The organism is Archaeoglobus sp. UBA230 (assembly GCA_002507545.1).
Lineage (GTDB): Archaea > Halobacteriota > Archaeoglobi > Archaeoglobales > Archaeoglobaceae > Archaeoglobus.
Map to the genome: position 1 here is coordinate 1 of DAVR01000028.1, position 52,669 is coordinate 52,669.

78 protein-coding genes and 2 pseudogenes (1 of these 80 cut by a window edge) are annotated in these 52,669 nt (G+C 42.4%); 42 read left to right on the forward strand and 38 right to left on the reverse strand.

Annotated features, from left to right (window positions below):
• Nucleotides 1-14 precede the first annotated feature (14 nt).
• Nucleotides 15-305 carry an NAD(P)H-dependent flavin oxidoreductase gene (locus tag BP688_RS08040; protein WP_290597677.1) on the reverse strand — a complete coding sequence of 97 codons (291 nt, stop codon included), beginning with the start codon at nucleotides 303-305 and terminating at the stop codon, nucleotides 15-17.
• Nucleotides 306-357: 52 nt separating this feature from the next.
• Between BP688_RS08040 and BP688_RS08045 the strand changes: the two genes are divergently transcribed.
• The 11 genes and pseudogenes from BP688_RS08045 to BP688_RS08095 all read left to right on the forward strand — a co-directional run bounded on the left by BP688_RS08045 (nucleotide 358) and on the right by BP688_RS08095 (nucleotide 6,839).
• The gene (locus BP688_RS08045) at nucleotides 358-924 is read left to right on the forward strand and encodes a DUF1214 domain-containing protein (protein ID WP_290597678.1); all 567 of its coding nucleotides are present in this window, start codon (nucleotides 358-360) and stop codon (nucleotides 922-924) included.
• Nucleotides 921-1,433 carry a DUF1254 domain-containing protein gene (locus BP688_RS08050; protein WP_290597679.1) on the forward strand — a complete coding sequence of 171 codons (513 nt, stop codon included), beginning with the start codon at nucleotides 921-923 and terminating at the stop codon, nucleotides 1,431-1,433. Before BP688_RS08045 ends, BP688_RS08050 begins: the two co-directional genes overlap by 4 nt.
• Nucleotides 1,434-1,542: 109 nt before the next feature.
• Nucleotides 1,543-1,728, forward strand: coding sequence for a hypothetical protein (locus BP688_RS08055; RefSeq protein WP_290597680.1), 186 nt, complete (start codon nucleotides 1,543-1,545; stop codon nucleotides 1,726-1,728).
• 53 nt (nucleotides 1,729-1,781) lie between these two features.
• Entirely contained in the window at nucleotides 1,782-2,687 is a 906-nt protein-coding gene (locus BP688_RS08060; RefSeq protein ID WP_290623429.1) for a DUF7490 domain-containing protein, read from the forward strand.
• The gene (locus BP688_RS08065; RefSeq protein WP_290597681.1) at nucleotides 2,666-2,887 is read left to right on the forward strand and encodes a hypothetical protein; all 222 of its coding nucleotides are present in this window, start codon (nucleotides 2,666-2,668) and stop codon (nucleotides 2,885-2,887) included. Before BP688_RS08060 ends, BP688_RS08065 begins: the two co-directional genes overlap by 22 nt.
• 26 nt (nucleotides 2,888-2,913) lie before the next feature.
• Nucleotides 2,914-3,453: an RNA 2',3'-cyclic phosphodiesterase gene (gene thpR / locus BP688_RS08070; protein ID WP_290597682.1), complete on the forward strand. Its 540-nt coding sequence runs from the start codon at nucleotides 2,914-2,916 to the stop codon at nucleotides 3,451-3,453.
• Entirely contained in the window at nucleotides 3,443-4,753 is a 1,311-nt protein-coding gene (gene cca / locus BP688_RS08075) for a CCA tRNA nucleotidyltransferase (protein WP_290597683.1), read from the forward strand. Before thpR ends, cca begins: the two co-directional genes overlap by 11 nt.
• Nucleotides 4,750-5,457: an MBL fold metallo-hydrolase gene (locus BP688_RS08080; RefSeq protein ID WP_290597684.1), complete on the forward strand. Its 708-nt coding sequence runs from the start codon at nucleotides 4,750-4,752 to the stop codon at nucleotides 5,455-5,457. The genes cca and BP688_RS08080 overlap by 4 nt, the downstream gene beginning before the upstream one ends.
• 45 nt (nucleotides 5,458-5,502) lie before the next feature.
• On the forward strand, nucleotides 5,503-5,967 hold the full coding sequence (locus tag BP688_RS08085) for a UPF0179 family protein (protein ID WP_290597685.1): 465 nt from the start codon (nucleotides 5,503-5,505) through the stop codon (nucleotides 5,965-5,967).
• A 76-nt stretch (nucleotides 5,968-6,043) separates the two neighbouring features.
• Nucleotides 6,044-6,399 (forward strand): annotated as a pseudogene (locus BP688_RS08090) (transposase family protein); the annotation flags it as partial.
• A 284-nt stretch (nucleotides 6,400-6,683) separates the two neighbouring features.
• Entirely contained in the window at nucleotides 6,684-6,839 is a 156-nt protein-coding gene (locus BP688_RS08095; protein WP_290597686.1) for a hypothetical protein, read from the forward strand.
• Between the two features lie 615 nt (nucleotides 6,840-7,454).
• Here the strand turns inward: BP688_RS08095 and BP688_RS08100 are convergent.
• The 9 genes from BP688_RS08100 to BP688_RS08140 all read right to left on the reverse strand — a co-directional run bounded on the left by BP688_RS08100 (nucleotide 7,455) and on the right by BP688_RS08140 (nucleotide 12,418).
• Nucleotides 7,455-7,694 (reverse strand): hypothetical protein, encoded by a 240-nt coding sequence (locus BP688_RS08100; RefSeq protein WP_290597687.1) that lies wholly within the window; start codon nucleotides 7,692-7,694, stop codon nucleotides 7,455-7,457.
• Between the two features lie 31 nt (nucleotides 7,695-7,725).
• On the reverse strand, nucleotides 7,726-8,712 hold the full coding sequence (locus BP688_RS08105; protein ID WP_290624590.1) for a hypothetical protein: 987 nt from the start codon (nucleotides 8,710-8,712) through the stop codon (nucleotides 7,726-7,728).
• Nucleotides 8,706-8,942, reverse strand: a complete 237-nt coding sequence (locus BP688_RS08110; protein ID WP_290623433.1) for a hypothetical protein — start codon at nucleotides 8,940-8,942, stop codon at nucleotides 8,706-8,708. Before BP688_RS08110 ends, BP688_RS08105 begins: the two co-directional genes overlap by 7 nt.
• Nucleotides 8,943-9,409: 467 nt before the next feature.
• The gene (locus tag BP688_RS08115) at nucleotides 9,410-9,535 is read right to left on the reverse strand and encodes a hypothetical protein (protein WP_290623435.1); all 126 of its coding nucleotides are present in this window, start codon (nucleotides 9,533-9,535) and stop codon (nucleotides 9,410-9,412) included.
• A 17-nt stretch (nucleotides 9,536-9,552) separates the two neighbouring features.
• Nucleotides 9,553-9,933: a hypothetical protein gene (locus BP688_RS08120; protein ID WP_290623437.1), complete on the reverse strand. Its 381-nt coding sequence runs from the start codon at nucleotides 9,931-9,933 to the stop codon at nucleotides 9,553-9,555.
• Nucleotides 9,930-10,187 (reverse strand): hypothetical protein, encoded by a 258-nt coding sequence (locus BP688_RS08125; RefSeq protein ID WP_290623439.1) that lies wholly within the window; start codon nucleotides 10,185-10,187, stop codon nucleotides 9,930-9,932. The genes BP688_RS08120 and BP688_RS08125 overlap by 4 nt, the downstream gene beginning before the upstream one ends.
• A gap of 114 nt (nucleotides 10,188-10,301) precedes the next feature.
• Nucleotides 10,302-11,348, reverse strand: a complete 1,047-nt coding sequence (locus tag BP688_RS08130; RefSeq protein WP_290623441.1) for a hypothetical protein — start codon at nucleotides 11,346-11,348, stop codon at nucleotides 10,302-10,304.
• Between the two features lie 34 nt (nucleotides 11,349-11,382).
• Complete coding sequence (locus tag BP688_RS08135) at nucleotides 11,383-11,985, reverse strand: hypothetical protein (RefSeq protein WP_290623443.1); 603 nt, start codon at nucleotides 11,983-11,985, stop codon at nucleotides 11,383-11,385.
• 64 nt (nucleotides 11,986-12,049) lie between these two features.
• Complete coding sequence (locus BP688_RS08140; protein ID WP_290623445.1) at nucleotides 12,050-12,418, reverse strand: hypothetical protein; 369 nt, start codon at nucleotides 12,416-12,418, stop codon at nucleotides 12,050-12,052.
• A 426-nt stretch (nucleotides 12,419-12,844) separates the two neighbouring features.
• On the opposite strand from BP688_RS08140, the gene BP688_RS08145 reads away from it, so the two are divergent.
• Complete coding sequence (locus BP688_RS08145) at nucleotides 12,845-13,042, forward strand: antitoxin family protein (RefSeq protein WP_290623447.1); 198 nt, start codon at nucleotides 12,845-12,847, stop codon at nucleotides 13,040-13,042.
• Nucleotides 13,029-13,406, forward strand: coding sequence for a type II toxin-antitoxin system VapC family toxin (locus BP688_RS08150; RefSeq protein ID WP_290623449.1), 378 nt, complete (start codon nucleotides 13,029-13,031; stop codon nucleotides 13,404-13,406). The genes BP688_RS08145 and BP688_RS08150 overlap by 14 nt, the downstream gene beginning before the upstream one ends.
• A 118-nt stretch (nucleotides 13,407-13,524) precedes the next feature.
• On the opposite strand, the gene BP688_RS08155 is transcribed toward BP688_RS08150, so the two are convergent.
• From BP688_RS08155 to BP688_RS08260, 22 genes are all read right to left on the reverse strand, one after another.
• Nucleotides 13,525-14,499 (reverse strand): outer membrane lipoprotein-sorting protein, encoded by a 975-nt coding sequence (locus tag BP688_RS08155; RefSeq protein WP_290623451.1) that lies wholly within the window; start codon nucleotides 14,497-14,499, stop codon nucleotides 13,525-13,527.
• Complete coding sequence (locus BP688_RS08160) at nucleotides 14,496-14,834, reverse strand: hypothetical protein (RefSeq protein ID WP_290623453.1); 339 nt, start codon at nucleotides 14,832-14,834, stop codon at nucleotides 14,496-14,498. The genes BP688_RS08155 and BP688_RS08160 overlap by 4 nt, the downstream gene beginning before the upstream one ends.
• A 67-nt stretch (nucleotides 14,835-14,901) precedes the next feature.
• Nucleotides 14,902-15,660 (reverse strand): class II aldolase/adducin head domain-containing protein, encoded by a 759-nt coding sequence (locus BP688_RS08165; protein ID WP_290623455.1) that lies wholly within the window; start codon nucleotides 15,658-15,660, stop codon nucleotides 14,902-14,904.
• A gap of 172 nt (nucleotides 15,661-15,832) precedes the next feature.
• Nucleotides 15,833-16,030 (reverse strand): hypothetical protein, encoded by a 198-nt coding sequence (locus BP688_RS08170; RefSeq protein ID WP_290623457.1) that lies wholly within the window; start codon nucleotides 16,028-16,030, stop codon nucleotides 15,833-15,835.
• A gap of 202 nt (nucleotides 16,031-16,232) precedes the next feature.
• Nucleotides 16,233-16,862, reverse strand: coding sequence for a hypothetical protein (locus BP688_RS08175; protein WP_290623459.1), 630 nt, complete (start codon nucleotides 16,860-16,862; stop codon nucleotides 16,233-16,235).
• A gap of 35 nt (nucleotides 16,863-16,897) precedes the next feature.
• A complete protein-coding gene (locus BP688_RS08180) occupies nucleotides 16,898-17,536 on the reverse strand; it encodes a zinc metalloprotease (RefSeq protein ID WP_290623471.1) in 639 nt (212 codons plus the stop codon).
• A gap of 11 nt (nucleotides 17,537-17,547) precedes the next feature.
• Entirely contained in the window at nucleotides 17,548-18,099 is a 552-nt protein-coding gene (locus BP688_RS08185) for a hypothetical protein (RefSeq protein ID WP_290623473.1), read from the reverse strand.
• An 810-nt stretch (nucleotides 18,100-18,909) separates the two neighbouring features.
• Nucleotides 18,910-19,575, reverse strand: coding sequence for a hypothetical protein (locus BP688_RS08190; protein WP_290623475.1), 666 nt, complete (start codon nucleotides 19,573-19,575; stop codon nucleotides 18,910-18,912).
• Nucleotides 19,576-19,584: 9 nt separating this feature from the next.
• Nucleotides 19,585-20,415 (reverse strand): phospholipase C/P1 nuclease family protein, encoded by an 831-nt coding sequence (locus BP688_RS08195; protein ID WP_290597506.1) that lies wholly within the window; start codon nucleotides 20,413-20,415, stop codon nucleotides 19,585-19,587.
• Nucleotides 20,412-20,981 carry a hypothetical protein gene (locus tag BP688_RS08200; protein WP_290597505.1) on the reverse strand — a complete coding sequence of 190 codons (570 nt, stop codon included), beginning with the start codon at nucleotides 20,979-20,981 and terminating at the stop codon, nucleotides 20,412-20,414. The genes BP688_RS08195 and BP688_RS08200 overlap by 4 nt, the downstream gene beginning before the upstream one ends.
• Before the next feature lie 4 nt (nucleotides 20,982-20,985).
• Nucleotides 20,986-22,347 carry a phospholipase C/P1 nuclease family protein gene (locus BP688_RS08205; protein ID WP_290623476.1) on the reverse strand — a complete coding sequence of 454 codons (1,362 nt, stop codon included), beginning with the start codon at nucleotides 22,345-22,347 and terminating at the stop codon, nucleotides 20,986-20,988.
• A gap of 139 nt (nucleotides 22,348-22,486) precedes the next feature.
• The gene (locus BP688_RS08210; RefSeq protein WP_290623478.1) at nucleotides 22,487-22,852 is read right to left on the reverse strand and encodes a hypothetical protein; all 366 of its coding nucleotides are present in this window, start codon (nucleotides 22,850-22,852) and stop codon (nucleotides 22,487-22,489) included.
• A 64-nt stretch (nucleotides 22,853-22,916) separates the two neighbouring features.
• Nucleotides 22,917-23,267, reverse strand: coding sequence for a hypothetical protein (locus BP688_RS08215; RefSeq protein WP_290623480.1), 351 nt, complete (start codon nucleotides 23,265-23,267; stop codon nucleotides 22,917-22,919).
• Nucleotides 23,268-23,287: 20 nt separating this feature from the next.
• The gene (locus BP688_RS08220; protein ID WP_290623482.1) at nucleotides 23,288-23,518 is read right to left on the reverse strand and encodes a hypothetical protein; all 231 of its coding nucleotides are present in this window, start codon (nucleotides 23,516-23,518) and stop codon (nucleotides 23,288-23,290) included.
• Between the two features lie 139 nt (nucleotides 23,519-23,657).
• Nucleotides 23,658-24,365 (reverse strand): hypothetical protein, encoded by a 708-nt coding sequence (locus BP688_RS08225; protein ID WP_290623483.1) that lies wholly within the window; start codon nucleotides 24,363-24,365, stop codon nucleotides 23,658-23,660.
• A 339-nt stretch (nucleotides 24,366-24,704) separates the two neighbouring features.
• Entirely contained in the window at nucleotides 24,705-24,869 is a 165-nt protein-coding gene (locus BP688_RS08230) for a hypothetical protein (protein WP_290623485.1), read from the reverse strand.
• A 160-nt stretch (nucleotides 24,870-25,029) separates the two neighbouring features.
• Nucleotides 25,030-25,821, reverse strand: coding sequence for a helix-turn-helix transcriptional regulator (locus BP688_RS08235; RefSeq protein WP_290623487.1), 792 nt, complete (start codon nucleotides 25,819-25,821; stop codon nucleotides 25,030-25,032).
• 93 nt (nucleotides 25,822-25,914) lie between these two features.
• The gene (locus BP688_RS08240) at nucleotides 25,915-26,103 is read right to left on the reverse strand and encodes a hypothetical protein (RefSeq protein ID WP_290624593.1); all 189 of its coding nucleotides are present in this window, start codon (nucleotides 26,101-26,103) and stop codon (nucleotides 25,915-25,917) included.
• 640 nt (nucleotides 26,104-26,743) lie between these two features.
• Nucleotides 26,744-27,364 (reverse strand): hypothetical protein, encoded by a 621-nt coding sequence (locus BP688_RS08245; RefSeq protein ID WP_290623491.1) that lies wholly within the window; start codon nucleotides 27,362-27,364, stop codon nucleotides 26,744-26,746.
• A 68-nt stretch (nucleotides 27,365-27,432) separates the two neighbouring features.
• Complete coding sequence (locus tag BP688_RS08250) at nucleotides 27,433-27,576, reverse strand: hypothetical protein (RefSeq protein WP_290623493.1); 144 nt, start codon at nucleotides 27,574-27,576, stop codon at nucleotides 27,433-27,435.
• Nucleotides 27,573-27,887: a hypothetical protein gene (locus BP688_RS08255; protein ID WP_290623495.1), complete on the reverse strand. Its 315-nt coding sequence runs from the start codon at nucleotides 27,885-27,887 to the stop codon at nucleotides 27,573-27,575. The genes BP688_RS08250 and BP688_RS08255 overlap by 4 nt, the downstream gene beginning before the upstream one ends.
• Nucleotides 27,888-27,969: 82 nt before the next feature.
• Nucleotides 27,970-28,596 carry an MBL fold metallo-hydrolase gene (locus BP688_RS08260; protein WP_290596017.1) on the reverse strand — a complete coding sequence of 209 codons (627 nt, stop codon included), beginning with the start codon at nucleotides 28,594-28,596 and terminating at the stop codon, nucleotides 27,970-27,972.
• A 92-nt stretch (nucleotides 28,597-28,688) separates the two neighbouring features.
• Between BP688_RS08260 and BP688_RS08265 the strand changes: the two genes are divergently transcribed.
• Nucleotides 28,689-29,066 (forward strand): 30S ribosomal protein S8e, encoded by a 378-nt coding sequence (locus tag BP688_RS08265; protein WP_290596018.1) that lies wholly within the window; start codon nucleotides 28,689-28,691, stop codon nucleotides 29,064-29,066.
• Nucleotides 29,067-29,200: 134 nt separating this feature from the next.
• Here the strand turns inward: BP688_RS08265 and BP688_RS08270 are convergent, their stop codons facing one another.
• Entirely contained in the window at nucleotides 29,201-29,743 is a 543-nt protein-coding gene (locus tag BP688_RS08270; protein ID WP_290596019.1) for a cysteine hydrolase family protein, read from the reverse strand.
• A gap of 51 nt (nucleotides 29,744-29,794) precedes the next feature.
• On the opposite strand from BP688_RS08270, the gene moaC reads away from it, so the two are divergent.
• Together moaC and BP688_RS08280 are read left to right on the forward strand one after the other, a co-directional pair.
• Nucleotides 29,795-30,265, forward strand: coding sequence for a cyclic pyranopterin monophosphate synthase MoaC (gene moaC, locus BP688_RS08275; protein ID WP_290596020.1), 471 nt, complete (start codon nucleotides 29,795-29,797; stop codon nucleotides 30,263-30,265).
• Complete coding sequence (locus tag BP688_RS08280) at nucleotides 30,262-30,897, forward strand: TIGR00153 family protein (protein WP_290596021.1); 636 nt, start codon at nucleotides 30,262-30,264, stop codon at nucleotides 30,895-30,897. Before moaC ends, BP688_RS08280 begins: the two co-directional genes overlap by 4 nt.
• Here the strand turns inward: BP688_RS08280 and BP688_RS08285 are convergent.
• A complete protein-coding gene (locus tag BP688_RS08285) occupies nucleotides 30,884-31,762 on the reverse strand; it encodes an MBL fold metallo-hydrolase (RefSeq protein ID WP_290596022.1) in 879 nt (292 codons plus the stop codon). The two genes, BP688_RS08280 and BP688_RS08285, sit on opposite strands and share 14 nt — an antisense overlap.
• Before the next feature lie 110 nt (nucleotides 31,763-31,872).
• Between BP688_RS08285 and BP688_RS08290 the strand changes: the two genes are divergently transcribed.
• The 7 genes from BP688_RS08290 (at nucleotide 31,873) to BP688_RS08320 (ending at nucleotide 35,273) form a co-directional block, all read left to right on the forward strand.
• Nucleotides 31,873-32,460, forward strand: a complete 588-nt coding sequence (locus BP688_RS08290; protein WP_290596023.1) for a hypothetical protein — start codon at nucleotides 31,873-31,875, stop codon at nucleotides 32,458-32,460.
• A 36-nt stretch (nucleotides 32,461-32,496) separates the two neighbouring features.
• The gene (locus tag BP688_RS08295) at nucleotides 32,497-33,555 is read left to right on the forward strand and encodes an OBG GTPase family GTP-binding protein (protein WP_290596024.1); all 1,059 of its coding nucleotides are present in this window, start codon (nucleotides 32,497-32,499) and stop codon (nucleotides 33,553-33,555) included.
• Between the two features lie 73 nt (nucleotides 33,556-33,628).
• Nucleotides 33,629-33,904 carry an MJ0307 family thioredoxin gene (locus tag BP688_RS08300; RefSeq protein WP_290623498.1) on the forward strand — a complete coding sequence of 92 codons (276 nt, stop codon included), beginning with the start codon at nucleotides 33,629-33,631 and terminating at the stop codon, nucleotides 33,902-33,904.
• Nucleotides 33,891-34,208 carry a thioredoxin gene (gene trxA / locus BP688_RS08305; RefSeq protein WP_290596026.1) on the forward strand — a complete coding sequence of 106 codons (318 nt, stop codon included), beginning with the start codon at nucleotides 33,891-33,893 and terminating at the stop codon, nucleotides 34,206-34,208. Before BP688_RS08300 ends, trxA begins: the two co-directional genes overlap by 14 nt.
• Complete coding sequence (locus BP688_RS08310; protein WP_290596027.1) at nucleotides 34,205-34,591, forward strand: helix-turn-helix domain-containing protein; 387 nt, start codon at nucleotides 34,205-34,207, stop codon at nucleotides 34,589-34,591. The genes trxA and BP688_RS08310 overlap by 4 nt, the downstream gene beginning before the upstream one ends.
• The gene (locus tag BP688_RS08315) at nucleotides 34,551-34,721 is read left to right on the forward strand and encodes a 4Fe-4S binding protein (RefSeq protein ID WP_290596028.1); all 171 of its coding nucleotides are present in this window, start codon (nucleotides 34,551-34,553) and stop codon (nucleotides 34,719-34,721) included. The genes BP688_RS08310 and BP688_RS08315 overlap by 41 nt, the downstream gene beginning before the upstream one ends.
• A 111-nt stretch (nucleotides 34,722-34,832) precedes the next feature.
• A complete protein-coding gene (locus BP688_RS08320; protein WP_290623500.1) occupies nucleotides 34,833-35,273 on the forward strand; it encodes a hypothetical protein in 441 nt (146 codons plus the stop codon).
• Here the strand turns inward: BP688_RS08320 and BP688_RS08325 are convergent.
• Nucleotides 35,265-35,594, reverse strand: coding sequence for a helix-turn-helix domain-containing protein (locus BP688_RS08325; RefSeq protein ID WP_290596029.1), 330 nt, complete (start codon nucleotides 35,592-35,594; stop codon nucleotides 35,265-35,267). The genes BP688_RS08320 and BP688_RS08325 overlap by 9 nt on opposite strands.
• Nucleotides 35,595-35,692: 98 nt before the next feature.
• Between BP688_RS08325 and BP688_RS08330 the strand changes: the two genes are divergently transcribed.
• The 9 genes and pseudogenes from BP688_RS08330 to BP688_RS08375 all read left to right on the forward strand — a co-directional run bounded on the left by BP688_RS08330 (nucleotide 35,693) and on the right by BP688_RS08375 (nucleotide 42,282).
• Nucleotides 35,693-36,760: a hypothetical protein gene (locus BP688_RS08330; protein ID WP_290623502.1), complete on the forward strand. Its 1,068-nt coding sequence runs from the start codon at nucleotides 35,693-35,695 to the stop codon at nucleotides 36,758-36,760.
• 212 nt (nucleotides 36,761-36,972) lie between these two features.
• Nucleotides 36,973-37,311, forward strand: coding sequence for a DDE-type integrase/transposase/recombinase (locus BP688_RS08335; RefSeq protein WP_290596030.1), 339 nt, complete (start codon nucleotides 36,973-36,975; stop codon nucleotides 37,309-37,311).
• Nucleotides 37,312-37,464: 153 nt separating this feature from the next.
• Nucleotides 37,465-38,622: a phosphoserine phosphatase SerB gene (gene serB / locus BP688_RS08340; RefSeq protein ID WP_290596031.1), complete on the forward strand. Its 1,158-nt coding sequence runs from the start codon at nucleotides 37,465-37,467 to the stop codon at nucleotides 38,620-38,622.
• Nucleotides 38,619-39,476 carry a cation diffusion facilitator family transporter gene (locus BP688_RS08345; protein ID WP_290596032.1) on the forward strand — a complete coding sequence of 286 codons (858 nt, stop codon included), beginning with the start codon at nucleotides 38,619-38,621 and terminating at the stop codon, nucleotides 39,474-39,476. The genes serB and BP688_RS08345 overlap by 4 nt, the downstream gene beginning before the upstream one ends.
• Nucleotides 39,477-39,545: 69 nt before the next feature.
• Nucleotides 39,546-40,664: a pectin acetylesterase-family hydrolase gene (locus BP688_RS08350; protein ID WP_290596033.1), complete on the forward strand. Its 1,119-nt coding sequence runs from the start codon at nucleotides 39,546-39,548 to the stop codon at nucleotides 40,662-40,664.
• Nucleotides 40,665-40,758: 94 nt separating this feature from the next.
• Nucleotides 40,759-41,324: pseudogene (locus tag BP688_RS13565) on the forward strand (transposase); the annotation flags it as partial.
• Nucleotides 41,325-41,442: 118 nt separating this feature from the next.
• Nucleotides 41,443-41,673, forward strand: a complete 231-nt coding sequence (locus BP688_RS08365) for an AbrB/MazE/SpoVT family DNA-binding domain-containing protein (protein ID WP_290597226.1) — start codon at nucleotides 41,443-41,445, stop codon at nucleotides 41,671-41,673.
• Nucleotides 41,658-42,089 carry a PIN domain-containing protein gene (locus BP688_RS08370; RefSeq protein ID WP_290597225.1) on the forward strand — a complete coding sequence of 144 codons (432 nt, stop codon included), beginning with the start codon at nucleotides 41,658-41,660 and terminating at the stop codon, nucleotides 42,087-42,089. The genes BP688_RS08365 and BP688_RS08370 overlap by 16 nt, the downstream gene beginning before the upstream one ends.
• Before the next feature lie 61 nt (nucleotides 42,090-42,150).
• Nucleotides 42,151-42,282: a hypothetical protein gene (locus tag BP688_RS08375; RefSeq protein WP_290597224.1), complete on the forward strand. Its 132-nt coding sequence runs from the start codon at nucleotides 42,151-42,153 to the stop codon at nucleotides 42,280-42,282.
• A 266-nt stretch (nucleotides 42,283-42,548) separates the two neighbouring features.
• On the opposite strand, the gene BP688_RS08380 is transcribed toward BP688_RS08375, so the two are convergent.
• Together BP688_RS08380 and ribH are read right to left on the reverse strand one after the other, a co-directional pair.
• Nucleotides 42,549-43,688, reverse strand: coding sequence for a pyridoxal phosphate-dependent aminotransferase (locus tag BP688_RS08380; RefSeq protein WP_290597223.1), 1,140 nt, complete (start codon nucleotides 43,686-43,688; stop codon nucleotides 42,549-42,551).
• On the reverse strand, nucleotides 43,669-44,100 hold the full coding sequence (gene ribH, locus BP688_RS08385; RefSeq protein WP_290597222.1) for a 6,7-dimethyl-8-ribityllumazine synthase: 432 nt from the start codon (nucleotides 44,098-44,100) through the stop codon (nucleotides 43,669-43,671). The genes BP688_RS08380 and ribH overlap by 20 nt, the downstream gene beginning before the upstream one ends.
• 101 nt (nucleotides 44,101-44,201) lie before the next feature.
• Between ribH and BP688_RS08390 the strand changes: the two genes are divergently transcribed.
• From BP688_RS08390 to BP688_RS08430, 9 genes are all read left to right on the forward strand, one after another.
• Nucleotides 44,202-45,140 (forward strand): LysR family transcriptional regulator, encoded by a 939-nt coding sequence (locus BP688_RS08390; RefSeq protein ID WP_290597221.1) that lies wholly within the window; start codon nucleotides 44,202-44,204, stop codon nucleotides 45,138-45,140.
• A gap of 209 nt (nucleotides 45,141-45,349) precedes the next feature.
• Nucleotides 45,350-46,222 (forward strand): DUF169 domain-containing protein, encoded by an 873-nt coding sequence (locus BP688_RS08395; RefSeq protein ID WP_290597220.1) that lies wholly within the window; start codon nucleotides 45,350-45,352, stop codon nucleotides 46,220-46,222.
• A 21-nt stretch (nucleotides 46,223-46,243) separates the two neighbouring features.
• Nucleotides 46,244-47,257 (forward strand): sulfite exporter TauE/SafE family protein, encoded by a 1,014-nt coding sequence (locus BP688_RS08400; protein WP_290597227.1) that lies wholly within the window; start codon nucleotides 46,244-46,246, stop codon nucleotides 47,255-47,257.
• A complete protein-coding gene (locus BP688_RS08405; RefSeq protein ID WP_290597219.1) occupies nucleotides 47,254-47,703 on the forward strand; it encodes a hypothetical protein in 450 nt (149 codons plus the stop codon). Before BP688_RS08400 ends, BP688_RS08405 begins: the two co-directional genes overlap by 4 nt.
• A gap of 224 nt (nucleotides 47,704-47,927) precedes the next feature.
• Nucleotides 47,928-48,365, forward strand: a complete 438-nt coding sequence (locus tag BP688_RS08410) for a hypothetical protein (protein WP_290597218.1) — start codon at nucleotides 47,928-47,930, stop codon at nucleotides 48,363-48,365.
• 5 nt (nucleotides 48,366-48,370) lie between these two features.
• A complete protein-coding gene (locus BP688_RS08415; protein WP_290597217.1) occupies nucleotides 48,371-48,799 on the forward strand; it encodes a hypothetical protein in 429 nt (142 codons plus the stop codon).
• 4 nt (nucleotides 48,800-48,803) lie between these two features.
• On the forward strand, nucleotides 48,804-49,271 hold the full coding sequence (locus BP688_RS08420; RefSeq protein ID WP_290597216.1) for a hypothetical protein: 468 nt from the start codon (nucleotides 48,804-48,806) through the stop codon (nucleotides 49,269-49,271).
• A 10-nt stretch (nucleotides 49,272-49,281) separates the two neighbouring features.
• On the forward strand, nucleotides 49,282-49,734 hold the full coding sequence (locus BP688_RS08425) for a hypothetical protein (protein ID WP_290597215.1): 453 nt from the start codon (nucleotides 49,282-49,284) through the stop codon (nucleotides 49,732-49,734).
• A 79-nt stretch (nucleotides 49,735-49,813) separates the two neighbouring features.
• Entirely contained in the window at nucleotides 49,814-51,235 is a 1,422-nt protein-coding gene (locus BP688_RS08430) for a PGF-CTERM sorting domain-containing protein (RefSeq protein WP_290623504.1), read from the forward strand.
• A 13-nt stretch (nucleotides 51,236-51,248) separates the two neighbouring features.
• On the opposite strand, the gene BP688_RS08435 is transcribed toward BP688_RS08430, so the two are convergent.
• Nucleotides 51,249-51,392 carry a hypothetical protein gene (locus BP688_RS08435; RefSeq protein ID WP_290597213.1) on the reverse strand — a complete coding sequence of 48 codons (144 nt, stop codon included), beginning with the start codon at nucleotides 51,390-51,392 and terminating at the stop codon, nucleotides 51,249-51,251.
• 136 nt (nucleotides 51,393-51,528) lie between these two features.
• Between BP688_RS08435 and BP688_RS08440 the strand changes: the two genes are divergently transcribed.
• Nucleotides 51,529-52,669, forward strand: the beginning of a protein-coding gene (locus tag BP688_RS08440) for a hypothetical protein (RefSeq protein WP_290623506.1). It continues 1,328 nt past the right edge of the window; 1,141 of the gene's 2,469 nt are visible here — the first part of the coding sequence; the start codon lies at nucleotides 51,529-51,531; its stop codon lies beyond the right edge, outside the window.

Here is a 52,669-nt window from a genome sequence, read left to right on the forward strand (position 1 = left end):
CAAAAATTTCAGGACTATACACCGGCTGAAGTGTAGATGATTTCAACACCCGTATCGAGGGCAACCTCAAGATTCCTGTCGGATTCAGACTGATAAATTGGTATGTTGACAGCAAATGGTTTCCCAACGGACTTGACCTTCTCGATCTCCTCTCTTAACTTCTGAGGTGTCAATCCCGCGGAAGCGATAACTCCGAGAGCGCCAGATTTTGAAACCTCAGCAGCAAAATCGCCGAGGGTGATGGACATCATCGGGCCTTGGATTACCGGATATTTTGTTCCAAGTAACCTCTTAACTCTGTTCATGGCAGGAACATTGTAGGTAATATTTATAAACATTTTTGCGTAAAAAATGAAGATGAGAGCTAAGTTTATCCTCTGCATTTTGCTTGGAATAGTCATTGGCGCATCCTCTGCATATCTTACAGTTAATCAGGTTGCAGAGATGTTCAGCGTGAGCAACGGGCCATGGAAGGCCAACTTACTCGCTGGTTCGGAGAGGGCGGACATCTACACGAGGGCTGCGATCGCTCTTAACGCCCTCTTTGCTCTCAACAAATCTGAAGCTGTTTACTTTATCGCCAAAACGGACAGCAACTTTCGCCCATTAAGGCTCGAATGCGATTACAGAATCGAAGGAAATTACCTCCCGGCGAGATGGTGGAGCATAACAGTCTATGGCTCAGACCTCTTCCTTATCCCGAATGAACTCGACCGATATTCCTTCACCAGCACCAATATCAGAAAAGATGGTGGAAGATGGACGATACTTCTTTCAAAGGAGCCGAAGGAGGGGAACTGGATACCACTGAATGGTAAAGGTCAGTTTTATCTCGTTCTAAGGCTCTACAATCCGGAGAAGGTTGTATATCAGTATCCAGAATCCATTGATCTGCCTAAAATCGTGCTGGAGGGGTGCTCATGAAAAGGTGTGTTGCTATTGTGATACTCTCCGCAATTGTGGCTCACGTTGTAGTTGTTGCCTTCATCCCACAACTCGTAATGTTCGCCTACTTTACGAAGATGAAGTCGGCAGATATTGAGGTTAACAGGGTTTATCATGTCCCTCCGATAAACGCGAGCTTTAGAGAAGTTGTTCTTCCGAGTCCCAACTTACTCTACTCCTACTGCATCTACGACGTGTCCAAGGGGGCGGTGTTTGTGAGAGCTGAGGTTCCTGAGGGCACATACTGGTCTGTATCCTTCTACGATTCAGCGACGAACAACTTTTTCACCCTTAACGACAGAGATGTTGGGAAGGAGGCAAGAATTCTGTTGGTGAAGGACTTGAGTCAATTGAAGGAGATGAATGCAACGCTCGTGAAAGCAAAGAGCGAGAAGGGACTTATACTCTTCCGTATTTTTATTCCCGACGAGAGCACCATACCCTACCTCGATAAAGTCAGGCGGAATTCATCCTGTCAGGCAATTTAACCAAAACATATTTATTTGATTAGAGGTCAAATTAATTTTATGATTACTGGAGTTTGGGTGGCGAGCATTGAAGTTCTGAAAAAAGTTTCGCCAGAAGAGGTTGAGGAGTTTGAAGGGCTTGGAAGTGATTGAAGAGCTATTGGAAATCTACGATAGTACAAAATTTGATTCTGAGACTTCAGAGTTGCTGGAGAAGCTACTCTCCAGAGCAGTCCTGAAGTATATGTTCCTTCAGGAGGAAATGGATGAAGAGGTAAAGATAGCCTTACAGGTCGTTAAAAAATTCATTTCTTAAATTTTTTAGTCTGAAATAGAAATTTTAATTAATCTATGCTGTTAGGTATCAATATGAATGAAAAGGTTGTTATTGTAGCAATAGTCACAATCGCCATTGTTTCTGTTTCTATCGCCGTTATCGCATCCCAGATCGAGAGTTATGCAAGACTTGGGAACATTGACATGAAGCTTGAAAGTGTTAACGAAAGCCATGCAGTGATTTCCTTTATCGTGGAAGTAAAGAAAGAAAACGTTAATTCCTTCACTCTGCAGGCAAAAATTTACGAAGATCGGACGGGTTTGCTTTTGGATGAGGTTGAGAAGGATTTTGAAAGTCAAGACTCAAACTACGAAGCTGTAATGACCATCCCCTTTGAGAAAACCAAGGATTACAGAATTGAGTTGATGTTGATGCAGGAGGATAGAGTCCTCAGCTCACGGCAGCTTCACCTAAAAAATCTCAGGAGTCTTGTAGCAGAAAATATGCAACTTGATGCGTCAATGGTGGGTGCGGATTTCCTGCTTACGGGTGTGAAAGACGAGAATGTTGAGTTTAAGGCGAGGTTTTATGTTGAGAGTGTAAGGGATTACGATGTTGTGGCAAGGATAAAGGTTGTTCAGGCTGAGTCGAATGTTTTAGTTGACGAGGAATGGATGAACACAACACTGAAGAAGGGAAAGACGAACATCATTGAAGCGAACTTTGAGGTGCCTGACGACTACAATTATATCGTCAAGCTTGAAGTATGGAGGGGTGGGAAGCTGGTTAAAACTTGGAAGGATGTGATCAAGCTGGCACCAACCAAGATAGTTCCAAAGGACGTGGAAGAGGAAAAGGTTGAATTTGAGGTTGAGAAGTTCGTCAGGGAAGAAGTTCCGGGTTATGTGGAGAGAGGAGCAGGAGTCCCCGGATTTGAGGTCGGACTGGCATTAGCGGCAATTGTGGGTGTTGCGGCATGGAGAAGAATGAGGATGTGAAATTTCAGGAGACTGTCAGAAGGGTAATCACAATTTTGCTGCTCTTACTCCTCATTATTTCTATCGTCGGGCTTTACATCTCGGCAAATACCCTGATAGATGTTTGGGCAGGTTACAAGTATGCGCCAATTTACAAAGTGCTAATGAACGCTGCCCTGCTGATAATAGCGGCTCACTTTCTCATGAAGTCCAAAGGTTAATAATCCGGCTGAAAAATTCTAAATCCATGAGATTATTTGTGGCTGTTGACGTGGATGAGATGGTTAGGGAGAGGGTCAAACCAGCACTGGAAAAATTTATGGAATTAAGTGGGATTAAAGCAGTGGAACCTGAGAACCTCCATATCACGCTTCTTTTTCTTGGAGAAGTAAATGAGAGCAGAGTTGGAGAGATAGAGAACAGTCTCTCTTCAATCGAATTTGAGCCCTTTAAGATTGTGTTTCATGGTATGGGAGCATTTCCAAATCCTAAGTCTCCGAGAGTTGTGTGGATAGGGGTAAAAGAGAATGGAGAGCTGACCAAGCTGGCAAACGCAGTTTACGGAAAGCTGAGGAGGCTCGGGTTCAAAAGGGATAAGGACTTCTCAGCTCATTTAACAATTGCGAGGGTCAAGAGAAAAAACCCTCAGGTGGTTGAGCTGATAAAGGAACACTCCTCAGATAGTTTTGGAAAGATGGAAGTAACGAATTTTAAGCTGAAACAGAGCATTTTAAAGCCTCAGGGCCCTGTTTATAAAGATTTAAGGGTTTTTGGTTATGAGGATTGAAGAAGTTGTTGAAAAGGCTCTAACCCTTGTAACTCCGGAAGAGGAGGAGATCAAAAGGGCTGAAGAGGCTGAAAAAGAGTTGAAAAGGAGACTCGACAGCCTTGGCATTGAATATCTTTTTGTGGGAAGTTATGCCAGAAACACATGGTTGAAGGGGAGTCTTGAGATTGACGTGTTCATTCCTTTCCCTGAAGAGGTGCCTAAGGAGGAGCTCAGAGAGAGGGGGCTTGAGATTGGAAAGGCTGTTCTCGACAGCTGTGAGATTAGATACGCTGAGCACCCTTACGTTCATGGCACTGTGAAGGGTGTGGAAGTTGATGTGGTGCCATGCTACAGATTGAAGGATGCCAGCAGGATTAAGTCAGCAGTTGACAGAACTCCCTTTCACCATGAATGGTTGAAGGACAGAATTAGGGGGAAGGAGAACGATGTAAGATTGCTAAAAGGATTTTTAAAGGCAAACGGGCTTTATGGGGCAGAGTATAAGGTGAGGGGTTTCTCCGGGTATCTCTGCGAACTTCTCATCATCTTTTACGGCTCTTTCATTGAGACTGTAAAGAATGCACGTCGCTGGACGAGAAAAACAGTTATAGACGTAGCAAGTGGGGAGGTTAAGAAGGGAAAGGAATTTTTCGTCGTTGATCCGGTTGATGAGAAGAGGAATGTTGCCGCAAACCTAAGCTTGGATAACCTCGCGAGATTCGTCCACATTTCCCGTGAATTTTTCGAAAACCCATCACTTGATTTCTTCCTACCCCCGCACAGACCAGACGCTGACGTTGAAATGCTGAAAAAGGTTATAAAGGAGAGGGGTTCGGCTGTTTTCGCTGTAAAATTCAAAAGACCGGATATAGTGGAAGATAACCTATATCCGCAGCTTGAAAGGGCTTCAAGAAAGATTTTCGAGTTTCTTGAGAGGGAAAACTTCATGCCCCTCCGCTACACCTTTAAGGCTGCTGAGAACTGCTATCTGATTTTTGAGTGTCAGATCAGGGAATTGTCGAGAGTTTTCAAACGTCTCGGGCCTCAGTTCGAGGATGAGAAAAATGTGAGAAAGTTTATCTCAAGGAAAAGACCGTTCAAACCATTTATAGAAGGTGGGAGGTGGTGGGCTTTCGAATACCGCAAGTTCACGACACCTGAAGAGGCTGTGAAGGATTACGTGTCAAGTCACTGGCACACACTTGGTAAGAACGTTGGCAAGTCAATCTCGGAGGGTTTTGAGGTAGTATCCGGTGAAAGCTTGCTTTCCGAGCCTGTGCTTTTTGAACTCTCCGAGTTCATGGGGGTGAGGTTGTGAAAGTCACCTTTCTCGGAACGGGTGTGGCTGTACCTTATGAAAACAGGGCTCAAAGCTCAATTCTCATCGAGCTTGACGATTTTAAGATTTTGATTGACTGTGGTATAGGCAGCTATCACCGTCTTGAGCAGATCGGTGTTGGACTTGCAGAGATTGATGCCGTCTGCATCACCCATCACCACCTCGATCACAACGGAGACCTGCTCAACATTCTCAAGGCAAGGTGGCTGCTTAACTGTGATACGCTGAAGATTTTTGGACCAACCGGGACGAAATCCTTTCTTGAATCTTTCCTCGAAGCCTATCCCTATCTCAGGGGCAAGCTGAAGTTTGAGATTGAGGAAAGAAAAGAGTTCACCTTGGGAGGGGCGAAATTCAAAGCTTTACCCACAATCCACTCCATCGAAAGTCAGGGCTATGTTATTGACAATGCACTTGCCATAAGCGGAGACACAAGGGCATTCAAAGACTTCATCTCGCAGGAGTGCGATATAATGGTTCATGAGCTTTCTCTGCCCTTCGGATACGATGCCGACTACCACACAACCCCTGAAAATCTCAAAAGCCAGCTGGAGCATTGCAGGGCTGAGAAAATTTACCTGACTCACCTTTATCCTATGGCTCATGTTGTTAAGGACGAAATCCTGGAGTTTCTGGAATACGATGCTGTTGTTGCGGAGGACATGATGAGTTTTGAATTATGAGCAAAATTTAAAATAGTGGCGGGCAAAGCAGATAAGGTGATACTCATGGATGAAGAGGTTAACAGGATCATTACGTTATGCGGTAAAGATTGGGCAAAGATCGGAACGGAGTTCATTTTTCTCGGAGGAAAGGCTGAATGTGAGAACTGTAAGATCAAAAAAGCCTGTCTCAGACTGAGAGAGGGTGCGAAATACAAGATCGTCGGTTTGAGAGATGGTGCGGTTCAGGACTGTCCACTTCATGACGAGGGAGTTGTTGCAGTTGAAGTTGTTGAACTGCCAATAATAGCCCTTGTAGATTCAAAAATTGGTGTTGAAGGAACAAAGTTCCATTATGAGGAAAAGAAGTGTGATATATTCAACTGCAGCATGTTTTCCCTCTGCCATCCAGTAGAGCTGAACAGCGGGGAGATGGTTTTGGTTGAGAAGATTATTGGCGATGCACCGGAAAAGTGCCAGAAGGGTTACAGTGTGGTCGTTGCAGAACTGAGGAGGGTTGAAGAAAGCTGAACTTTAACTGTAGTATCCCGAAATAACTTTACACTTCAACAAGATTACCACGTGAGGAAGCTAACAAAGACGGAGAATAGTCAAACAGTGGCTTAAAGGAAAGCCAATAACAAAGATAGCGGAATTCTTCCAAATGACGAGGCAGAGACTCCATCAGATAAAAAGTTCAGAGAAACAGGAGAAATTCTCTTCCTGAAGAAACCGGGAAGAAAACCCAAACAGATAGACGAGGAAACAGAATAAATCATCTTGAAAGCCTACAAAAAGTTCAATCTTGGTCCAGTTTACCTGGAAAAGAAGATAGAAGAAGTCTACGGCATCCACATCCTGCACAACACCATACAAGTTTTACTTAAACACGATCTGGTGGAGGAGGACATGAACGAGAAGAAGAGGAGACAGAGGAAGTGGGTTCGATATGAAAGAAAACACTTCTTTGAAGTCGAAAGTGATTACTGTGATTGGGAACTGGCTGTAGATGGTATAAAAACGGTTAAAGAGAAAATAGAAAAACTTGAAAGGCTGTTATGAGCTTAAACGAATTCGTCGAGGAAGTTAAAAAAGTTGCAGACGTGTACTCTCTTAAAGTTGAAATACTCGCAAGAATCAAGAACGCCGTCAAGATTAGGGTCCGGTAACTGAAACATATACATTCAGCTGTATTACAGCCAAAAAACGGAACCAAAAATTACGTTTTAATAAGCTGGAGCAGGAGGTTGTTCGGAAGAGACTGCGTTGGTGGCGAGTGGCACAAGCATCCATTCGAAAATCCTGACGATCACGATTTTGGAGAGGACAGCAGCAAGGAGGTTTCAGTTTCAGAGTTCTTCGAAGAGGTCTTTAGGTTGTTGGTAGAAAAAGGACTTGTTTAATCCTCACACTTCTCCGTTTTTAATTCATGCTTAGGCTCGTATCAGTGTTCAAGATAGCTCCTCAGTCGTAACTCGGTAAAACTCAACAACAGCAACAAGCGATCCAAAGCCCATTACTGCGCGAATTACACTTTCATCTCAAAAAACAAGCCTGATAAACCAACTAAAATTACAATGAAGTATTTAGCAGCCAAATATTTTGCTCAAAAGTTTTTTCTCAGAGATTGTGGCAATTCCTGCATATATCCACAATATACCTAATACCTAATCCAGTTTCCCCTTCGAGCAGGATAAAAATATCATTAAAATAAATAAAATGGGGAATATTGCTGGCAAGGTTCTGTTTGTCTGCGTCATAATGCATCACAATAGGGTTGGTAACCTGCGCAGCAACAACAAACAACGCAAGATGCAACGATTCCAGTTCCACTTGCTATTGCTCCTACTATCGCCGATGACACTACCAAAACTTCTGTCTGGGCACATATGAGAGTGCATATTCCGATGTTAGCCATGAATTTTTCACAAACTGCGACTCCAAATTTGCTGCATACTGGCGTCACGAAGAATAGCTCGCAGGCACCAGCACATGTCAAATCCTGCCAGCTGACTGGTTCATTGCAAACTTTGCCGCAAATATCCAGAACAACCGATGTTTGAAAGAATACCACATACCGCTCCAACCCAAGGACCTCCTGCAACCGCCCCTGCTAAACATAATATGGCGAATCCTGAACCGCATGTAACATTACACAAATAAGAGCAGCCACTGCTGTCAATAACGATAGCGGACCCCTCTCCCTCGACATTGTACTCAGCCAAGTCCCTTTCAACCTTCTCAGCCAGATCGTTCAATTAAATTCCTCCCTTGACCGTCATCTGTTATTCATTTTTCTCTTATTTTTTGTCTTTTTTGTCTCGAGTAAACACCGACCCAGCTTGAGATAACAAGGAAAGGTTCAAAAATTACTGTAAATATATATCCAAGCCTGTACATCTCATGTAACCATTCTGCAAAGTAAGCGGTTCCATAAATTCTGTTCACAGCCATTACCCCAACCACCATTCCGTAAATAAGTCCCAAGGGTCGAAAGACAGCTCCAGCTCTTCTTTCCATCGCCTTTCTCTCATTTTCATCCATGAGCCTCGTCAACTTCTCAGCGCCTCTCCTATCGACTTCTACCATCAGCGTAAAAATGAGAGCGACTATGAGGCTTAGTTCAACGCCTGTTTTTACGAGGTACATCCATCCGATCATCATTGCGACAAATACCAGAGAAAGTCTTAACACTACAAAGATTTTCGTGAAAGTGTATTTGTGCGAGAGCATGTGGTAGTACCATTGCGTCAGAATAAAGATAAAGAGTCCCACTGCTACACTCTTCGGTAAATTCAATCCCGATAAATACGCTAAAAATCCGAGAGCGACAGCTACAGCCGCTTCAAGGATAAAACGTCTGGTAGAGTATGCAACACTACCGTCCCAATCCACTTTACTCTTTTTCACATACTTTACGTAGCCAAGAACGGCGAGAATTGTTGCAATTGAGGCTATGGCGAAACTTTCTAACAAAGTTATAACGGCTATGTGGTGAATCCCAAGCGCAAGGATTATGCCGGAGAGGATTATGAAGAAAATGGTGATTTTGTCTCCACGAGAAAGCTTTTCTTTCCTCTCTTCTTTATTTTTTCTTGCAGCAATGCGCTTCTCCAACACATAGGCGGTATCAAAAAGAAGAGAGAAGCCTACTCCTCCTATCAAAGCTTTTTTAATTGGGAGCGAGAGCAAGAAGTAGAATGCTGCGGTTAAGATGATTGTTCCTATAATAAAATTTATAAAAACAATAAAAAATAAATTATTTCTATTCAACATACCACCTCACAAGCCCCTGTACAGGCTGGAACACACGCATATTTCTCACATAAATACGCTAATTCAGGTCCGACCAACCTTATACAGATTGCTGAGCAAGTTCCAGCACAAAATCCACCGCTGCATGGGTCTACGTTCCCCGTACACCAGTAATTGCATGCTACACCAACGAGACTGCCCATTCCTGCTGTAACTCCACTCCTCAAAACCACCAACAACAGCAGGCTCAACTTTCCAGCCGCATGCTATCGCTAATCGTTATTGCAAAAAAATGTATTTATGAATATCGGAAAGGGCATTTAGCCTTAAAAATCCCCAATAACGCAATCAACAGTAAAAAGTGAAGAAGAAAACAGGCTGAATAACACTAAAAACTAGTTGTTGGTAACTAGGAACGAGGCTGAGAGAATAAGCAAAACGGAAAAAAGTTCTACTTGCTCTTTCTTCAAGCAGTAATCCGATGACGTAAGCAAACGAGTACATTATGAAAATTATGAATAATACACATTTAAATAATAACTGCAAAAAGAAAGAGTATGGAAACAAACGGAATCGGGATATATTTCAAAAAATTAGAATTGTTCATAGCTCAGCCCCCCATACACTGTGCGGCCATTGCACATGTATATATCCCCCAGAACTAAGCCGCGTGATTGTTAGCAGAGCGACAGCGACAAAGAGGGCGGTGAGATTACGATCAATTTGACTTTTTTTCTTCTATCAGCGTGTAAATCTCGATGAAATCGATAGCCACTTTTGCTAATGCAGCTATAATAAACACCAAGAAAGCAAGTATAAATGCAGCTCTCGTTTTGGCAGACATTGCAAACACCACGTGCTTTATTTCAAAAACAATTCTACCATCAGAAGCAAATTGACGAAAGAAATCAGGGTATGAAGGAATAGATAGGCTCTTCCTTTCGAAATCATCCTTCCTGTCAAGCCGAAGAGAACATTCATAACCGTTATCTCGAGCATGGATTCGAATAAATCATCACTTTTAAGCATTTCAAAAAGAACCTTCTGAAAGTGAAGCTCTTCTGGCTGAGAGATAGTTCTTACGAAAATTATCAGCAAAAGAATAAGCAAATTAGCCCAAATCCAGAATGAGAAGAAGCTATCCTCCAGCACAACTTTTCCTTTAATACTTCCGTAAATCTGGAGCGGAACAACAAAGAGGGAGAACGTGAAGAACAACAGAGGCGAGAAAGAGAATATCATGGTAAAAAAGGAGAGAACTCAACGATTACAGCCGGAAGATCACCGTAGTAGAAGATCAGAGTCCCAGTAAATGCTACAGGCACGAGGTGGAGGAAAGCGAGCCTCTTAAACTCGTATATGAAATTTTTATCGTTTTCAGCCATCTGCTCTAAAGCAATGTGAATTTGCCCTAACTCGTAGCCGTGCTGCCTGAGAAACCTTGGGAGGTTGAAAATGAGAGCGAGAATGAAGGGAATCGAAATCAGCAGAACCATAGCAATTCTCTCCGGAGTTATGTTCTCGGCTGGAATAGCCAAGAGTCAGAATGCTATCACAACTCCGATGGCCGCTGCAAACGTGTAAATCAGGGCTAATTTGCCCTTCACCGCTCACCTCCGAATTCTCAGCAGCAGCAGAAGGACTGCCAGTATTAAAAATATGCTCAGCAACATTTCCTGACTCAATTGAACGATCAAAACTCCAAGCCCTGCAATAGCAGCGTTCGTCCAGAGGAGCCAGAAAATCGGACTCTTCATCGTGTTGGAACTTTTAACCGCACTTTCGAGCTGATCAAGAGAGTAACCGAAAGCCCTGAGGACGATTTCAGAGGCTACGAGCATCGCCGTAATGATAGTGGCGCCGGCGAGAATCCCTGTCAAGAGGTTTTCCGTAACGGAAAGTCTTCCCAGCATCTCCAAAAGAATAGCGTAACAGATAACGGGAGCGGAAAATTGTATTAGAGTGAGTAAAATCAGCAATTTCGACCTCGCAATCACCATCAAACGCCAGATTAGCCCGACGGAAAAGTTGATCACTGTTGAAAGGTAGAAAGCTCTTTGATGAGTCAGTAGGGTGTTCAGATGTGGCAGAGTGTCTTTTTCAGTTTCGCCGGCAGTCCAAACGGACACCAGTATTAGAACTAATCCCAAAACCGATAGTTGCATCCAGAATTCCGAGGAGCTGGCAGAGGTGCTGAGATCCTTCTTTATAAACCTGTTGTAGAGGTAGAGAATCGTGACGAGAGGGAGTATGCAAATCTGGGAAAAAGGAATCAGGACGGCAAAAAAGACGATGAAAAACTTTAAAGCTAGCATTACATCTCCCCACTCCAGAACGGCTCCGCAAAGCAGTATGATGGCTGTAGGAAACCCGATAATTATGTAACCGATATTGAATGCCAAGTCTCTGTCTTCTTTGTTTAGTTTTGCAATTTCTCCTTCCTTGAGCTCCAGAATCCACATCATTCCTTCTTTAAACTTCAAACCTCTACGCTTGAAGAGCAGGTAGATGGACAGGATTTCGAAAAATAAAAGGGTAGCCAGAACGATTAAAGCGAGAACAAGTCTTTCGGAGGATGGCTTGGAAACGGAAATGAAAGGAATAAGAGATGCTCCGATATGAAGGGCGATTAGAAGAATCAAATTTCTTTTCCACATGGGTTTGTCACCTCTCAAAAATAAATTAAAAAATTTATGGTAGTGCGTCGAGCGCGGCGCAAAGTTGTGGACAGAAAATGGGCTCTATGGCCTTCTGACACAATTCTGTTCCAACTGGGACGTATTTTTTGCATATTCCGTAAACTACTAGATTGCAACCTCCTGAGCAACCTGCATTAGGCCAGTCTGGATCTTCGCCACATGCGTAATTGCAACCCACACCGCAGACAGCTGTCGAACCAATTGCACATATTACTGCTCCTATCAAACCACCACCTATTACCGCGCAAACAGAGGTCATTGCCAATGAGCACGGTAACGAACAGAGGTGAGAGCAAGCTGAATAGTCATCTACTACTACAGCAATTCCCGTCCCTTCAACGTTGTACTCTCTCAAATCCCTCTCAACAACCCTGCTCAGATAGTTTAGCTCGTTCTTTGCTTTATTCCACACCCAAGAGGTATCTTCATGCTTCCTTATCTCGTTTAACACCTTAGCAAGAATCCTGTAGTGCTCGGCAAGCGTAGTCTTGGATTTGATCTCTATGATGTCGGCAAAGGGAGCAAACTTCTTCTTCTCATCCTTAGGAGCAACGCTTATAGTCGTGACGAAGTGGTTCTCGCTGCCGATTTCCATTATCCTCGTCACAAGGCTGAGGTTGTAAGTTGCGGTTTCTGCAAAGTAGCTGAGGAGGTGGAACTTATAGCTCGCGGTCTCGTTGTAAATTCCTCACCTCCAGAAACTTCAGCTCTTTCCAGTTATTTGAGCTGTTAAAAAGCTCATTTATTTCTATCTGGTAATCAAAAGTCAAGCAACTCCCATCTGTACAGCTGAAACTTCCATTGAAGTTCTTAGCGAACCACTCGCTCAGGCTTTGGTTGACCTCAGCTACGTTTAGAATCGGTTTTCCGTTCTTAGCCAATTCCACTTCGACAACTCTCTTTAGTGTTATCTCGCATGCCCCGCAACTGCACTCGGTCGCTTTGCTTGCAGCCATCGCTGGACTCACTACGTTGCTTAACACCACCAAAACCAACAACAGGCAAACAAACTTTTGCCCAACCTTCATCGAATCACATCCTTGCCTTGTCATCACGTAACTTAAGACTTTTGCTATCATAGTGATATATATCCAAAATGTTAATATTGAAATGTGCTAATACGAATCTTTCCCCAATTTCCGGCAACGCACGTAAAATCAGGTGAAGATGTGAGAGGGCAGAGTTCGAGAGGCTACTACACAAAACGTCATATAATTTACAGCCATCAAGCAAGCTTTCTCAGAATTTCAAATCTCTTTGGAGAGTAGGGAATATAGTTCAGCTCTGGTTCCACAACCCCAAATCACTCCCAACCTCTGCGTAAAATGTAACTACTCAAATATTTTATGTGCAAAAGAGGTATAGGCGAGTTAGAGGACTGAGAAGACGTATCATGTCAATAAAAGACGTATAATGACCAAAAACTAATATAGTATAAAGCTTAAGAAACAAACATGTCAATAGAAGTCCTGTTTGAGAATGGCGTATTCAAACCTTTAAAAAAGGAGAATTTGCCGAAGAGGAGAGGAAAGTACAGGATTGTAATTCTGTCGGAGTTAGAGAAAGATGTAGAGGAGGTATTTGGAATTTTGAAGGAACCCATTGATTTTGAGGAACTAAGAAAAGAATGGGATAGAGATGTATCTGGTTGACACAGACATAATAATCGATGTTTTAAGAGGATTTGAGGGCTCAAAAGAATTTTTACTGAAAATTGCCCAAGAGGGAATAGCAATTTCAACAATCACTGTTGCCGAAATCATCTCTGGAAAGGAAAGTAGAGACGCTGTAACGAGAGAGAAAATACTTAGATTTCTAAGGAATTTTGAGATTGTCCCCTTAACCATGGAAATCTCCGTTGTTGCGGGAGAAATTAGAAGAGACTACAGAATAGGTATTGCCGATGCAGTCATAGCGGCAACCGCTTTAAATTATGGAATGACTGTTGTTACCGGAAATGTTAAACACTTTGAGAGAGTGAAGGGTTTAAAATTGCTCAAGCCCGATTATAGGTGATTTGCAAATCGTATCGAACCATTTTGTGTTTCACTTTATAGGATGGAGTTATTGGTTTTAGCACATTAACCAAAAATAGAAAAATTTTATTTTCAAAATATAATATCGAGATACAATATCAAAACATAGATTCTGCAATCTTCAAAATTTCTTCCTTGTTAAGCTTTCCTGCTATCGTAATCTCCAAGTTGTTTATCGGGAATTTCAGCATTCTGCTGCCAAAGATTTCCGCTAGCTCCCCATCAACATTCTTTATTTTCACCTTCTTTGCATTTGGCAAAGGTTTGCTTTCACCACTCTCACCAATTCGTTCTGATATAACCATAACATTATCACCCTTCTTGTAGTAGAGTTGAGCCATACCCATGAAAACCATAGCATAATTAAATTCAAAGCCTGCTGTGTATGATGGGACAAGGATTGTGAAGTTAACTCGCTTTTGGACTTCTTCAATCGTAAGCTTCTCCGGCAGTTTAAATTCCTTCTCAACAATCTTCGCTCCTTCAGGAGGCTTGAACTCGAATTCTTCATCGCTTATTCCAGCGTTGAACTCTACGTTTTTGTATTCTACTGTTGAGCTGAAGTTTCCATAGTTTATTTCTATTTTTAAAGGATACCAGTATTCCTTGTCAACCCAGAGCTTTTGATTAATGAAGTAATCTTTACCTTTCGGTTTTAACTCGATAACATAACAATTCCTGTTTGAGATTTTATCTTCTCCCACAAGCTCTATATCGTATTTTTCGAGCATGTCTTTTACAATTTTACCGTAATCAAATTCTGGCTGTTTGACTTCTGGAAGGTTGAACTTTGCCACCTCATTCTTTTGCTTATCGTAGATCCACATGGTTTTGCCGTTGGAGATTGTTAGTATGTTTTCATCTTCAGTTTTCCACTTGTTAGGCTTTTTCATTGCAAATTTTGTGGTTTGAGTTTGTTGTTTTCCTAAATTTGTGGTTACAATCATCACTCCTTTCATGTCTTTGGTGGAGTTGTACTTCTCCTTCATCTTCTCTACTATCTGCTCGGCAGAGAGTTGGATGCAGGCGAGAAAGATCGTAGTTATAGTTAAAACTATTAGCACTTTTCTCATCTAATCACCTCTTCCAATTTTGATAATTTATCGTTTACAAGAGAGAGAAGAGCGAAGAAGAGCAAACCAATCCAGAAGGAAGTCATGTAAGCTTGTATAAGGTTTTCTGAAAATAGGGATGGGAATGATGGATTGAAAGTCATGAACCATACAGTAATAACATATAAAACTAAAATTACAGATTTCAGAGAAATCAATTTAATATTTATATGTATAAATTTTCTGCTATAGATTTTTCCACTCTGAGATGCAAATGACAATATAACTGCAAACATCAATCCAAGGTGTGGTGATAAGACACTAAATACCGATGCAAAAATGAAAAGAGTCGCCAACTCCGCCAACGTCCTACAAATATGATTCATTAAGTCCACCCCATTACTGTGTAAAAAATTAAAAAATTTAACAATATCCCTCACATCCCGAGTGTATGATACATGCAATCCAGTTCCCAAGTCTGCACCGGGCATCCATAGCAATACAGAAGGGGTCGCCCCACTCTTGCTCTCCACATTTACCTACACAGCACATGCCTTTACCTATGCAAAGTGCGCAACCGATGCAGGCGGCTATGCCCAGGGGATTCGGCCCACATGCTGCACACGTAATAGCACATGCCGGTACTTCCCATCCTATGCAAGCCCATAAACACGTCGAAAACCCTGAAGTAGTGGTTGTGACTCGTAAATTTCCGTCGGAGTCTACATAGTAGATTTTCTTTAAAACAACATCACTTTTCTTCTGTAATTCTATTGCATAACTCTCAATGTGGCCATCTGAAATAAATGCAATAACTCCTGCTAATTTATTGTGCTCCACTTTAAAAGGAATTACTACAAGGAGTCCAGTTCCATAACTCGTGAATATCTTAGAGATCCTAGTTTTAGTGAGATCCTGTTTGTACCCTTTCTTTGCTAACACACCTATCAGTTTCTTCACGTCTTCATTCGTCAAGGCCTTCGCCAACACCTTGTTCTTCTCCAACCCCTTAAGCTCGAAAACAGCCACATTCTTGTTCTCCAGGTTTGAACAGCTGTTGCAACTCCTACATTCGGTTTGTTTATTACTCACAGCCATCGCTGGCATTATTATGTTCCCTAACACCACCAAAACCACCAGCAGAGCAACAAACTTTCTTGCCACCCCCATCTTAATCCCCATCCTTGCCTTGCCATCACGCAACTTAAGTATTTTGCTATCTTAGCTATATATATCCAAAATGTTAATATTGTAACGTGCTAATCCAATTCCAGCTTAGGATTGACACGAATAAACCAGCATACTCTAAATTTTTCTATCTTCTTCTACACTTTCAGCAACATTCCTAATCATTTCATCCACATATCGTCCCCAACTCAAAGCACTCGATACATCCCTCCAAAGTTATACAGACCGGACAAATAACAAAAACACACAGGGCACAGGATTTGAGGCCGCTCATGCAAGCAGGAAGACAGGTGTAACCACAGCACTCTACGATGCAACCCATATCAACATTGCCCTCACAGCAGGTCAGAACACACTCCTCCATGGGGTACTAGAGACAATCACTATCTTTTGTAACACTCATGCGGGCACGAATAGTCGTCTTTTAGGTAATAACAATATTATAGTAGTCGTAACATAAGACCCAAGACAAACAGAATTTGTACGGAATTTATAAAAGTGTTAAGACACATTTAAGTTTTCGAATACAAGATGCGGAGGAATTAAGAGAACTGCAACAATTTCGATTACTTTACTAAGCAATCCTCTAATTTAGCGCAATCTAATTCTACTTCGAGGTATTTTGTTTCCATGTACGGTTTAACATTCACCACTTGCAATTTATTATCACTATAAATCCACGCAAAACTGTCATTTAATTGTAATATCTCTTCGCCAAATTTTAAGGGATAACTTTTGTTCGCGTGAAACAGTAATATCCTTTCTCCATTCCAAGCGAATGAGAGATTGAGTGAATAGTTTTCAGCAAGTAAGAACTTCGAGACTCCATAGCTTATTCCGTATAAACTTTCAACTCCGAGGGAGAAGTTGCACCATCTTTTGGTTTCGTTAAGACAACACAACGATCCAAGTGTACCAATAAGCGCTTCGCATCCATTAACGTTCGAGTAAACGATAAGTTTATTATTAACAAGGTCAAACTTCCTCATAAAAGGGAAAATATCTTTCTGACCATACTGGTAGCTTTCGATCGGTTTTCCTTCGACGAGATGATAGACTCTGAAGTAAAGAAACTGAATTTTGTTTGATTTTAGTGCTTGATTGGGTGTTTTATTAGCCTGGCTACCGTCTAGGCCGTGTTGTGTCTGATTTTCACTCCCTTTTTTCCAGAAGAACGTGTGAGATGCTGTAAGCATAGTAAGTAAAACTAATAAAATAATTAAAATCTTTTTCATAGTCTTAAATTCCTGTTCTCTATCATGATATCTAAATTGTCTCTATCTGGTAGTAGTGCCAGCAATCCTGGTCGCACTTCACCAGTTTCTCCGTTTGAGAACAAATCAACTACTCCAGATGGGATTGGATAACCCGAATTGCACGGGTCAGTGTGACAGTAGCATATTGACCCTAAATACATCCCTACCTGAGTTGCGTAGTATATCTGTCCTTCACAATGCAATCCTTGAAAGTTGTGCGCCAACTCGTGTTGAAGTATCTCCTGTCTCGTTCTAAGAGGGTACCAACTTCCATCATCAAAGGTTGTTCTTATAACACATTCATCGGGAGCTGAAGCAATCGTTGCACCACCGAATGGTAAAATCTTGCCACTAAATAGTTGTTCCATACGTGTATCCATGTCTTGGTCACCATATACCTCTCTCAACTTTAAAAGCAATTTTGCACCATCATTGATATTGTCAAAAGTTGAGAAGTCTATCGTGTAAGATGGAATGTTAAAAGTAATTTGAAGCTGATCCTCAAATACTCCCTCAACGAGGTTCATGACGTCTCTCATCTGTATATACCATTCTGAGCCATAAGCGTTGTAGTATTCTTCATCACCTACAGGGTGCATTTCAAAGATGTACATTTTTCACCTCCCTAAAGAGGTAAATTAATTCTCTCCACATCCCATTGCCAGTAAGAGACAAGAATAAGTTTATTATCTAGTCTACCAATTGTTTCAAAGTATTTTTTGAATCCGTTTATCTCCACATACCCTGAGATCGTGTTATGGATGTTTAATCTACATTTGCCTCCTTTGTGCTTGCCTTTATACTGCCATGTCTTGTTCAGAACATCTCTTTTTGTTTTACCTTCCGTCTTATACTCCATTATCCACTCTTTGTTGCCAAAATAATTAGGTTCTAATCTAAGTTTTATCGGTTCAGCGCTCCGACTTACGGGTAAGAAAACCTTGCCATACTTTAAATTTTCTTGTAGTTCTCTATAGTCCAGTATTATAATCTCAAAGTTTTTCAAACCCCTCGGCATCGTGATAGTAAAATCACTAGCACTCACTTTCCCAACTATACTTCCAAATACTGGAATTGCTGCCACGCTTGAGGCCAATTTAATGAATTCCCGTCTAGTTAAGTGAAGTATTTCATCTTTATCTCTACTCAGCTTTAATTTACGCACTTTATCACCCATTTTTCTTCCTCGCTGCCCACGTTTCAATCACATCCTTGCCTTGCCATCACGCAACTTAAGTCTTTTGCTATCTTAGCTGTATATATCTAAAATGTTAATATTGAAGCGTGCTAATACAATTCCAGCTTAGGATTGACACGAATAAACCAGCATACTCTAATTTTTCTACCCTCTTCTACACTTTCAGCAACATTTCTAATCATTTCATTTAACAGTCTCTGTATACTTAAAAACCACACGAAATCGTTCAAAAAATCCGAACAATCCTTAGGAGAGGTTAAAATTTGGGATTACTGCTGAATATACTAAGGCTAATATTTTAGATGCTAATAACATTAAAAAGTGTGCATACCCAACCAATAAAAGTAACTATATGTATACACCAAAATCGCTTCATTTACTTATCTCTTTTTTCAAAAGGACTCGCAGACTAATAACGAGAATAATAAACCAGCTCGTAAGCACTATTAGAGAGTAAATAGCTCTAACTATCACAGTAAATATGAACCACACGAAGACGAATACAATAGATACGCCTACTAACTTTGCCACTGTTTTGTAGTTTACTTTTTCTTTCGAAAACCTATAGAACGCTAAGCTTATCAGAAATATCACTGAAAACACGGTAATGCCAGCTAAATCAGGTTGATGCAGTATTGAGTATGAAATCTTCTCAACTAAAAGCGTCAAAGAAACAATAGAAAGAAATGAGGCAAAATTCTTTAAATTTGGTTTGTACTCGATCTTATGTATGACCCTAACACGAACGATGGCATTATTACCAACGCAATTGTCTGTCCACGAAAAATCCTACTGATAAACTAAGTAAACCGTTGAAGTCCCAGTTACATTCTCCCACCCTTTATATTTTATCACGAATTCGTCATACCTGTGCCCCGAGTACACCTCACCATTGTGCTTTGGTGCTACTGGTATCAGGCCAAGAAAGCAGTCCTGCCCAGAGTCCGCATAAAAGGTTACCTTAACCTCCGTAGCGTTCCCCTCGTAGTAAACATACACGGGTATTGTTAAGTTAGCGACTTTTTCGTAGTATCTGCCCATCCGCTCATCTTTTATGACTGATTCATTTAAGACGGGCTTTAATTTTATGTCAAGGATATCTAAGGGTACATTATACGGATGATCAAACACAACTCCGCCACTTCTGTTAATTCTCTTGATTTTGATCTCCCACATTTTTCCGTATTTTGTCTCGACAGTTGATATGCTATAGTTCTTAACTGATCCAGGTCGCAGATCAAAGTGTTTTGCTTCAAACGATTTGTTTTGGTAAACATACACGGGAAAGAGTAGTGTAAAGTTATCCAAACAACCCTTTGAATCTATGTCCAACCTGACAAGCGCAGGAAGGTCGGTAAACTGCTCCACGAACGGGACAAAAACAAGCAGGAATACTGTTGCTGCAGCGATAGTCGTAAAAATCAAAAATAATAAAAATTTCTTGATCTTCTGCATCGGCACCCCTCATATGTTATCTTCAAGGTACTCTATCAAGCCTTTCGTGTACCCAGCCACTTTCTTGACGAGGAATTGAGTCGTTTGCTTCAGCTTCGCTTCATCTTTTATGTAAGGCACTGGAACGTTGTTTACCCAGTACACTCCTATAGCTGAATCCAGATCATCCTTGTACCAGTAGGACATAAACGCCAGATCTTTAACGGCCTTCTGTGGATCTGTTACAGTTATTTTCGGTGCATTGTAAGCAATATCATCAAGATTCCAGTCGTCCCACTTGCTGTACACGACTTGCTCGTAAAAATCGTGTCTGACCTTATTTTCTGCAGGATTTCCCGTAAAGAGATTTGAGTGGTATGGGTTACCGACATCCATTAAGTAATGGGAGGCTCTTCCCAAATCCAAATATGCTTCCGTGTATTTGCCATTCTGGGCGTAGTTAATCGCACTTTCCACTTTTTCGTTACATGCTTGTGGAGCACTTCCGAATCTGAATACTGGGTCATAGACATGCTTGCAAAGTCTTTCGGGACACCAAGGTGGCCACCAAGCCGAATCCTCCTCATCTGGAAGCTTTGACCCAAGTTTAAAGTTCGATAAGTTGCTTCCGCTTATACCCATGTAGTTGCCAGTTTTCTCTGCAATGAGCATGTGTGTGGACTGTGCCCACTTTACTTCAACTCCATCATCCGTGTGTGGCCAATATTCTAATAACTTCTTTATCAGCTCTGGAGATATTTTTGGAGATTTTTCAGAGATTTTGCTGGTATCTTTTGCAGCCATTGCTGGACTTACTGCACTTCCTATTGTCGCTAACACTAACATCACAGCGCTTTTCATCTCACCCCCTCACGTAAATTTATGATCCACGCACTAACAAAAAACAATCCAAAAATTGTAGCTATTAATTGAAACAGTCCATAAAATAAAAGCAAACTTTCTCTGATTAAATGGTGCTCTGTGAAAAGCACGTCATAAGCTGAAGGTATCAATATCAAAGCAGAGTAGAGCAGTACAAATACTGAAAATCCTGCAACAGCCAGTTTTCCTACATCGATATTGCTGTAGAGAAAAATCGAAGCGCATATCATTAAACCAGACAGTAGAGAGTATTCGATCACAGCAAAACTGTCGTGAGTTGGGAAAAAGTTTGGGAATAATCCGTAGGTTGATATCAAGAGTGCATAAGCCAGAAGAGAAACTGCAAAGGGTATAGCAGATTTCTTATTCTCCACCTCCATGCTTAGAAAAATCAAACCAATCAGTGAGATTACTGCAAGCAAACCTCCGAATTCATAGGAAGACATTTTTGGAGACACTATGTAAATCGGAACGTTCATAAACACTATTGAAGTTAAAAACGATGAAATAAGAATTTTAAAAAATTTGAGAGTTAATTTTGGCATGGTGTCACCCTATCAGCACGTAGAAGTCTGTTATTTTGCCCTGATCTCCGCTCCAAGCATCGTAAACTCTTAACCTCCAGTCATAATTCGATGGAGTTAACCAGAAATAGTGCTGTATTGTTATATGGTTATTATTGCCCCAATCATGATCCCAGACCTTTGTCTCTATATATGAGTTCTGGTAAGTTCTCTTGTAGCCTATCCAAACCTCTAAATCTGCTGGATAAGTGTGGTCTATCTCTACAATTGCCAAAACCTGATCGCTACAGGCAACATCATTTATGTTGACATAGGAAGTCTGATGATCGTAGATTGGGACATAATTGGAACCTGCAGTATCTGGCGATTCAAACTTGGTAGCGTAAACGATCATACCCATTGTATATTTTATAGTTTCACTTATTAGCGTTCTCGTAATGCTCTTCAATTGTTCATTTAATTGCTGGTTGTTTTTCCATCCTAGTGTATTCATTATATCGCAGATCTGCTGCAAGTATTGATGTGAGAAGGCTGCAAGGTTTTTTGCATCTTCGCTTGGATCTGTGATGATGTAATATTCATCAACATACATTGCTGATTTTAACTCGCTCCAGTGGCTGCTGACCCAGCTCTCATACTCTGTATGGTGAGCTTGACCATAAACCGACGAGGTGTGGAAAGGATTTCCTAAATCCTCAATGTAGTGTAGAGCTTTTCCAATGTATATATACGCTTCCTCAACATTTCCCTGCTCAAATTGTGCTCTGGCTTTGTTTAAGTATAGCTCTAAAGAGTCTGGACCGTAATTATCGTATCCTGGTACAGGAACATCTCCAATCACCCAACTGTGCCTATTCAAACCCCACCAAGGAACAAGCTCAGTTGGTTCCTTTCTATGATCGTCAGCCCAAGTAGCATAGCTTTTTAATGTATCCATATGGGCACCCGTCACATAATTCAAGTTGTCTCCGGCAGTATAGGACATATCCTCATGAGTACCGTAGCCCCATAGAATTCCAACATCTCCTGGAGATTCCGTTGCTATAGTTATGTAGTACGCTATACTCTGCAAAATTTTGGTTTGTTCTTCTTTAGATAACTTTGAATTTCCTCTGTATATCTTTTTTGCTTCGTTGATTATTCTGTTCTTTTCTTCTTCAGTTAGATCGTACATTGCATATTTTACAAATTTCCAGTCTTCTTCACTCGGTATAAGCTTTTTAGCCGGTTTTGTTATCTTCGGCGGTTTAACTGGTTTTAAATTTGCAAATGTGGTTTTAATTGGTTGTTTTTGATCTACCATTCTTGGTTTATCCGCAATCACTGGCACCACTACACTCCCTAACACTACCAAAACTAGCAGTAGTGCAGCTAACTTCCTCAACATTTTATCACCCCACTGACAATTCACACACTTCTAAATATTTAAATTTTATTTAATTATCAACTAAAAATTTTAGTCAGTAACTAAACAATTTAGACGGTAACTAAAAAGTTTAGATGAGAACTAAACCTCTAATTGACACTCAAATAAATAGATTAACTTTCATGAATTTGAAAATGAATTTAAAGCATGGAATGGACAGTAAAGTACAAAAAGATTTCAATCCTGCCATTTTCTTTCCGTCCAATGCACAGCTCTGTATAGCAATAAATATATAAGCGAGATAACCACCAAAACAGCACTCCAGAACACTCCACAGCTTTTCCTGTCCGATATAGAGTGGAAATACGGCAGTGTATGTGATTATCGCTATCACGGAGATGGAGGCAATTGCTGAGAATACCTCAAGGTTCTCTTCGGTGTGTATTGCCATGCTTACGCTGATTAGTGTAAAAAAGAGTGTTAGAAAGATACTTCTCTCCAAGAACTCAACACTAATCCACTTCATCGCATACTTGCCCAACTCCAAGCACTCTGATGTCGGTATGTATCGTTTTCACTCTCGCAGTTATTCACCTCAAGCGTTTTTTAATTTTCAGGTATGCAAGGTGCAGTGCAAATCCAACAGCCCATAAAAGCAAAATGTAAGAAGTCCTCTCGTCGTAATATATTGAGAGAAAGTAACCGGTTACAAATGCAGCAATTACCGACAGATCTCTTCTCTCGTCCTCCTGCAAATGCGTGTATCTCTCAACTAGAAAATACACTAAGGTGAATGCTGAGAGCATCACCGCACCAAACAGCTCCATTTCGAGGGCATCCTGAGGGTAACCTGCCATGTACACGAGTAAACTTACTAGAGACCAAGCTAAGAAAATTAAAATCGTCCTGAGGTAAATATTTGGCATTCTTGTTAACTTCATAAATTTTCCTCCCCGAGTTTTTAACCTCCATCCGCTCTACAAACCGATGCCCTTTTGCACTTCATGTAAAAAAGGTGTGCCACCAAAACAGCACTCCAGAACACTCCACTCCACAATCTGAAATCTTCCTGCTTGATGTAAGGTGGAACGATGGTTGTGTAAGTTATTATCGCCAGAATTGCGGAAATCAACCTTCTATCATTTTCTGGGATTTTGAATGCGTTGAGAATTGTGTAGCTTACAACGAGCACAGATGTAGATGTGAGAGACGAGAATTCCCATTTTAGGAATTCATCGCTGTCAAAGTGCCCTTTTGGGCAATATACAACTAAGAAATTCATGATGGTGAAAAATAGAAGTAAGCAGAGTACCCAGATCCAAAATCTCATATCAATCCCAGCTTGCTTCCTCGCATGTTGTTCCCCACTCAAAGCACTCGATACATCCCTCCAAAGTTATACAGACCGGACAAATAACAAAAACACACAGGGCACAGGATTTAGGTCCACCCATGCAAGCAAGAACACAGCTGTAACCACAGCACGTCCGTATGCAACTCATATCAACATTGCCATCACAGCAGGTCAGAACACACTCCTCCATGGGGTAATAGGGACAATCACTATCTTTTGAACACTCATGCGGGCACGAATCCAATGTTGTTACATGCCCGTTAATACTTACAGCTTCTGTTTTTATTCTGCTTCCGTTCACACTGAGCAGGTAGGCTAAACTCCTAACACCTTCCACAGACTCTGAAAACTCGTAGTACGCCAGAACCTTATCGTTTTTCAGAGGAATACCGATCGCAACCATGTCTATTTTCTCACCCCTATACTCAACCTCGTGCTTAACAACCTTAACTCCTCGGTATTCTATCTCCCATGGCTTCGCCAGACTTCTGATGTCTCTACTCGCAATCGCTTTTACAAGCACTTCCACCACAGATATCTCCTTTGGAGTTTTACTCAGTGGCTTAACTTCTCTAAATACACTTACACATCCGGTAACATCTGGCTCTTTTTGAAACTGGGCATAAGCTGTAAGTGTGCCAGCCATCACCAAAACCAACAGCAGTGCGACCATCTTTTTTACCATGCTATCACCCTACCGACAGTTATTTGTTAGCACTTTCTATTTAAATTTTATTTAATTATCAACTAAAAATTTTAGTCGGTAACTAAACGGTTTAGACGGTAACTAAAAAGTTTAGATTGGAATTAAAAAGTTTAGATGGAGGCTAAAAAGTTTAGTTGGGAATTAAGCTTCCAGTCCGAAATTTAAATAAATATATTAGTTTTATGAATTCGAAATTGAATTTGAACCATGGAATGGACATTAAAATACAAAATCATTCAAACCTTGACATGAACGAACAGACTGATTTCAGTTCAATTCCCATCTAATTTTCAAAAACTTCCACAACTCTAACCTTGCTTACCTCAGCAACGTAAGATGATAGATAATTAATGATTTCAATCCCGCCACTCTCTCGCGATCCCCGTCCGATGCACAGTTCTGTACGGCAATAAAATGGCAGCACTCAGGAACACTCACAGCTTCAGTCTTTATCCTGCTCAGAGGCATACCGATTGCAATCATGTCAACCTCATGCTCTCACCGTGCACACCTGTGTTCGCTATATATACTTTTCGAAAATAAAAATTTTAGTCGACAACTAAACAGTTTAGACGTCAACTAAACCTTTAACCAAGTTGGAAAAACTGGCAAGGTTCAGACGGGCTCATTACGAGGTAAAAAATCACCTCCGAAGAAGCTCATTCAGTTTTGACCTGTCAATTAGCTCGGAATTTCCTCTGACGAACTCAAACAGATCGTTTCCCCAGCGAACCGCATTCCCTCTGCAAACAAAGTCGCGCATGTAATCAAAAACACCGGTTTTCAGATAGAATGAAATCAGAAGATGTGAGTCCGTGACAATGAACGCAAATCTGTACCTCTCTCTCGATACGTATAACCTAACGTTGTCAAAACTCAAACCACTTTCCAGCTCTCTCGGGAAATCAGAAAGTATACGGCTGAAAACTTCTCCAGTCATGATCAGGTCAATCTTAACTCCTCTTTCAGCCAGTTCCAGAAAGAAATCAACGTACTCATTGAAAAAAACAGGCGTATAACCCATTATAGCACTCGTGCTGGAAGTTATGGAAAAGAACTTTCGGTGCGGCTCCACAAAATTCTCGTTGTTGTGAATTACTTCAATTGAGTCGAGTTCGTAGAACCTCGAGATCAACCAGTCCGGGATGTCTGCCAGTTCGAACTCGTTAGAAAGATCTCCGAACTTCTCAAAGAACCTGCTGAACTTCAGCAAAACCCTGTGAACTTCGAGTGCAATCTTTCCCTTAGGCAAAACCTTTATAGTATCTCTTTTCCTCTCAACAAGCCCCAACCTCTCAAGATCTCTGATAATCTGGGTTAAATGCGATGGAGTAAGTTTCAGCTCGCCCTCAACGTAACTCCTCGTTGCGTCCGGTTTCAGAATCTTCAGCACATCCATTTTCCGTGGAGAATTGAGTAGGTTCATTAGCTCCATACTCACACACTGATTAGCTAACTTAGATATAAATTTTACCGTGGAAAGTTAAATCAAAACAGAAATAGATCCGGACTGAGGCAGACTACCATCTCATCGAGAAATACTCGTACTCCTCGTCCAAGCATCTGTAACTGCCAGAACTGCAATTATTCCCCAGAGAATTTCGTCGATTCTGTCCCCCTTCATAACACCTAAACGCAGATACGGTTGTAAACTGCAGAAGTGCGGGATTAAGGAGATTGCAAAGATGACCATCGAGATCGAGTTAGCTGCCACCAAGATGTGATCAGACACTTCCTGTTGACGCTGGTGAGGGTATAAGATGAAACGTAGCCGAGGATTGCTCCTGACGGAATTGCATCGATCAGGGGATAGTACGGTATGCCAAAATTAAAAAACATAAAAACACTAAATATAAAAGTTACAGTCACCCACTTCAACTTCGAGGTTGCAGTTCCATGCTGGAATTGACCAACTGCCTGCTCGACGATTGTCAAAGGCAATGATGTGGTAAGGATAGCCATATGGAGAGATCTGCCATCACGATTTCAATTGAATCAGGATTCTCCACAGTGATTCTCTACTTCATAGCTCCACGCATCGTGGTGAAATGAGACTTATCGGTTTTGCTGGAAGCTCTGGTAGCAATTGCTGAGTAAATTAACTGTGGAGTTGTGAGAGAGGTTGCAAAGAACATCTTTGAGGAATGGAAACAGCGATACGGCTTTGAAAGCCTTGCAGATCAGAATGTGTTGCCCAACGAAGTTTCAGTTTAGTTCTCAGGAACAGATGAGGAGAGAAGATGAAAAACTGGAAGAGCACGATATTGGTAAAATAGCAAATAGGAAGATCGATTAGATAATAAAATCCGATAAAACAATTGAACAAACAACGAACTTGCCAAGCAATCGTTGAAGGCTTAGAAGCTACAGGATAGACTTGCAACAACCTGAAGGAATGAAAGCAGAAGCATTACAAAAACACCAAAGAACGTCAGAACGTAATAAATCTGGCTTCTGTATTCCTGCTTGATTGCGTAGGCAAAGAATGAGGAGAAGAGGATGAAGAACAGAGTTGATGAAGAAAACAAAACGAGATCCTTAACATCAGTCAGAATCCAAGAGGCCAAGAATACAACATAGGATGATGCTATGACTGCAAGCTGAACAATAAGGGATTTCACCGATATTTCCTTTTCCTTAATCTTTCTTACCTTTGCTCTCAGCTCAACACCATCATAATACTTTGCAATACACCAAGAAACTTTATTGCATTCTGGACACTTGAGAAGCTTGTAGTATGTTTGGTGTGGGCTGAAAAAGAATGCGGTTGCTGAAGTTTTGAAGATTTTTCCGCATTCCGGACATAAAAATTCGATTTTCTCTGCCATCTGTCTCAGGAGTACGTACAATCCTGCTGCAAGAATAAAGAAGGATAAGTAGGTGAACTCAGGGGCAAATTGTACTGTTAGTATTAAAGCGATTAAAAATGGGATTATTAGGAGTAGTACTTTTCTTACAACAATTCCCAGTAGATCCATGAGTGGCACTTTGAGTCTAAAAACTTAATTTTTTTGCTATTCTTGCTCAGCTACAAAAAGCCGCAGTCTCAGCGAGGACGATTGAAGAACAGCTGAGCAGGTGTTTGATGGGCTTCGTAGCGTTTCTGCATCTCCTTCGCTATCTCCTCTGCAGTCAGTTGCGTGCATCCGAGGAGGAGCAGGACTAAAATCAGCAACGCAAATTTCCTCACTCAACCACCTCCTGCAGTCTCTGATTCAGGTAGAGATGTACCCAGAAGATGATGACCAGAGCTCCTACAAGATCGCGGAGGCTGAGTTGGGGAAGAGCTACCCACCCATACGCTTGGGCAAACACTGCAGAAAGTGACATCAAAACAGGGATTTTGAATATGACGAAGAGCTTTGATTTCACCTTTTCTTTACCCATTAGTAACTCAGATGTAGGTATGGCAATTGAAATGGCAAAGGCTACATAAAAGTTCAAAAAAGAGAAAAACAAGATTGGAGCCTCTTCGGAGATTATTTTTCTAAGTAGACCCACTTAGCCACCTCCTTAAAAGATACAGTTGTCCTGGCATCCCATGTTCACCACACAAGCTCCAAGCTGACCCAAAACCAAAAATTTAAAAAAGGGGTTTTAGAATAACCGCCCCTCTAACATTTCTTTTGAACTCTTCAGGGTCTGCCTGGGTTTGTGGAATTGCCCCAAAGTGCATGGGTATGTAGTGCTTGGCCTTTATGTCCTTCGCAGCCTCTGTCGCCTCCCTCAAATCCATCGTATACGTTCCACCAACTGGTAGAAGAGCAACATCCACTTCGATCTCCTTCATCTCAGGAATCCTGTCCGTATCGCCTGCATGGTAAATCCTGACCCCATCAATTTCGACAACGTACCCAACACAGTTCTCCTTATGGAATGGTTTGTCAACGTTGTAGGCGGGAACGGGCTTTACCTTAACACCCTTTATCTCCGTTTCCTCCCCAACCTTTACCTCGCAACTTTCAAACCCCTCTATTATGCAGCCTGATGGATGAACCACAACCGTGTCATCCTTTGAGAGTTTCTTTATACTCTTCATATCCATGTGGTCAAAGTGGTCGTGGGTAACGAGGATCAAATCCGCCTTTTCAAGCTCCTTTGGAATCTCGTAGGGGTCAATGTAAACAACCTTGGACCCCTTGATTCTGAAACCAGCATGCTTCAGCCAGGTTATCTCCACGCCATTGTAAACAAAACTGCTTTCAGCCATAAAACAAGTGGTTTTAATTGTTATAAAATTTTACCGCACTGCTAAACTTTTTAAGGCGGAAGAGTTTTATTCTGTATCAGGAGTGATGCAGTATGATCTGGCAGGGGAGAAGCAGAAGGAAACCGACTGGGGGATTCTACAAACGTGCGAGGAAAAAGAGAAAGTACGAGCTTGGTAGGGAACAGGTTGAAACGCTCGTAGGGGAGAGGAAGATAAAGAAAGTTAGAGTTAGGGGTGGAAATTACAAGATAAAGCTTTTCTCAGATAAATATGCTAATGTTTACGATCCTAAGCAGAAAAAGGTTGTAAGGGTTGAGATACAGGGTGTTGTTGAGAATCCCGCCCATGTCCACTATTCAAGGAGGAATGTTGTGACAAAGGGAGCGATAATTGCCACAGAGATTGGGAAGGCAAAAGTCACCAACAGACCAAGCCAAGAGGGCGTGATAAACGCGGTGCTAGTAGAATAAGGGGTGCCGATAAAAACAATATACAGCGGTGACGGCGGGATAGCTGAGACCGATGCACCGGCACCCCATTTAGAATTGGCGTAGAAAGTTAATAAATTTTTCGGAAGTAAATTTGCTTTATATAAATTATAGCTTTAGTATTGTAGCATTGCTGTGAACTCTGTCGAAGTCACAATCTTTGCCTGAAACACGTTTTCCATATGCTTTATACCGTATTCGTATTCATAGTCGCTTAGAGCCTTCGTGCAGTCCTTTAGCACTACCACATCATAGCCTCTCAAGACCGCATCACCTGCAGTGTGCAGAACACAGATGTTTGTTGCAACACCGCAGACGTAGAGCTTTTTAATCCCAAGCTCTCTGAGCAGCAAATCCAGATCGGTGCCGAAGAAGGCTGAATACCTCCTCTTTCTGATATAATAGTCACTCTCCTGCGGTTCAAGCTCGTCTATAACCTCAGCTCCGGTTGTGTTCATCACACAGTGCTTCGGCCAGATTTTGAACTCCACGTCATCCTCCCTGTGCCAGTCCTGAGTGAATATCACAGGCATTCTCTCTCTTGCGGCTTTCACAACCTTTGCTGTGGCATTGAAAATGCTCTCAGCATTTGGGACGTAAAGGGCACCATCCTTGTAGCAGAAGTCCTTCTGCATGTCCACAACAACGAGAGCCTCCATGTAGTTAGTCGAATCAGGGAAGATATATTTTTACCTAAGAAGATACTGATTATGGAGTTCACTCACATCGAAGACGGCAAGGTTAGAATGGTTGATGTGTCTGAGAAGGAGGATGTAACACGTGTCTCAGTTGCTGAGGGATTTATTAAACTCAGAAGCTCTACTATTAATGCCATTTTAAACAAAGAGGTAGCAAAGGGGAACGTTATAGCAGCCGCTAATATTGCTGGTGTTCTCGCCGTTAAGAAAACACCTGAACTTATTCCGATGTGTCACCCTATTCCAATAACTTCCGTTAAATTCGACTTTGACATTGAGAGTGTGGGTATCAGAGTAAGGTGCACTGTAAAGTCAAAAGGAAAGACCGGAGTTGAAATGGAGGCTTTAACGGGTGTTAGCGTCGCCCTTCTGACAATATGGGATATGGTTAAAAGCTTGGAGAAGGACGAGTACGGGAATTATCCCAAAACCTTGATAGAGGTTATAAAAGTGGTCGAGAAGGTTAAGGGTGGAGAGCTATGATTGACAGAATCAAAAAATTCGTCTTAGGTGGTGAAAAGGAAAGAGAAGTCGTGAACATGATGAGAGATCAGATAGGGCTGATCATTGATACATGCGAACTTATGAAAATGATAGTAGAGCAGAACGACGAGGCTGTAGTTGGGGATGTTTGTGAGGCTGAGAAGATGGGCGATGCGATAAGAAGGGACATAATGGTAAAAATACATTCAGGAGCATTCATCCCTGCGCTCAGATCGGATTTCTGCAGCCTTGCAGAGGAGCTTGACGAAATCCTCGACGAGCTTGAGGACATCGCGATGCTCTTCCTTTCTATAAAATATATCCCCGATGAGTTGAGGAGCGATTTCGTGAGGGTGGCTGAAATAAACTCCCGAATGAGTTATGATCTTTTAAAGGCCTTCAATGCTCTTGAGGAAGGTGATTTGAGTGACATTCTCCTGAAAATTAAAATTTCAGAGGAGGAGGTTGACAGCATAAAAGGTAGAATATATCAAAAGCTCCCACAGACGAAATTTGAGAGTTACGCGGAGTGGTATTTTTTCATAAAGTTCGTAGAGAAGCTTTTAAACGTCAGTGATCTGATAGAAGACGCTGCAGACACAATACAGATTCTCAGCGTCAGCATAAGGTGAAGCTCACCACACCATCAACTACTTCCCTCCGGATTTTCCCCTGTTCTTCGAGATAGTGTAGGAAGGCAAGAGTCTCACAAATTGCCATGAAGCGGTTGAAATCATCAAATTCCCAGTAGTTTCCGATACTCCAATTAATTTTAGCCGCTATATCTTCAAGCATTGTAGGTTTGTCCCTAATAGCATCGTAAACCTCCTTTGCCCTGCTGGTGCAGTGTTCTATCAGCTCATACACTCTCTTCTGTGGATTTCTTATAACTCTCTCATGGGCGGGATATACCGTGTCAATCTCGAGTTCCAGTACCTTGTGGAGTGATTGCAGATAATCAGCCACGCCACTCGTGTAGTCAGGATAGAAGCCTATATTTGGAGTTGTGTTGCTGAGCATAAAGTCTCCCGAGAACAGACAGTTGTCTGCAAGCACACTTACATGCCCTGATGTGTGACCGGGGGTCTCAATAACTCTGAACTCCTTTACTTCTCTCAATTCAGAGATTTTTGCTCTTGGCTTCAGATTCAGTGCAGTGAGAATCTTAAGGGTTTCAACATACCTCTCATTTACCCCAAAGGATTGGAAGAGCTTTGAGTAAACTTCAATGAACTTCTCTGGATTCGAGTAGACCTCAAGATACCTGACCTCCAACGGATGGAGTATCACATTTCTATCAGAGAAGAAAATCAGGCCAACATGGTCTATGTGGTGATGGGTGATAATTCTATATTTTACATCATGTTCTTCAAGCTTAGCTGCATGCTCAGCACTGCAGAAACCCCCGTCAATCATCAGTTCAGAGTTGACGACGTAAACATAAACGTAGTCGGGATTTTCAAAGGGGGTTCTCAACTTTATCCTCTCAATCTCCATGCTACAGCAAGTGAAATCGGGAATAAAAAAGTAATTACTCATCTGTATTTACTTTGAAGAAATTTTATTTTCATGCGAAAATCTTATTTTTATTTACCCAAACTCTGGTTATGGATGTGATAACGAACATGTTCAATTCAGCAGATGATGGCGACCGAATCCTGATTTGTTTCCCCGATATTTACAGCTTTCACGGTATAACCAGATGGCTTTCAGAACAGTTTGGTGATCCCCTCTGGATACTCTGGACTGACGCTGCAGTAGAGAGGGTTAACTACATTGGAAAAAAATATGGTTTTCCGACACACGGGGAGGCAATAGTAATTGGAGCTAAGAAGAAATGTAGTTTTCTCGATGTGGTTGGGAGATATGAGATTTTTGAGGATTTGAGTGAGATTCTAAAGTCTTTACCCCTCACAAACAGGATAATAATTTCCTTTGGCGTGAATTTTCTCGAACTTTTTGGTTATGAAATCTCTAAGGCCGTTGAGGTTATTATAGAACACGATAGAGGTATAATGTGTACTTGCACTGTTGGGGAGATGCCAGAGAAGCTTTTGCCCTTTCATGATGTTGTCATAGAAATAACGAAGAGCGAAGATTCCTTTCTATCCTATCACTCCTACGTAGCGAAGCTCAAGTTTTCAATGGAGGGTGGAGTGGCTGAGGTGAGTGATGTTTTTTTCCTGAAAGAATAAAGACTTTTATTCAGAATTCCCTGTCATGAAACTAAGATGGGTATAGAGCAGCAAATAAAGGAGCTTGAGGAGGAAATAAAGAGGACACCCTACAATAAAGCCACTGAGCATCACATAGGCAAGTTAAAGGCAAAGCTCGCAAGATTGAGGGAGGAGGTGGAGAAGCAGAAAGCAAAAACTGCAAGACAGGCTTTTTCGCTCAAAAAGGAGGGAGATGCAACCGCAGTTCTTATTGGTTATCCATCAGTGGGTAAATCAACGATACTCAACAGGCTTACTGGAGCCAAGAGCGAGGTTGCGGATTACGATTTCACAACTCTCAAACCCGTTCCAGGCATTCTGAATTACAAAGGAGCGGCTATACAGATAATAGATGCTCCGGGAATAGTTGAGGGCGCCTCGAGGGGAAGAGGAAGGGGCAAGGAGGTTATATCTGCTGTAAGAGTAGCAGACCTCATAATCATTGTTGCTGATGTGTTTAACCTTCACACAATTGACATTGTGAAGAGGGAACTCTACGAGGGCGGGATTAGGCTTGATCAGAAACCACCCAACATCGCGATAAGGAAAAAGGAAAGGGGAGGAGTCAGAATAAGTTCAACTGTCAACCAAAAAATTGACGAGAGGACAATTGTTGAAATTTTAAAGGAATACAAAATTCACAGCGCGGACGTTATCATACGTGAGGAGTTAAGCATCGAAAGACTTATTGATGCACTCGCAGGTAACCGGGTTTACATTCCATCCCTGACAGTTGTGAACAAGATTGATCTGATGGATGTTGAGGTTGACGGCGCAATAAAAATTTCTGCCGAGAAAGGAATTAATCTCGACCTTCTGAAAGAGCAGATTTACAGAAAGCTCGATTTTATAAGGGTTTACCTCAAACCTCCCGGTGGGAAGGCAGATATGGAGAATCCGATGATTTTGAGGAGAGGTGCAAAGGTTGAGGACATTTGCAGAAAACTGCATCGAGATTTCGTTGAGAACTTCAGATACGCGAAGGTTTGGGGAAACTCTGTTAAGTTCGATGGTCAGAGAGTTGGTTTAGACCATGTGGTTGAAGATGGAGATATTTTAACGATTTATGCATAGTTTTTACCGATTTTGTCAAAACCGGTAAAATCATTTATATAGTGCCGTTAATTACCAATTGAGGTGATGGAAAATGGTGGTAATGAAGTTGTTCACATCTCCAACATGTCCCTACTGTCCGAAAGCTGAAAAGGTGGTGAGTAAGGTTGCGAAGGAGGGGGGTGTCTTGGCTCTTCAGCTGCATGTCAACACAGATGAGGGCATGAGGGAAGCTCTTAAGTATGGTATAAGGGGAGTTCCTGCGTTAGTGGTAAACGAGAAATATCTCATCCTCGGAGTGCCGGATGAGGATGAGCTCAGGAGGTTAGTAAGGGAGCTGAAGGGGGGTGATGTGAATGAGGCATCTTAACAGTAAGGAGTTTAAAAAAGCAATAGAGAGCGAAAAGCTCGTGGTAGTGGACTTCTACGCGGACTGGTGCATGCCCTGCCGCTACATATCTCCAGTGCTCGAGAAACTTGAGAAGGAGTATGATGGGCAGGCAGAGTTCTACAAGTTGAATGTGGATGAGAATCAGGATGTAGCAATTGAGTTTGGAATTGCAAGCATCCCAACGGTGTTGTTCTTCAGAAACGGGAAGGTAGTTGGCGGTTTCATAGGAGCAATGCCTGAAAGTGCTGTGAGATCGGAGATAGACAAAGCATTGCGAGCATGAAATCCATAAAAGAAATGGTTTCAACGCTCAACTGTGGAAACATGCTTGAATGCGTATTCGGATTGGCTCCGGTAGATGTCAGAGTTTACGAGGCTTTGCTGCGGGGGATGGAGAGGATTGAGGAAATCAGCAAGGCAGTGGGAAAGGGTGAAAGTGCAGTTTACAAATCGCTCCAGAGGCTGTTAATTGCTGGTATGGCCTACAGGATAAAAATGCCGCTTGAGGGGGGCGGCTACTACTTCATTTACAAACCCACTCCAAAGGAGAAGGTTGCTGAAGAGGTGGATAAGGTTATACAGGAGCTTTGTGTAAGGGTGAAGAAGACGCTGGAGGAGTTCTTGAATGATAGCAGTCCTTGGATGCCAGGGATGCGGAACATGTAGCAGAGTCTGTCCTACGGATGCGATAATCAGAGAAGGGGGAAAGGTTGTCAGAATTGATCAATCCAAATGCGAGGAATGTTACGAATGTGTGAAAGCATGCCCTTACGGGGCGCTTATAGTTATGGACTGAAGGATATTTTGGAACTTCTGGGTAAAGACAGTGATACTAAGAAGGCTTTGGAGATTATTCTAAGATACTTTAAGAAAGGGGGTTATTCCAGCAGAGGAGCTTGATGAGGAGGTGGCGCTAATCCTCGACTACTACAGGCTTGCTGTACCGATGAATTCCGTCTATGGGCCACTCTCATGGAGAATGCGTCTGTTTTCGGTAGCGGACATGGAGATTCCCTACGTAATTAGATACTTTTTCGAGGAATTGCAAAAGGGGTCAGGGTGGAGAAGGGCTGTGGTGAGGTATTTCAGTGATATTGGTGAGTCCCGGCCAGAAGAGTTTGTGGAGATTTTTGAAGAAATGGTAAAGAGGAGTAAAAACTTGATAATATGTGGGGAAGACATCGTGGACGTTTCGATGAAATATGGCAGGGATGGCGGAGTCGTGATTGCAGAAATGAAGGGGGCTGGTTTGATAAGTCCAACAGTTGGTTGTGGAGGTTTTGGGCGAGCCAAAGCTCCTCTGTACGAAATCAACAGATTTTTTGCCCTTCTCCTCAAATTATCCTGAAGTTGAACATTCCGATCTCAACTCACTTCTATCCGTTGGAGACAGGAAAACTATTGCCCTTTTGTCATAAATGTAGATCCTAACATCTTTGAGCCTTTTTCCCAATCTTCTCCGTACAACTCTAACAACGCCAAGATCTACCAACCTGTCGACATGGTACTTCACAGTTGAGACAGGAATTCCAAGTTCTTTCGAAAGTTCTGTAATGCTTTGTGGTTTTTTGCACAATTCTTTCAGGATTTTACGAGCGGTTTCATTACCGATCTCAGATGCGAGTGTCTTCGCTTCCTCAGAGAACATGTCCACCACGTGAAAATCCACATGTCGAATGTATCAAATCACTCTTAAACTTTTCTATTACTTCAACTTAGATTGAAGTGATCATATAACTTATAAATCAATTCGTGCACATTGCCATCATGTGGAACAAGAAAAAACTCGGAGTGTTGCTGGCATTTCTAATAGGAACCGCAGCTGTTGTTGCGGGAGTAATAAAGTTCGTACCTGACGACCGGCTCGTTGTAAATATAAACGCTCAAATTGTAGATGAGAAAGGAGAAGCGATATCGGGTAAGGTTGTGGTTTTCGAGCTGACTGAGAACGGACCAAAGAAAATATACGAAGGCTACGCACATGGCACTGCTACGTTCTCGGTAGCGGTAAAGAGGGAACTCGTTACCATGTACGTTGAAAACGGAAAGGAAATGAGAATATACAAGCCCGTAAACCTGCAAATTGCCGTTGCCAACAAGGAGCTGAAGAAGCTTGGAGTTGTAAACCTTGCCGTCGATCCAACGAACGAGCCACATCCGGTGGCATTAAAGAGTGTGAAGATTGTCATGAGAAGCGTTTCCGAACTCAAATCGGAGCCGGTTGAGGGCAGCTGGAGCACTTACAAACTCACACCCGTTCTCAGCTTCGCCGTTTGGGATGACATTCAGGCCAGATACTTGTATCCGGTTGGGTCGAAGCTGAAAATTGAAAGCAAGTTCAGACCGTGGGGGTCTACAACTTGGGTTTCAAACGGATACACTGAAGTTGAACTTGACAGTGGGATTAGCAGCCCGTATCTTGGCGGAAAGAAGAGTTACACCGTGCACTTCAACCTCAAATACAAGTACGCGATCACCGAAATAGAAATGGACGACTACAGCTTTTTCTACGAGAACATCTACGCTGTCGACACGAACTACGACCCGCAGCACTACACCAGAACGTCAGCAGGCTGGGATGGACATTTGCCTTCAGGAGAGTACTACATCACTCCCGCTGGAGACACTCGAACAATACCGATAACCGGTGGCTCTAACTACGCTTTTACCGTATCAGTGGGATTCTCGTATCCGTATGGTGTCTCAGCATCCCTCGGAGTGACGAAGGTGCCGGCTCCTCAAGCCACACTCGTTGTAACCTCGACCGGATCGTCGGGATACGTGAAAACCGTCGGCTCAGACGGATTCCTCAAGAGTTATTCCAACTGGCTATGATGTGTTTTCATGTGTTTTTAAAAGGACATATCCCCATTACTATAAACCTAAATAAATCTAAAACATAGCACAACAAAAATATACAGTCTGTGAAGGAAATTGTAAAAGCTTAAAGTGTTTGAAAGGAACAAAATTTTGAAATCAAGGTTCTCGGTATAGCAACCTACATCCAGACATCTTCTGTAAGAAGGACAGTCAAAATCCTATCAGAGATGCATCCTATCTCGAAGTCATCATCGCTGGATAAGTTTGAAGAAAAACTGCCAATTTCAGCGGAGAAAAAGCCGAGAAATCTAATTGCAATTGATGAAACAGTTGTTAAAGCTAACAAGAAGAAGTATTACGTATATGCAGCAATAGACGTTGATAGAAACGAGCCAATTCTAATGAGAGTTTATACAACAAGGAATTACTTGACTACGAAGTCATTCATCAAAGAAGTTCTTAAGTACTGCGAGAACAAGCCTAAATTCGTTGTTGATAAGGCTCTCTGGTTAATTGATGCTTTAGAAAGTTTAAATCTGGAATTTGAGCATCAAACCTTTCGGTGATCGCAGTTTAGTTAAATCCGTGTTTAGTTCGATGAAGAGAGGGTAAAGATATTCTTTTGCTATGCTCAAGCAGTTCAACAAAATGATAACAGGTGAAAGAATGTCCCGAAGTGATTCACAGCCTTTAAATTTGGGGAGGTGTTACTTCTTTTTGTGAAGTTGATTGCAATTTCAGTCTACGGTGAGGACAAGCCGGGAATAGTTCACGAGATATCGAAGGCTTTGGCTGACTGCAACGCCAACATAGTGGACATTGAGCAGTCGGTTCTGCAAGGAATGTTCGCAATGTTCATCGTTGCAGAGGTTGAGGATGAGGAATGTGTGAAGGTTAGTGTGGAAGAAGCTGCGAGGAGGAAGCAGGTTCATGTCAGCCTGACACCCTTTCTTAGAAGGGGTGAAGGAGATAAGAACCTACAGGTTGTAACGATTCTCGGAAAGGATAGAGTTGGAATTGTGAGAGATGTCACGCGAGTTTTTCTCGATTTTGGGATAAATATTGAGAGAACAAGTCTTACGGCGAGAGAAGAGCTGATATCAATAGAGTTCCTTGTTGATATCGGAGACAGAGATGCAGGTGCAATAAAGAGGAGATTGAGGGAGGAAGCGGAGAGAATGGGTTTGGACATAGTTATGCAGCCCTACTCGACCTTCAGAAGGGAAAAAAGGCTCATAGTATTTGATATGGATTCAACTCTTGTTGATGCCGAGATAATAGATGAGCTTGCGAAAGAGGCTGGGGTTGACAAAGAGATTGCTCAGCTTACTGAGAGGGCAATGAGGGGCGAGATAAGCTTCAAGGAGGCTCTTGAGGAGAGGGTAAGGCTGCTGAAAGGGCTTCCGGTTGAAGTTCTTGAGAACATCTACGCAAGGATTAAGCTTACTGAGGGAGCTAAGGAGCTCGTTAGGAGTTTGAAGGAGTCCGGATATAAGGTAGCAGTTGTGAGTGGGGGATTCAGCTACTTCACTGACAGGCTCAAAAAGGAGCTCGACCTCGATTATGCCTTTGGCAACGAACTTGAGATCGAGAATGGGAGACTCACGGGAAGAATCAAAGGAAAAATAATAGATGCTGAAGAGAAGGCGAGAATTGTGGAGGAAATAGCGAGAAAGGAAGGAATAAATCCTGAAAACGTTGTTGCCGTTGGAGATGGTGCAAATGACAGGCTTATGATTGAAAAGGCCGGGCTGGGTATAGCCTTCAACGCAAAGGAAATTCTCAAGGATGTTGCAGACGGCAGCATATCGAAGGAGAACCTCGTTGGACTGGCAAGCGTGCTGAAACTGCCAGCTGAGTTTGTTAAGAGGATATGATAGACATTCTTGCAATCTACATCCTTTCTTTTGGAATTAAGCTGGTTGCCTATTACTTGTCGGGCTTTACGGCAATTCTTGCAGACGCAACGCATTCTGTTGTTGATATAACAATGATTCTGATTCTTCTCGCGTCGGAGAGGGTTGCGAGAAAATCACCCGACTCATCTCACCCTCTGGGTCATGAGATGGCGAAGAACGTCGCATCTCTGATCGTCGGTGTGGGTTTTATCACCTTCCTCTCTTTTGAGCTTGCAAAGGAGGGAGTGAGCAAGGTTCTTAACCCAACACCTCTCTACCAGAACATTGCTATTGCGATATCTGCCGAAATCATCGTTCTCCTCTTGCTTTTTCTTGCAGCCTATCTTTCAGCAAAGAGGACAGGCATACTGAACAGAACGCTTTTGATCGAGAGCGTCAACGATGCTCTGTCCACATTCACCGCTATTTTAGGCGTAGGTCTCGTTTGGATTGGGCATCTAATTTTTGATGGTGTTGCCACTTTGGTAATAGCTTCTATAATCTTCTACAACTCCTTCAAGCTTGTGAGAGACAATGCAAAGATTCTTCTTGGACTGTCACCCTCCGACGAGTTCTACGACAGTGTAGAAAAGGTGTGTGCCGATATTGATGGAGTTGAAGGTGTGCACGACATGGTCGGAGTTTATACCGGAGAGAACTCGATACATCTCGACCTGCATGTTACGGTTGATGAGGGGATGACTGTAAAGGATGCCGACAGACTATCTGTGGAGATAGCAGAAGCAATAATGGCAAAACATCCGGAGGTAAAGCACATCTCTGTCCATTTCTGCCCGCATGATGGAGAGAGGAGAAAGATATACGAAGCTTAATTGCCAATTCTTATTATTATAACTATTATTCAGGATAAAATTTAAAAATTTTTGAATAATGCCATCTACATGAGAGGGAGGATTGTTTTGGTAATAATGCTCCTTGTGGTTTGTGCCACTCAGGCGACAGCCCTGTCATTCAGCAAGAAGGTGGTGGTGCAGGAATACTACGCAGACCCATACTCGGTTGATGTTTCTTCAATGCCATCTCTTGACAGTATGCCAGTGGACAAGCCCTATGACGGAATAGATTGGGTTAAGGTTGACCTTCCAGAGCCGTGTGTCAGTGGTGATGGAAGTGAAACGTTCATAATGGTGAGTAGGGGGAGTTCAAACAATCTGCTGGTCTACTTTGAGGGTGGAGGAGCGTGCACCGACTACATCACCTGTAAGTTCATGGTTATAACCCTTCATCCTGAGTTCAGCCAGTCTGTTCTAATGTCTAAGCTTGGAATCTTCAACAGGGCAAACCCGCTCAATCCGTTCAAGGACTGGACGATAGTTTACATCCCTTACGGAACTGGAGATGTGCACATTGGAAACAGGGTTATGAAATACTACTTCTTCAAATATAGCAAGACGGTATATCACGTGGGTTATGTCAATGCTGTGGTGGCTATGAGGTGGATTGCCAGTCAGGGCAATTTTGAAAAGATAGTGATTGCAGGTTCGAGTGCTGGAGGCTATGCAACCGTTCTTCATACTCTAACAGCCAGAGAGATATTCGGAAAGAGCATTGTGGTGATAAACGATGCCGGTCCGGGGCTTGTGTCGGAGAGAGACCCCAAGTTTACCTTCGAAGCTTCGGTCGAAAGCTGGGGCTGGACTCAGAATTTGCCACCTGATGCCCTAAGTTATCTTGGGGATGAACCTGTTTACGCCCTCGCATACACCTTTGAGAAATACAGCGATATTATCTACGGTTTCTTTGAAGACGAAAGAGATTTTGTTATAGGTGTTGCCTTCCTCAAATACAGTCAGAGCGAGTTCAAGAAGAAACTGCTTGAGGTGACGTCTGATCTGAGAAATCAGTTTCCTGACAACTACTACAGATTTTTGGTTGACAAGTCAATGCATACTGCTCTTGAACTACCAAGGGTTTACTGGCTGAATGTTGACGGCATATATCTCTTCCAGTGGATTGAAAAGCTGATAGGGGGGCAGCCTGTAGATTTAGTTGAGACCTAATTTTTTATGGTCTTAGCATATTTATACTAAAAAACAACGTGGGTAGAAAGTTTACGAAGTTGTAAAACATCTGCCAGTAGAAGAACTGGATAAAATGATCAAATCGAAAAAGATACGCGAATCCTAAGAAGGCTTTACTTCATAAGATATCTCCACAGAGGAATGAGCATTGGGGAAGCAGCAGAACTTGCAGGAATTACCAAACCTACAGGCTATACATGGATTAAAAGATGGAACTCCAAAGGCTATGAAGACTTAATTCCAGAATTCGGAGGAAGAGACCTTCCAAACTCAGCAAAGAGCACAGAAGGAAAAACCAAGGGAAGTGATCAAGAACAACGATCGGATATAATGGAGGGGTTTATTGACGAGATGGAGTTCGGCGGTCAAATACTGCAAGGAAGACTTGTAGTTGTTCTCTGGAAGATAAGGGAAGCAAATCCCGGAAAAAGTGGCTGGACGATTTTAGGATGCACTATGCTAAGAAGGTAAGAGAAGAAGCAAATAAACTGGATATCCTGCTGGTTTACCTTTTCCCCCCTCACTCTCCCGACTTGAATCTAATTGAAAACGTTTGGAAGGGTGTTAAAAGAATTTGTCTCTGAGATATCTCTGCTGGATGTAGAAGAGCTTAAAGAAACAATTGGTAAAACCTCAAAAAGTCAATTGCGAAGGGATTGAGAAATTTTTGGTAAGTTAAAAAATGTTAAGCACTTAACGAATTTACGAGAAAAGTTAATATACTATTTTTTCAAGAGTAGTAATAAGTGAATGAACTATGTTGGTAACCAAAGTAACTCGAAACTACCAGATAACTCTTCCTGCTAAAATAAGAAAAATGTTGGGGATAAAGGAGGGAGACCTCCTCGAAGTTCGAGTGGAAGGTGATAAAATAATAGTTGAGCGTCTCAAAAAGGAGCGAAAAACTCTGAAGCTTGGCAGAGATATCTCTCCAGAAGAGATTGAAAAATCCATAGAGGAGGGTATGATAGAGTGCATGCGGTTGTAGACACCAATGTTCTAATATACGACACGTTTGAGGACACACAGTTTCATAAAGAATCCCGCAAGCTGCTCGACTCACTGGGCAAGTGGCTGGTTCCCACAGTAGTTCTTATGGAGTATGCCTGGTTCTTTAGAAAAAACATGCTAACCTCGATGAATGCAAGAGATATGCTTGAAGACTATCTTAGTGACCCGAGGTTTAGGTGTCTTGAAGACACGCATAAGACAATAAAGCAGGCTCTTGAGTTTATATGCAACAACAATCTGTCTCTTTCGCATTTTAACGATGTTATAATTCTCAGTCATGCTATCAGCAGAAAGCGCCCTCTGGCAACTTTTGATCGAAGTCTACGCAAGATTGCTGTTAAACAGGGAATAGAGGTGCTCCCGGAAGAATCTGAAGAAAATTTATGGATATGAAGCTTTTGATACAAGAGCACTGCCGAATTATATTGTCCAAGTTGTACACTGAGAATTCGCAGTGAAGTATGAAGATGAGGTTACAAAGCAGAAGCATCCCGAAGTTGAGCATATCTCCGTTCAAAGGGGAATTTGGGATGTGGTGTATGAGCATCATGTTGAGGTTTGCGTTGCGGCATACCTGATCAGGTAGTTAGAGAGATGATAAAGGCTTATATTGCCTCAAATCGGAGTATAAAGGCAAGGTAGCGGGATCAGGAGCTGGTAGAGTGGAGCCAAGAAGAGGACGACCACTTACAAGTATCCGAGAAATGTTGAGTTCAGAGATGAGTTGCTGAAGTCTGCTGCTGGGGAATATCTGGGAAGAATATTGAAGAGAGGAGGGAGATGAAAAAACTTGAGAGTGAGATTATAAGAATGCAGTACAACAGGATAAAGAGACTGATAAATTAAATAAAGTCACTTCAAAAGCCTCTCCAGCCTATTTAAAAACTCTGCTATCCTTTCCCTCGAAGTTGCGTAGCTCAGCCTTACCCAGCTTTTGTATGCAACTCCGAAGGCAGAACCCGGAGTTAAGGCGACATACTCCTTCTTCAGAAACTCCTCGCAGAACTCTGCACTGTCCCTGTTTACATTCATGAAAATGTAAAATGCTCCCTTGGGGGGAGCGTATTCAATGCCCAGCTCTCCCAATTTCTCCATTATCATGTCTCTCCTCACTCTGAATTCCTCCACGACTTTCCTGATGAAGTCCTGATCTCCCTTAAGAGCGGCAACACCGGCATACTGCACGAAGGATGTCGGATGACTGACTGAATGGCTCTGCATGCGATTCATCAGCTTTATTATCCATTCCGGAGCAGCAGCATAGCCTAATCGCCAGCCTGTCATTGAGTAGGTCTTGGAGAAGCCGTTGATTGTTATTGTTCTCTCAAGCATCCCGTCCATCGCTGCAAGGCTGTAATGCTCACCTTCAAAGATGATTTTCTCGTAAATCTCGTCTGACATAACAAGCAAATCCTTCTCGACGGCAATGTCCCTTACCTTCTTCAAAAAATCCTTGGGATAAACCACTCCGAGAGGGTTGCTGGGGGAGTTAATTACAATCATCTTCGTGTTTCCAGTAATGTAATCTTCAATCGGAGCATCTTCAAAACCCTCTTCGTGAGGTACCCAAACTGGCTTGGCTCCAGCCATCAGAATGCATGCCTCGTAGCTGACCCAAGATGGATCGAGCAGAATAACCTCATCGCCCTCCTGCAGCAGGCACATCATTGCCTCGTAAATGGCATACTTCGCCCCTGGCGTTACGATGATATTCTCTGCACCAACCTCTATACCGTTCTCCTTTCTCAACTTCTCGACAATTGCTTCAATGAGTTCTGGAATTCCCTTCGTGGGGGTGTAGAAGACTTTCCCCTCCTTCATCGCCTTGTATGCTGCTTCTATAATAAATTTGGGTGTCGTGAAGTCTGGTTCTCCAACACTCATATCCACTACGTCTTTGCCCTCCCTTGCCAGCTCTTTTGCCATCGTTGAGACTCTGAGCGTGGCTGACGGCTGGACTACCTCAATCCTGTTAGCTCCCCTCTGAATCATACTCCTTCAACCTCTTTACGAGCTTAACCGCAGCCTCAACAGCCCTTTTAGCGTAATCAACCCTCTCGGTTGCTGCAATCCTGCCCATTCCCGGACCGCTTATGCCGAGGGTTACCGGTTTACCATACTCAAGGCTTAGGTCAAGTATTTTCCTGGCAGCATGCTGGGCAACTATCTCATCATGCTCCGTCTCGCCCTCAATAACACAGCCTATGGCAACAACAGCATCAACATTGCCTTTTTCAAGCATTTTCTTCACGGCAATCGGAATATCAAAGGTTCCGGGGACCCTGATAACTTCGGAAACTTCAGCCCCTAAAAATTCAGCATGCTCCCTTCCGAGAATCTCCATCATATAGGTGATATCTCTGTTGAATTCGGCAACAACCATCCCGAGCTTGACTTTATCCATCACAACCACCCTTCAAAAATCTCCGGTAGTATTTAATAGTTTACCAAATCACTGAACAAATATGCAAAAATTTTAAAAACCAATTGCTAAATTTTCGAACCATGGTCAGACTGGACTTTATGCGAACCTTCATAGAGGTTGTTGAGTCGGGAAGTCTGAAGAAGGCAGCGAAAAATCTTGGAATGTCTGTTAGCTCCGTTAGCTTTCAAATCAACTCAATAGAATCCTTTTACGGTGCGAAACTTCTTGAGAGGAGTACAAATGGTGTAAGGCTGACAGATGAAGGGAATATAGCCATCAAAAATATGAAATCGGTTTTGAGTAGTGTAGATGAAACAAGAAGGCTCATCTCAAACCTGAGGGGAGATAAAATAACGATAGCGTCCGGAATGGTCGGTCTGAACATCGTTCATGCGATTCAGACACTCCTGAAATCTCAGTATCCACAGCTTGAGGTGAGTATAGCTTTGAGAGGTGCTCATGAGTGTGTGAGGGGGGTTTTGAGTGGCAAATACGACTTTGCAATTGCTGGGGATTTGCTTGAAGAACATCTTGAGTTTGAGAGGTTGAACTACGATATTTTGGGTGACGATCTTCTTGTTCTGATCACCCCTCCCAACCACGAACTCGCAAGGAAGGATGAGGTAACACTGGATGACGTTACGAAATATCCGATAGTCATGCTTACCGACGATTACGGGATAACCACGAGCACAAAAAAGAATTTGATCGAGAGTGGAGTCAGGCCAGATGACCTGAACATTGCCTACACAGTCGGAGATTTCTATTCAAAAATAAATGCTGTGAGCAGTGGGATAGGAATTGCCATTACATCCTACATAGCTGCATGCAAGGCTTGTGAGGTTGGTTTGATTAAAATGAGGAAGATAAAGGGGTTTAAAGCAGAGAGAAAGATATTTCTCGTATCCTCAAAGTTATCCTTAGAGAGCAAGAAGATGAAGGAGTATCTGAACTTCATACTGGCTAAAGGCAGACAACTCTTTGAAGATTTTGCCATGCAGTGCCGTTGTTTCGAATAGGTTTAGATTTTCAAATTTTTTAAATACTTTTAAATCTCTTTTAACGAATTTTTTAAAAGTTGAAAAAAGTTTATCTAAATATTTTAGAAGTATTAAATTTTATTTCAAAACTAAGATTAGGTAAGCAAAAACTCCGTAATTTCAAAATTTTTCGAAACATATTTGGAAAATTTCGAAAAACATAAGTATTCTGGAGTGCAGCGAGACCTATGGAGCGGATTGAGGTGAGGGTGGATAGTGAGACTCTTCTCGACGACAGAAAGTTTGCAGAGGCAATGCTTTTGAAAAGGGACATGCAAGGCTTGAGCAAAGCGGACATGGTCTTCATTTTGAGGAATCTGTTGAAACTAAAATACTACCCAGTAGCAGTAAGATTCTTTTTCGACGAAGAAGAATTGCAGAAATTCAAGGACGAACACGAGTACCTTGTAGCCTGTAATCCCTTTACCTTTTGCCATTTCTCTGCCGAATCAAGGCAGAAGGGGGATGTGCTGCTTGGGGACAGGAGAACTTTGGGATGTAGTAACGCGAGGTATATCTTTGGCTGGAAGGATTTGGATGAACAGGAGATTAAGAGTCACTTGAAATACGTTAGAGACAGAGAACAGGCTGAGAATTTTGTTAAAACCAAACCGAGGCTTCCTGAAGGTTTGCTTGCCTTCGCAACCGCACCTTTACACAAGGCAAAATTTGAGCCGGACTTGGTTCATATAATATGCGACGTTCTTCAGAGCTACCACCTCTACAACGACTACGCTTCTGCGATGAACATGCATCCTGTACAGCCGAACCTGATGATGAACTCAGCCGTCTGCGGGGGTGCAGTGTGGACTTACAACAGCAGGAAGATTAACGTGGTGCCAATGTGCAGCAGCAGCTACACTTCAGGAAAGACTGAGCAGGGCGAGATCAACGTATACATCCCTTGGGAGCATTTTGAGGCGATGGTGGTGAGATTGCTTGATAGAACTGCCAAATACGGTGGAGCGAGTTATCCGAGGACTGGTGAGACGTATCCGGGCTTCAATGTATGCAAACTCTGTAACTTCCTGCTCTTCAGGAAGCCTAAGGAGGATGAGTAAGGAGGTGAAAGTTTGTTGGATGTGGTATGGGCGGAAATTGACGGGAATGTCATAACCGTAAATGCACTGTTGGTTTTCCTGTGGTTTATCTGGGTTGGTTGGATTTTTTCCACGGTAGGAGCTTTTGGGGGTATAATGGCAGGATTCGGACACATTACGATCTTTGGAATTGGTGACTGGGCGAGCAAACTTAAAGGCACTAAGATTTCAATTGGCTCTTATACGGATGCGGGCAAGTATCTCACAGACACGATAAGGCTCGGAAACTCCGTTCAGACGTGGTTCAATGCTGTATCATCTACTTACAACTGGTATACTCAGAAAAGACTTGTTTGGCCAGCTGGAGTAGCACTTGGCTTGGGTGCAGTCATAGGTGCGCAGGTTGGTGTATGGGGCACAGGTGGACAGGTGGCTCCCGGCGTTTACAAGGGCATCTTCGGTCTGGCAACTTATCTCATCGCTGGTTACATGTTCTATCAGCTAACTCCAAGGGCTAAAGCGGGGAAGAAGGCGGGTAGAGAAGCTGCCCAGAGATTCCAGGAGAGGGTCAAGGAGCTCAGGGAGAGTGGAAGACTGCACGAGCTTGAGGGCATAAAGAATCTGAAGGTCGGTGTTAGTGAAACACAGTTCGAGTTCTTTGGAGAAAGCTTCAGGGTAAAGAACTTTGCCCCCTTCATCGTTGGTTTCCTCATAGGTCTCTTCTCTGCAGTTATTGGTATCGGCGGTGGTTTCCTATTCGTCCCCTTCCTGACGAGCCTTGGACTACCATTCTACGTCGTTCCCGGAGCTTCGACGCTTGCGGTGTTCTTCACGCAAACTTCAACAGTCCTCGGATGGCTCGCAAGAGGCGTCATGTATCCCATCGCGCTCATAGTGGCTGGATGGGCAGGAATCTTCATCGGAAGCTATATAGGGCCAAGAACTCAGAAATACATACCTCAAGACGCGCTATTTACTCTCTTCGGCATCCTCGCTCTCTACGTCGGTACGAGGTATGTGCTCAGCGCTTTTCTTGGAATCAAGCTCCCACCATGAACCCCTATTTTTTTATTTTTGTTACACTTGGAACTCTTGTTTTGACGGAAAAAATTGAATCAGCCGTACTCAGAAGATTTTTTGGTGGGTATCTTGATGAAATTGCCAGAGCAGAAGCAGAGATTGCCGAATATCATGAGCTATCCATGCTTGCTGCTGCCTCTGGAGATAAGGAAGCCTTTAAAGGTTTTCAGGATATGATGAGTGAAATCTACACAAAGGTCTTTTTCAGGAAGATTGCTTTCTTCACTTCCCTTTACTTCCTCCTGCTGAGCCCATACATAGCAGTCTGCGAGTTTATCGGTATTGAGAATTCAACGGCGACGATTCTAATTCTGGCTTTGAGCTACTTCTCGGTCAAACTTCTTTGTGGGATGGTCTATGACTTTTACCGCTCGTGGAAGGATGCTAAGGAGGCGAGGAAGATTGTTGGGGGCAAATTTTAATTTTTAGCTTATTAGATTCTTTCTCGCTTTTTGCGTTTTTTGTTATGTTTTAATCGCTCACACACAGCAAATCTTGATTCCAATTTTGTGACGGAGAATATAAATCTTAATAAACGTCAAGAAAGCAGAAAAGAATTTGAAAAGCCTGAAAACGATACTCATTATTAGGCTTAGTTCAAACACATCGAAAAGTTTTTTATTCGGTAATGATAATTTAGTGTTGAATGGCTAGTGTAACCCCTGCTGAGTTCGGTAATGTAATATTTCAGTTAATTCTGGCAAATCTTGAGTTAATGAGCAATACTTTCAGGCTGCTTATGAACAACTCAATTTCCGCTGTAGAGGTATGGAATGTTATATATCACGCTGCAAGTTTTGGGTATTGGGTTGCCAACTCCTTTGTGGGTGATGGTGGTGCTTTGGATGTTATGAGAGAAAACGTTTCAGCTATGAAGAATTTTACTAATATGGTTAGTTATTTGGGTGGAAATGCGGAGGTGATATTTGGTAACGAGAGTGGTGGGGAAGGAATTTCGGCTGTAATGAAGAATGTCGCGGCACTGATAGACGAGAACTTTACAATCAAGTTCTGGAGCACATTAAAGCTTGGCATAATTGCTGTGATAAAATTGATGGGACAGATTTCTGCAGCTTTCGGGTGAGGAAGATGCCAATAGCGACGATAAGCGAGTTTGTCAGGATGGGGATTCTAACACCGATATCAGACATATTCGTTCTGATCTATGGGCTGACCGAACCAATCGTCTCACACCTAACACAAGACCATCCTAACTGGATATATTCTCATTTTGCAGTGCTCTTATGGGTTACAAAGTTGCTGAGTGCTGTTGTTGGACTTACGGTAAGCAACGGAACCTTAACTGCAGCATTCAACGACACTCTTCACACTCTTTCCACAAACTCAAACGATTTCTTTGGAAACTTCACTGGTAAAAGCGGTATGAGTTATATAGCGAAGCATGCTTACCTTGAACTGGTAAACAACAAAACTCTGGCTAATGATCTGGCTGTGAAATTTGCCAGAGCCATAAATAGCACGGTGATTTTTATAATGAAAGCATTCGAATTTTTGTGATACTATGCCGACCGCTGCTGAGCTTGGGGATGTGGTACTTCAAGGCCTCTCAGCGTTGCTGAGGGCACTTGGAAGATACTTTATTTACCTCAAATACACTGGACATAATGAAAGTATTGTGAATGCCTCAAGAGGGTATTACCAGAGCTTCTGGGAAATCTGGTATCACATCAATGCCATGATCTCATGGTTCAGAAAACTTCTCTTCGATAGTCATGGGTTTATCTGGCAGATCAACCACAATGCCACCCTTGAGAACGAATTTGCCCAAGTTGTGGCTATAGCTGCAAACAATTCAACAAGAATGCTTGGAGAAGTATCGGGAAATTACGGCATAACTTTCATCCTGAGGGTTATGACAGAGAGAGTTTCAGACAACCCTGATTTCGTTCTGTATCTCTGGTATGCAGCGAAACATGCTGTAATCCTTGTAGCTGATGCTTTAAGAGTGTTTCCGTCTTACTTCCCGTAGGGTGAGGAAAATGCCAATAAATGTTTCCATATCAACCTCATACATCCTCGAATTCGTTCAGGCACTTTTCATGCTTAACGCTGAATTATTCAGAGCGATAGCAATAAATGGAACACTTGTCAACAGAGCTGCAGAGGATATATACTACATTTTCGGATTTATCAAATATTTCTCAGACGGTTTCAGAGACGTGGTTAATGTTGTGATTAATAACTCTACGATGATGCAATACAGTGTAGGGATTTGGCAGAAAGTTGCAACGAACGCAACTTACGTTTTTGGGGATGATAGTGCTACTTGGGGGTTGGCTTACTTGTGGAGAAAGGGATACGAATGCATACAACCGGGGGCTTACTGTGAAAGTTATGGTCCGAGTGTTACATACTGGGGGCTGCAGTTTTTTAAGTGGCTGTTCATTGCCATGTCGAAGATCGGGCAAAACCTTTCTGTATTATATTCTTAACTTAACCTCTTTCGGGTGGCATTCTCAATGAAAAAATCGAGAAGAGAGATATATAAAAGTTTCAAAATCAAGGGATGTTATGCTCACAGGTGGTAAGTTATTAGCATCTCTTGTTCTTGTTCTGGTACTGTTACCTTCGGCAAGTGCAGGTTACTGGGCAAAATTTTACGGTGGAAGTGGATGGGAGTATTTTCACAGTGTGACAGAGTTATCAAACGGGGACATAATCATTGCTGGCAAAACGAACAGCTTTGGCGCTGGTAAATATGATATCTTGATTCTCAGGCTTGATGCCGAAGGAAACATCAAGTGGCAGAAAACATATGGTGGTAGAAACGATGATGAGGTTTTTTCAATTGCAGAAGCCGCTAACGGAGACATTATTGTTGCAGCCGGAACCGAGAGTTTTGGAGCTGGCGATTACGATTTCTGGATATTAAGGCTTGATGCTGATGGAAACATCAAATGGCAGAAGACTTATGGTGGTGCTAAGCGTGACGAGGCTATGTCGTTGGTTGAGGCAGCTAATGGAGATATTATTGTTGTTGGTGCTGCATACAGTTTCGGTTCAGGTTTGGAGGACGAAGCATGGATATTAAGGCTTGATGCTGATGGAAACATCAAATGGCAGAAGACTTATGGTGGTGCTAAGCGTGACGCATTTTGTGCAGTTAGGGAAGCTTCAAATGGGGATATTATTGTTGCGGGCGTAACATGGAGCTTTGGTGCTGGGAAAGGCGATTTCTGGGTTTTAAGATTAGATGCCGAAGGAAAGATCAAGTGGCAGAAAACATATGGTGGAGCTGAATTCGAGGTAGCATGGTCGTTGGTTGAGGCAACTAATGGAGACATAATCGTTGCAGGAGTTACTTACAGCTTCGGTGAAGGTCAAAAATTCTGGGTTTTAAGATTAGATGCCGAAGGAAAGATCAAGTGGCAGAAAACATATGGTGGAGCTGAGAATGACTGGTTGTGGGAGATGGTCGAAGCCTCAAATGGAGACATAATCGTTGCAGGAGTAACCGAGAGTTTTGGAGCTGGCGATTACGATGCTTGGATTTTAAGATTAGATGCCGAAGGAAAGATCAAGTGGCAGAAAACATATGGTGGAGCTAAACGTGATGGGGCTCTGGCGATGGTCGAAGCCTCAAATGGAGACATAATCGTTGCAGGAGTAACCGAGAGTTTTGGAGCTGGTGACAAAAATGCATGGATTCTCAAATTGCCCTCAGACGGCTCGCTTGAGTATTTCTCACAGGATTCACATGCCATTTTGAATGATACAAACGCTCAGTCAAACAACTCCAATGCTTCAATATTGGCTCCATCTGTTCAAGTTAACAATTCACAGGCATTGGTTGAAGATTTAAATTTACCACTTGTGTTGATAACACCGACCGAAAAAATGCCGAGAAGAGGCAAGGGGGTACCCGGTTTCGAAGCTGTCTTTACACTTACAATAATGCTCTCAGCAGCGTATCTACTCAGAAAAACTTATTAATAAAAAATGTAAATCAGTTGAGACCAAAAATTGCGTTCAGAAACTTTCCGAGAGGTGTCAGCAGCCAGTTCAGAAACTCGTTCAGCCAAGCTGGAATATATATCCATATTGTGTGTCCGAAGATATCGAAACTTATTGTTATCGGTCCCAAACTCATGATTTATTCTTAATTTCTAAGTATTTAAATTTTTCGTCTATATACATTGACATTATAATTCTCATTACGAAGTAATCATTTTCATCATTAACATTTTGCGAAAATTTTAATAAATTTGATGTTTCAACCTATTTTCGTGAGAGTTGTAAGAATCATGCTATTTGCCTTCATCATCAGCTTTGTTGCTGCCGTTAATGTGGTCGAGGCGAAGACGTATGTGGAGAACTTTTATCAGGTTGGTGGAGTTGATGTAACTACAGCTTCACCTTTTCCTAAGGCGTGGACTCGTACGTGGGATAGTGGTGAAACGAATAACGACTTTGATCCCCCAAGTGGAACACCATCAACATACCAAGCCACTCCGTATTCTCAAGCAGACATTGATGCAGTTGAAGCTTTGGATGGATCATATTCTTCAGTTTCAGTAACTTCAACTGATAGTGGTCTTTTTGGACCTAGTGATGAAGACTATGCGACTCACCTTTTTATGTTTAGTGTTGTTAATAACCAAAATGCAACGATTGAACTTCATGCTTATGTGAGTGCAGTACAAGGATATAACGGAAATAGCTATATCTACTTATGGGATGGAAGCACTTTTGTGTATCAGACTCAAATTGGGGTTGGATGGAACAACATCTCAATATCTCCAAGTTATGTATCATCCAATGGAGAACTTTATGTCCTTTTTATAACTCAAGCATATGCGACTTCGAGTTGGGGTAGTGTATCTTTTACTGCATATATCAGAATAGACTACATTGAAGTCGTAGCTGTAGTCCCAGATACGGCCGTTCAAACAGCATGCGCCCAGTTCATCTCCGGAGCGCCGCGTGACTGGGATGGAATATTTGACGATGACACGCTAACTTTCGTTGGGCGTGTGACAGATACATCCGGATCACCAATTCCGAACTATCCCATAGTTTCCGGAGGCGTATGGACGGGCGGTTACGGTATAATGGCCACCGGTTATACAAACTCAACTGGATACGCTACCCTTACCGGAAGACCGATTGATGGAGGTATAACAGATAAATGGCGCGTCAATTTTGCTGTTGCGATTCTCGGAGATGTTATGGTTAACGGAAACGCCTATCAGATAGGGTCAAGCTGCTACATTGATTATGGTGCTTACAATGTAGCCGTAACTCCTGGAAGCTACGACATCATGCTTGTTGGGCGTTACTGGGACAATGGTGGGGGAGATTGGGTTCGAATACGCTGGATCGCAGAAGCGGGAGACGTATCACACGTCAATCTTGGAGGATACAACA

Coding starts and splice junctions, on each gene's coding strand:
- BP688_RS08040 (WP_290597677.1), bottom strand. CDS start 305: ATGAACAGAGTTAAGAGGTTACTTGGAACAAAATATCCGGTAATCCAA.
- BP688_RS08045 (WP_290597678.1), top strand. CDS start 358: ATGAGAGCTAAGTTTATCCTCTGCATTTTGCTTGGAATAGTCATTGGC.
- BP688_RS08050 (WP_290597679.1), top strand. CDS start 921: ATGAAAAGGTGTGTTGCTATTGTGATACTCTCCGCAATTGTGGCTCAC.
- BP688_RS08060 (WP_290623429.1), top strand. CDS start 1,782: ATGAATGAAAAGGTTGTTATTGTAGCAATAGTCACAATCGCCATTGTT.
- BP688_RS08065 (WP_290597681.1), top strand. CDS start 2,666: ATGGAGAAGAATGAGGATGTGAAATTTCAGGAGACTGTCAGAAGGGTA.
- thpR (WP_290597682.1), top strand. CDS start 2,914: ATGAGATTATTTGTGGCTGTTGACGTGGATGAGATGGTTAGGGAGAGG.
- cca (WP_290597683.1), top strand. CDS start 3,443: ATGAGGATTGAAGAAGTTGTTGAAAAGGCTCTAACCCTTGTAACTCCG.
- BP688_RS08085 (WP_290597685.1), top strand. CDS start 5,503: ATGGATGAAGAGGTTAACAGGATCATTACGTTATGCGGTAAAGATTGG.
- BP688_RS08105 (WP_290624590.1), bottom strand. CDS start 8,712: ATGTTGAATAGAAATAATTTATTTTTTATTGTTTTTATAAATTTTATT.
- BP688_RS08115 (WP_290623435.1), bottom strand. CDS start 9,535: ATGTCTGCCAAAACGAGAGCTGCATTTATACTTGCTTTCTTGGTGTTT.
- BP688_RS08120 (WP_290623437.1), bottom strand. CDS start 9,933: ATGATATTCTCTTTCTCGCCTCTGTTGTTCTTCACGTTCTCCCTCTTT.
- BP688_RS08125 (WP_290623439.1), bottom strand. CDS start 10,187: ATGGTTCTGCTGATTTCGATTCCCTTCATTCTCGCTCTCATTTTCAAC.
- BP688_RS08130 (WP_290623441.1), bottom strand. CDS start 11,348: ATGTGGAAAAGAAATTTGATTCTTCTAATCGCCCTTCATATCGGAGCA.
- BP688_RS08135 (WP_290623443.1), bottom strand. CDS start 11,985: ATGGAAATCGGCAGCGAGAACCACTTCGTCACGACTATAAGCGTTGCT.
- BP688_RS08140 (WP_290623445.1), bottom strand. CDS start 12,418: ATGAAGGTTGGGCAAAAGTTTGTTTGCCTGTTGTTGGTTTTGGTGGTG.
- BP688_RS08145 (WP_290623447.1), top strand. CDS start 12,845: ATGTCAATAGAAGTCCTGTTTGAGAATGGCGTATTCAAACCTTTAAAA.
- BP688_RS08150 (WP_290623449.1), top strand. CDS start 13,029: ATGTATCTGGTTGACACAGACATAATAATCGATGTTTTAAGAGGATTT.
- BP688_RS08155 (WP_290623451.1), bottom strand. CDS start 14,499: ATGAGAAAAGTGCTAATAGTTTTAACTATAACTACGATCTTTCTCGCC.
- BP688_RS08165 (WP_290623455.1), bottom strand. CDS start 15,660: ATGGGGATTAAGATGGGGGTGGCAAGAAAGTTTGTTGCTCTGCTGGTG.
- BP688_RS08170 (WP_290623457.1), bottom strand. CDS start 16,030: ATGGAGGAGTGTGTTCTGACCTGCTGTGAGGGCAATGTTGATATGGGT.
- BP688_RS08175 (WP_290623459.1), bottom strand. CDS start 16,862: ATGCTTACAGCATCTCACACGTTCTTCTGGAAAAAAGGGAGTGAAAAT.
- BP688_RS08180 (WP_290623471.1), bottom strand. CDS start 17,536: ATGTACATCTTTGAAATGCACCCTGTAGGTGATGAAGAATACTACAAC.
- BP688_RS08185 (WP_290623473.1), bottom strand. CDS start 18,099: ATGGGTGATAAAGTGCGTAAATTAAAGCTGAGTAGAGATAAAGATGAA.
- BP688_RS08190 (WP_290623475.1), bottom strand. CDS start 19,575: ATGCAGAAGATCAAGAAATTTTTATTATTTTTGATTTTTACGACTATC.
- BP688_RS08195 (WP_290597506.1), bottom strand. CDS start 20,415: ATGAAAAGCGCTGTGATGTTAGTGTTAGCGACAATAGGAAGTGCAGTA.
- BP688_RS08200 (WP_290597505.1), bottom strand. CDS start 20,981: ATGCCAAAATTAACTCTCAAATTTTTTAAAATTCTTATTTCATCGTTT.
- BP688_RS08205 (WP_290623476.1), bottom strand. CDS start 22,347: ATGTTGAGGAAGTTAGCTGCACTACTGCTAGTTTTGGTAGTGTTAGGG.
- BP688_RS08210 (WP_290623478.1), bottom strand. CDS start 22,852: ATGAAGTGGATTAGTGTTGAGTTCTTGGAGAGAAGTATCTTTCTAACA.
- BP688_RS08215 (WP_290623480.1), bottom strand. CDS start 23,267: ATGAAGTTAACAAGAATGCCAAATATTTACCTCAGGACGATTTTAATT.
- BP688_RS08225 (WP_290623483.1), bottom strand. CDS start 24,365: ATGGTAAAAAAGATGGTCGCACTGCTGTTGGTTTTGGTGATGGCTGGC.
- BP688_RS08230 (WP_290623485.1), bottom strand. CDS start 24,869: ATGATTGCAATCGGTATGCCTCTGAGCAGGATAAAGACTGAAGCTGTG.
- BP688_RS08235 (WP_290623487.1), bottom strand. CDS start 25,821: ATGGAGCTAATGAACCTACTCAATTCTCCACGGAAAATGGATGTGCTG.
- BP688_RS08245 (WP_290623491.1), bottom strand. CDS start 27,364: ATGGATCTACTGGGAATTGTTGTAAGAAAAGTACTACTCCTAATAATC.
- BP688_RS08260 (WP_290596017.1), bottom strand. CDS start 28,596: ATGGCTGAAAGCAGTTTTGTTTACAATGGCGTGGAGATAACCTGGCTG.
- BP688_RS08265 (WP_290596018.1), top strand. CDS start 28,689: ATGATCTGGCAGGGGAGAAGCAGAAGGAAACCGACTGGGGGATTCTAC.
- BP688_RS08270 (WP_290596019.1), bottom strand. CDS start 29,743: ATGGAGGCTCTCGTTGTTGTGGACATGCAGAAGGACTTCTGCTACAAG.
- moaC (WP_290596020.1), top strand. CDS start 29,795: ATGGAGTTCACTCACATCGAAGACGGCAAGGTTAGAATGGTTGATGTG.
- BP688_RS08280 (WP_290596021.1), top strand. CDS start 30,262: ATGATTGACAGAATCAAAAAATTCGTCTTAGGTGGTGAAAAGGAAAGA.
- BP688_RS08285 (WP_290596022.1), bottom strand. CDS start 31,762: ATGGAGATTGAGAGGATAAAGTTGAGAACCCCCTTTGAAAATCCCGAC.
- BP688_RS08290 (WP_290596023.1), top strand. CDS start 31,873: ATGGATGTGATAACGAACATGTTCAATTCAGCAGATGATGGCGACCGA.
- BP688_RS08295 (WP_290596024.1), top strand. CDS start 32,497: ATGGGTATAGAGCAGCAAATAAAGGAGCTTGAGGAGGAAATAAAGAGG.
- BP688_RS08300 (WP_290623498.1), top strand. CDS start 33,629: ATGGTGGTAATGAAGTTGTTCACATCTCCAACATGTCCCTACTGTCCG.
- trxA (WP_290596026.1), top strand. CDS start 33,891: ATGAGGCATCTTAACAGTAAGGAGTTTAAAAAAGCAATAGAGAGCGAA.
- BP688_RS08310 (WP_290596027.1), top strand. CDS start 34,205: ATGAAATCCATAAAAGAAATGGTTTCAACGCTCAACTGTGGAAACATG.
- BP688_RS08315 (WP_290596028.1), top strand. CDS start 34,551: ATGATAGCAGTCCTTGGATGCCAGGGATGCGGAACATGTAGCAGAGTC.
- BP688_RS08330 (WP_290623502.1), top strand. CDS start 35,693: ATGTGGAACAAGAAAAAACTCGGAGTGTTGCTGGCATTTCTAATAGGA.
- BP688_RS08335 (WP_290596030.1), top strand. CDS start 36,973: ATGCATCCTATCTCGAAGTCATCATCGCTGGATAAGTTTGAAGAAAAA.
- BP688_RS08345 (WP_290596032.1), top strand. CDS start 38,619: ATGATAGACATTCTTGCAATCTACATCCTTTCTTTTGGAATTAAGCTG.
- BP688_RS08350 (WP_290596033.1), top strand. CDS start 39,546: ATGAGAGGGAGGATTGTTTTGGTAATAATGCTCCTTGTGGTTTGTGCC.
- BP688_RS08365 (WP_290597226.1), top strand. CDS start 41,443: ATGTTGGTAACCAAAGTAACTCGAAACTACCAGATAACTCTTCCTGCT.
- BP688_RS08380 (WP_290597223.1), bottom strand. CDS start 43,688: ATGATTCAGAGGGGAGCTAACAGGATTGAGGTAGTCCAGCCGTCAGCC.
- ribH (WP_290597222.1), bottom strand. CDS start 44,100: ATGGATAAAGTCAAGCTCGGGATGGTTGTTGCCGAATTCAACAGAGAT.
- BP688_RS08390 (WP_290597221.1), top strand. CDS start 44,202: ATGGTCAGACTGGACTTTATGCGAACCTTCATAGAGGTTGTTGAGTCG.
- BP688_RS08395 (WP_290597220.1), top strand. CDS start 45,350: ATGGAGCGGATTGAGGTGAGGGTGGATAGTGAGACTCTTCTCGACGAC.
- BP688_RS08405 (WP_290597219.1), top strand. CDS start 47,254: ATGAACCCCTATTTTTTTATTTTTGTTACACTTGGAACTCTTGTTTTG.
- BP688_RS08410 (WP_290597218.1), top strand. CDS start 47,928: ATGGCTAGTGTAACCCCTGCTGAGTTCGGTAATGTAATATTTCAGTTA.
- BP688_RS08415 (WP_290597217.1), top strand. CDS start 48,371: ATGCCAATAGCGACGATAAGCGAGTTTGTCAGGATGGGGATTCTAACA.
- BP688_RS08420 (WP_290597216.1), top strand. CDS start 48,804: ATGCCGACCGCTGCTGAGCTTGGGGATGTGGTACTTCAAGGCCTCTCA.
- BP688_RS08425 (WP_290597215.1), top strand. CDS start 49,282: ATGCCAATAAATGTTTCCATATCAACCTCATACATCCTCGAATTCGTT.
- BP688_RS08430 (WP_290623504.1), top strand. CDS start 49,814: ATGCTCACAGGTGGTAAGTTATTAGCATCTCTTGTTCTTGTTCTGGTA.
- BP688_RS08435 (WP_290597213.1), bottom strand. CDS start 51,392: ATGAGTTTGGGACCGATAACAATAAGTTTCGATATCTTCGGACACACA.